Source organism: Brachybacterium halotolerans subsp. kimchii (assembly GCF_020792675.1).
GTDB classification, from domain to species: Bacteria; Actinomycetota; Actinomycetes; order Actinomycetales; family Dermabacteraceae; genus Brachybacterium; species Brachybacterium halotolerans.
The window spans coordinates 3228958-3286628 of the sequence record NZ_CP086254.1; the positions used below are offsets into that span (position 1 = coordinate 3228958).

The window sequence follows — 57671 nt, forward strand, 5'->3', positions numbered from 1 at the left end:
CGGGCGAACACGGTCCGTGCGAGCTCGCCGCCCGAGAGGGTCGTGACGTCCCGCCCGGCGAGGGCGTCGACGTCCGCCTCACGCAGACAGCGCTCGATGAGGGCGTCGTCGTCCGGGCCGACGGGGTGCGGGGCGCGGCCCATCGCCGCCGCCTCGTGCACGGTGAAGGAGAAGGCCTGGCTGTGGTGCTGGGTCATCACCGAGCGCCGCCGGGCCAGAGCCTTCGCCGGCCAGTCGGCCGTCGGCCTGCCGTCCAGCAGCACGCGACCGCTCGTGGGCCGCTGATCCCCCGAGAGCAGGGAGAGGAGCGTCGACTTCCCGGCCCCGTTGGGGCCGACGAGCGCCACGAGCTCGCCCCCGCTCGCCGAGAACTCGACATCCTGCAGCAGCACCGCACCGCCGATGGCGAAGCCGGCCTGCTCGACGCGGATCCACGGCTCGGCGCCGGTGGTGCCGGGCGCTGGCGCGCCTGCCTCCTCGGTGCCTGCCGCGAGGCCATCGGCCGCCTCGGCGCCGACGCGAGCCCCCGTCTGCGCGCTCACAGCCGCACCGTCCGCGAGCGCAGCACGAGCATGAGGAAGAACGGGGCGCCCATGATCGCCGTGAACAGGCCGATCGGCACCTCGGCGGGCGGGGCGACGGTGCGCGAGAGCGTGTCCGCGACGACGATCAGCAGCGCTCCGATCACGGCCGACATCGGCAGCACCCCGCGGTGCGCGGGCCCGCAGATGAGGCGCACGATGTGCGGGACGACGAGCCCGATGAAGCCGATCGTGCCCGCGAAGGCGACGCTCGTGCCCGTCAGCAGAGCGGTGGTCCCGATGACGATCTTGCGGGTCGTGGACACGTCGAGGCCCAGGTGGTGGGCCTGCCGGTCGCCGAGCGTGAGCAGGTCCAGGCGGCGCGAGAGCAGGATCATGATCGCCACGCCCACGAGGATCACGGGAGTGCCGATCGCGAGCTTCATCCAGTCCAGATCGCCCAGCGAGCCCATCTGCCAGAAGACGACCGTCTGCAGATCGTCGTCGTCGGCCGCGAAGGTGAGGAACCCGGTGATCGCGGCGAAGGCGGACCCGATCGCGATGCCCACGAGCAGCAGCCGCGCGGTGCCCGAGTCCATGCCCGGGCGGGCGAGAGCGTAGATCAGCGTCGTGGCGAGGATGCCGCCCGCGAAGGCCGCGGCGGGCACCACCCAGGCGACCGCCGCACCGGTCAGCGGGGGAAGAAGCACGATCGCGGCGACGGCCCCGGTGGAGGCGCCGCCGCTCACGCCGATGATGCCGGGATCGGCCAGCGGGTTGCGGAACAGGCTCTGCAGCGCCGCGCCGGAGACCGCGAGCGCCGCCCCGGAGAGCGCCCCGAACAGCACGCGCGGCATCCGCAGGTCCATCACCACGGTGGTCTCGAGCGCCGGGCGCGCGGCGCCCTGCCCGAGGATCTCGTGCCAGATGACGCCCAGGAGCGTGCTCGGACTGAGCTGGATGGGACCCGTGCCGATCGAGACCACGATCGCGACCACCAGCACCGCGCCGCTGATCGGCAGGCCGATCGCGAGCGGCAGGCGCCGGGTCCGCTCGCGCGCCGCCCGGCGCGGGGCGGACCCGGCGGTGTCCTCGGCGGCGGTCACTTCGCGACGGCGGCGAGGGCCTTCACCAGCGCGATCGCACCGGCGCCGACGCCCACGCCGCTGACCTTGATCTGCTCGCTGGGCATGAGGAAGAAGGTGTTCGAGGTGCCCGCGGGGGTCTGCGCGAGGGTCGGGAAGGCGGAGAGGAAGCCCTCGAGCCCGCCCCACTCATCGAGGTCGCCGTCGCCGGTGAGGATGACGTCGGGCTTCGTGTCCAGCAGGCCCTCGTCGCTGTACTTCACGGAGTAGCCGCGCAGGCCCTCCTCGACGCCGACGCTCGTCGCGCCCGCGGCCTCGATGATGTCGGCGGCGGCCGTGCCGGTGCCGACCACGGCGTTCGCCCCGCCCGCGCCGCTCGAGGTCACTGCGAGGATCCGGAGGCCGTCGATGCCGGTGCCCTTCGCGTCGGACGCGGCCTGGTCGAGCTGGTCCTCGACGGCGCTCGCGAGCTCCTCGCCCGCGTCCTTCGCCCCCACGTACTCGGCGACGGCCCGGATCTTGTCGGCGATGGGCTGCTGGTCGTCGACCACGACGGCGTCCACGCCGGCTTCCCGGAACTGGGCCGCGGGCTTGCCGTGGCGCTTGACGTTGTTGCCGATGAAGAGCGTGCCCTTGACGCTCAGCAGGCCCTCGACGCCGGTCTTCTGGCTGAACTCGAAGTGCTCGGGCGCATCGAGAGCGGCCTGGGCGACGGAGTTCGTGGGGGCCGCATAGATGTTCTTCTGCAGCCCCAGCGCCGCGAGGATGTCGGCGACGTCCTCGCCGCCCACGATGATCTTCGAGATGTCCTTGACCTCGACCTTCTCGCCCGTGCCGTCGGTGACCGTCACCGGCAGCTCCGGGGTCGCCGACGCCGAGGGCAGGTCCGCGCCCTCCACCCAGGTCCAGCCCTCGGGCAGGTCCGACGGGGCGCCCTGCGCGCCGCCCGCCGCGGCCCCGGAGCCGCCGTCGGAGGAACCAGCGTCCGAGGCGGCGCCGTCGGCCGACTGGCTGCCCGCGCCGCACGCGGTGAGCGCGGCGAGGACGGCGGCCGACGGGGCGATCCCGAGCAGGGATCGCCGCGCGAGCGGGCGACGGACGGAGGGCTCGTGGGAGGAGGTGCGGGGGAGCGGGCGCGACGAGGTCACAGAACGGTCCTTCGGGTGAGCTAGGTGAGTATGCAGGTTCGCCTAAGTGGGCGTGCAGGGTCTACTAGATCACGATATGAGGGGAGCGTCACCCGGCGGCGGCAGGGGTCACACCTCCGGCCGCTCCCGGCGGACGGCTCGCTCGCCCCAGGCTCACGCCATGCTCACGCCGCGCTCGCGCGGGCGGCGGGCACCTTCTCCCCGGCATCCACGCAGAAGGGGAGGGTGTTCTCCCGTGGCGGCACCGGGCAGGTCGAGAAGTCCGTGTAGGCGCAGGGGAGGTTCACCGCGCGATTGAAGTCGAGCACCGCGGAGCCGTCGGCCGACGGGGCGGGGACCGTGAGCGATCTGCTCGCCGCGTAGGTCGTGATCCCGCTGGTCGCGTCCCGGAACAGGACCGTCAGCGCGCCGTCCGCGCCTGCGAAGGCCGTGAGGCGGTGGGTGCGCCCGTCGCGCTCGAACTCGAGGCGGCCCGGGCTCGAGAAGCTGTGCTGGATGCCGGGCAGCACGGCATCGACCCGGCGCGTGGTCGGCGCGGAGTCGGCGACGAAGCGGGCGTCGATCGCCCACTGCGGGTCGGCCGGATACGCCTTCGTCCCCGTGAAGGAGGCGAGGTAGGGGCTGTCCGCGCGGCGGGGCCGCAGCATGACGCCGCTGCCGCGCCGTGCGACCTCCGCGACCCCGTCGACGCCGTGCTCGGACGTGCCTGGCGCGCCGGACGCGCCCGACGCTCGGTCGACGAAGTGCAGCAGCACGGTGCCGTCGTGCATGAACGGTGCGAGCTGGCGGGTGCCGCGCAGCTCCTCGCCGCCTGCCGTGAGGATCTCGCCCTCGGCGAGCTCGACGAGCGGTCCCTGTGGGCCCACGGACCAGGCGCCAGGGACCCCGGGCGCGCGCAGTCGCGTGCGCCCCAGCCAGTGCAGTCCCGTCGCGGCGAGGATGCCGAGCGGGTCCGTGCGCGAGCTCTCGTGCGCCTCGTGCCAGGCGGTCCACTCCGCGGTGAATGCACCGGTGGCGGCCGCCCCGGGTGCGGCGCTCATGCGGCGCCCCGCACGACGTCCAGCGGCACCGTGCCGCGCTCGGCGTCCAGTAGCTCCCCGAACCATCGCGCGACCTGCCGCACGGCCGGTGTCGGGGCCTCGGCCTCGACCGCCGGGTTGTAATTGGAGTTCGTGTTGAGGTCGTAGGTGACGGTGCGGCCGTCGTTCGTGGTGAGGAACTCGATGCCCGCGATCTCGATCCCGAGGTCCGCCAGCAGCTCCTCGTACCGCCGGATCAGGGTCGTGCTCGCGGTGATCGAGTCGTCGAGCCGGAAGGCCGGGGGAGTCGGGGTGCCGGGCAGGGCGCAGGCGTCCGCGGGGCACAGCTCGAAGCCGCCGGAGGTGTCCACGCGCACCGCGTACACGAAGCGGCCGCCCACGAACTCCGCGCGCGTGATCACGGGCTCGGGGGCCACGAGCAGCTCCTGCAGAAGGGTGATGCCGTCGGCGCTCTCCTCGAAGTCCGCGCCGCGCACGTACTCCTCGAAGGACTCGTGGTCCTCGAAGCGGCGCACGCCCAGACCCTTGCCGCCCTGGTCGTGCTTGGTGATGAAGGGGGCGGGCAGGGCGCGGGCGGCATCGACGAGCGAGTCGCGGTCGTGCACGGCGATCGTGCGCGGCACGTCGAACCCGGCATGGCGCAGCGCCGCGTGCTGCTGGATCTTCGAGACCTCGAGATCGGCCACGCGGGAGCCTCCCACCACGCGCCGCCCCCAGGACTCGAGCCAGGTGAGGGTGCCGCGCGCGACGTCCTTCGCGTGCGGGGCGCCGCGCGTGTGGGAAGAGGCGCTCAGGCGGGACCAGAACACGCCCTGGGGAGGTTCACTGTCGAGGTCGAGCACGCCGCCGTCGAGCGGCCACTCGATCAGCGGCACGCCGACGGCCTCGAAGGCCGCGGTGAACGGGGCGATCCACTCCGGGTTGTCGTGGAGCACGTGGACCGCCGGAGCGGCCGGGACCGCGGGCAGGGACGGGACCACGGGCAGGGCCGAGGTCGCGGGCGGGGCCGCGAATGCGGTCGGGAATGCGGGGTCGGACATCGGGCCTCCTGGACATCGAGCTCTGGAGCTGCCGGAGCGGCGGGTGGGCCGACGCCGGCCCTCCCGCGGGTCGCGCGGTGGATCGCGGACATCCCGCGTCATCTGCGGACTCCCCGTTCCGCGCGACGCACGACCGGTGCAGGGATGCACCCGACTGCGCCCAGACACGCCGAGGCGGCAGTGATCGTGTTCTCCGAACGTAGCTTATGGGTGCCATAAGCGGAGGGCAGGGGTTGGAGAATGTGGGCCACGTCGCGCGGCGCGCCGCACCCCGGAAAACGGGGGTCCTGCGCAGCGGCGCCCTGGCCCGCCCGTGACAGGACGGGTGATCCGCGCAACAGTGGAGCCATGTCCGCACGGGAGCAGAAGGTGGAGGTCGACGGCCGCTCGCTGCGGCTCACGCACCTCGACAAGGTCATGTATCCCTCGACCGGCACCACGAAGGGCGAGGTCATCGACTACTACCGGCGCGCCGCCGGTGTGATGGTGCCGCAGGCCGCGCGCCGACCGGCGACGCGGAAGCGATGGGTCGACGGGGTCGGCACCGCCGAGCACCCCGGCAAGGTCTTCTTCCGCAAGGATCTCGAGGACTCCGCGCCGGACTGGGTGCCGCGAGCGGACCTCGAGCACCACGACGGCATCTCCACCTACCCCCTCGTGGACGAGGCCGCCGTGCTGGTGTGGCTCGCCCAGCTCGCGGCGCTCGAGATACACACCCCGCAGTGGCGATTCGACGCCGACGGCGAATCGTCATGCCCTGACCGCCTCGTGCTCGATCTCGACCCGGGAGAGGGCGCCGGTCTCGACGACTGCGCCCAGGTGGCGCTGTGGTGCCGGGATCTCCTGGCCGAGATGGAACTCGACTCCTATCCCGTGACGACCGGCTCGAAGGGGATCCACCTCTATGCCCCGCTGGACGGGACCTCCGCTGCCGACGAGGTCGCAGAGCTCGCGCACCGCCTCGCGCGAGCCCTCGAGGACGAGCATCCCGACCATGTGGTCAGCGACATGAAGAGGTCCCTGCGCCGAGGGAAGGTCCTGGTCGACTGGTCGCAGAACAACGGGCACAAGACCACGGTGTGCCCATATTCGCTGCGCGGCAGGGAGCGGCCGACGGTCGCCGCGCCCCGCACCTGGGACGAGATCGAGGACTCCTCCCTCGCCCAGCTCGACTTCGAGGAGGTCCTCGCGCGCGTCGAGGACGGGACCGATCCTCTCGCGCCGCTCGGCCTCGAACAGCATGACTCGTCGGCCGCGGGAGGGGCGTCGGCCGACGACGAGGCGTCGGCCGGGGCCGCGGACGATCGACTGCGCGCCTATCGGTCCAAGCGCGACGCGCGCCGCACCCCGGAGCCCGTCCCGGATGCGACCCCGGAGGCGGCACGGCAGGGATCGCAGGACCGGGCCGATGCGGCGCAGCGAGCGATCGAGGCACAGGACCCGATGTTCGTGATCCAGGAGCACCACGCCTCGAGCCTGCACTGGGACTTCCGGCTCCAGCACGACGGGGTGCTCGTCTCCTGGGCCGTCCCCAAGGGACCGCCGCTCGAGGTGGACGTGAACCGGCTGGCGGTGCAGACGGAGGACCACCCGCTCGAGTACGGCACCTTCGAGGGGAGCATCCCGCAGGACGAGTACGGCGGGGGAGAGGTCACCATCTGGGACAGCGGCCTCGTCGAGATCGAGAAGTGGCGCGAGGGCCGTGAGGTCATCGCCGTCTGCCGCGGACGCGAGGACGGAGGGCTCGGAGGCGTGCCGCGCCGCTTCGCCTTCATCCACACCGGAGGCATGGGCCGCGGCGCCAGGACTGCGGCCGCGAAGAAGAAGGCGAAGGCCGACTGGCTGCTGCACCTCATGAAGGACCAGCCCGAGGAGGGAACGGCGGGTGCCCACGAGGAGACCGGTGCCCACGAGGAGACAGGCGACCGCGAGCAGACCGGTGCCCGCGAAGAGACAGACGACCGCGAGGAGATCAGCCCGATGCTCGCGACGTCCGGCTCGCGCGAGGACACCGACGAGGACGACTGGGCCTTCGAGATGAAATGGGACGGTGTGCGCGCGATCGCCACGATCACCCCGACCGGTGTGCGCCTGACCAGCCGCGGCGGCACGGACGTCACCGCGACGTTCCCCGAGCTCGGGGAGCTGGAAGACGCGGTGGGCGGCACCGGCTCCGGGACCGGACGCATCGTCCTGGACGGTGAGATCGTCGCCCTGGACTCCCACGAGCGGCCCTCGTTCTCGCGCCTCCAACGGCGTCTGGGACTCACCTCTCGACGCGACGTGGAGCGGGCGCAGGAGGAGACGGAGGTCCACCTGATGGTCTTCGACCTGCTCGAGGCCGACGGCAGGTCACTGCTGCGCACGCCGTACAGGCAGCGGCGCGACGCCCTGTTCGCGACCGTCGACCCCACCGAGCACGTGAAGCTCCCGCACGCCGTGCACGGGGACGTGGACCACGCGATCGCCCGCTCCCAGGAGCTCCAGCTCGAGGGCGTGATGGCGAAGAAGGAGTCGAGCATCTACCAGCCCGGGCGCCGTGCCCGCACCTGGCTCAAGATCAAGAACGCCCATCACCAGGAGGTCGTCGTCGTGGGCTGGCGCGAGGGACGGGGAGCGCGCGCAGGCGGCATCGGCTCCCTGCTGCTGGCCGTCCCGGACGAGGACGGGAATCTTCACTACGTCGGGCGCGTGGGCACAGGCTTCAGCGAGGACGATCTCGAGCACGCGCACGAGCGCCTCCGCTCGCGATCGCGGAAGACGCCGCCGGTGAGCGGGGTCCCGAGCGCCGATGCCCGCGACGCCCACTGGGTGCGCGCCGACCTCGTGGGCGAGGTCCGCCACGCCGAGCGCACCCCCGACGACAGGCTGCGCCGGCCCGTGTGGAGGGGGTGGCGTCCCGACAAGGACGCCGACGAGGTGCGCTGGGAGTCCTGACCCCTCCGCGGGATCCTGCGAATGGGGTCCGGCGCCCGCCTTGCTATGGTGCACGTGCTGTACGACACGTCACGACAACATCGCACGTGCCGCCTTCGTCGGGCTCGCAGCCGTGCGGATCCCCTCAGGGCACCGATGCCCGGGCGGCCGCGAGGTCCGAGGAGGAACCGGTGTCGCCCCTTTCCCCGCCCACACCAGGCATCCCGCCTGCGTCACCCATCGCGGCCCCGCCGCGCACCGCGTCGGCCGCCCTCGCGCCCGCGCCCGCCGGATCCCGGCCACCCGCCCTGCGCTGGATCGCCCTGCTCGCGGTCCTGCTCATGGCCGCGCTCACCGCCGCGGTGAGCGCGCAGCCCGCGCACGCGGAGCCGAAGGAGAAATACGTCGTCGGCACCGACACGACGTACGCGCCCTTCGAGTACACGGGCTCCGACGGCGACCTCGAGGGCATCGACATCGACCTGCTCAACGCGATCGCGAAGGATCAGGGCTTCGAGGTCGAGATCCGTCCGCTCGGCTTCGACGCGGCGGTGCAGGCGCTGTCCTCGAACCAGGTCGACGCCGTGATGGCGGGCATGACCATCACGGACGAGCGCAAGGAGTCCTTCGACTTCACCGACACCTACTTCGTGGGCGGCGTGCAGTTCGCCGTGCCCGAGAGCAGCGACATCTCCTCCCTCGACCAGCTGAAGGGCGAGACGGTCGCCGTCAAGAACGGCACCACCGGCAAGGACTTCGCCGAGGAGAACAAGGACAAGTACGGCTACACGGTCGACACCTACCAGGAGACCACCGACGTGGTCGACGCGGTGAAGTCCGGGCACGCCGTCGGCTACTTCGACGACTACCCGGTGATCGCCTACGGCATCACCCAGGGGTCCGGCTTCAAGCAGGTCGGCGACCCGCAGGGCGGCGGTGACTTCGGTGCCGCCGTGAACAAGGGCAAGAACGCGGAGTTCCTCGAGAAGTTCAACGCGGGTCTGAAGAACCTCAAGAAGAGCGGCGAGTACGACACGATCGTCGAGAAGTACGTGGGCGCCCAGGGCAGCGACGGCGGCGGCGAGCAGGCGCAGAAGCCCGACCGCTCCGTGCTCACGGTGATCACGGACTACTGGCCGCAGCTGCTGCACGGTGTGTGGCTCACGTTCCTGTCCACCGTGGTCGCTCTCGTGCTGGCCTTCGTCCTCGGCATCATCTTCGGCTTCGCCCGGCTCGCGCGCTTCGCGCCCTTCCGCTGGATCGCGACCGCCTATGTGTACGTGTTCCGCGGGACACCGATCCTGGTGCAGGCGTTCTTCATCTTCTTCGCGATCCCGCAGATGTTCCCCGACCTCAAGATGGGGCCGTTCGTCGCCGGTGCGATCACGCTGACGCTGAACACCGGCGCCTACATGACCGAGATCATCCGCGGCGGCATCCAGGCCGTCGACTCCGGGCAGACGGAGGCCGCCCGATCGCTGGGCCTGGGCCACCGCAAGACCATGCAGAAGGTCGTGCTCCCGCAGGCCTTCCGCATCATGATCCCGACCTTCGTGAACCAGGGCATCATCACGCTGAAGGACACCTCGCTGCTGAGCGTCATCGGACTCGCCGAGCTCACCTACCAGTCCCGGCAGATCATCGCGACGACATACATGTCCTCGCAGGTGCTGGTCGTGGTGGCGTTCCTGTACTTCGCGGTGATCACGGTGCTCACCCTGCTGTCGCAGCGACTCGAGAGGAAGTACGCGGTATGAGCGAGCAGACGAGTCCGAGCGGGCAGACGAGCGCCCACGGCGGCGCGGGTGCCGGCGGTGCGACGAAGGATGCGGGCGAGCGTCCCGAGAAGATCGTCGTCGAGGGCCTGCGCAAGAGCTTCGGCGACAACGAGGTGCTCACCGGCATCGACCTCACGGTGAAGGAGCGCGAGGTGGTCGCGATCATCGGTCCCTCGGGATCGGGCAAGTCCACCTTCCTGCGCTGCCTGAACCGTCTGGAGGAACCCACCGGCGGGTCGATCGTCATCGACGGCGCCGACCTCTCGGGGCGGAAGGTGAAGATCGACGAGGTGCGCCAGAGGATCGGCATGGTCTTCCAGCACTTCAACCTCTTCCCGCACATGACCGTCCTCGAGAACATCACGCTCGCGCCGATCCAGCTGGGCAAGTGCTCCGCGAAGGAGGCCGATCAGCGCGCCCGCACCCTCCTGGACCGGGTGGGGCTCGCCGAGAAGGCCGACGCCAAGCCGGCCTCGCTCTCCGGCGGTCAGAAGCAGCGTGTGGCGATCGCGCGAGCGCTCGCCATGGAGCCCGAGGTGATGCTCTTCGACGAGGCCACGAGCGCGCTCGACCCCGAGATGGTGGGCGAGGTGCTCCAAGTGATCCGCGACCTCGCCGAGAACGGCATGACGATGATCCTGGTGACCCACGAGATGGGCTTCGCCCGCGAGGTCTCCAACCGCACGATCTTCATGGACGGCGGCGTCATCGTCGAGGCGGGAACGCCCGAGGAGATCTTCGACGATCCGCAGAGCGAGAGGCTCAAGGACTTCCTGGCCAAGGTGCTCTGAGCACACGGCGACCTCCGCACCGACCCGGTGCACGAGCGCGGCCCCCGCACCCACCGGTGCGGGGGCCGCGGTGCGTCCGGTGCCTCTTGCACACTCACCGTCTACCGTTTACCGTTAACGAACGGGATACCGACGAACAAGGGAGTGACCGGTATGGCATCCGTGGCCACGGAAGACGATGCGCGCGGTGCGCGCCGAGAGGGGCGCCCGAAAGCCGGCGTATACCGATATGCGGTGCTCGCTCTCGTCACGCTCGGCGTTTCGGTGAACTACCTGGATCGAGCGACGATCAGCGTCGCCCTCCCTGACATCCAGCACGACCTGGGGTTGGCAGAGGCTGCAACGGGTGTCGCGCTGTCTGCGTTCTTCTGGACCTACGCGACATTCCAACTGCCCAGCGGCTATCTGGCCGGACGCATCGGGCCCCGCGTGATGATCGGTGCGTCCGCGCTCTGCTTCGGCCTCGTGACCGTACTGATGGGGTTCGCCTGGGGTCTCGTCTCCCTGATCGTGCTGCGCCTGCTGCTCGGTATCGGCGAGAGCCCTGCATTCCCTGCCTCGGCCCAAGTGGTGTCCCGGTGGTTCCCCCGCTCAGAGCGGAGTTTCGCCTCCGCGACCTTCAACAACGGCAACCCGATCGGGTCCACGCTGTGCATCCCGCTCGTCGCCCTGCTGATCACGTGGGCGGGATGGCGCAGCGCCTTCTACGTGACGGGTGCGGTCGCGATCATGTACGCGATCGCCTGGTGGTTCCTGTACCGCGATCCGCGAGCCTCGCGCCGGCTGCGCCGCGAGGAGCTCGAGTACATCGAAGCCGATCAGGAGGAGGCCAACAGGGATGCTGATTCCCAGCAGACCGTGCCCTGGCGCTCTCTTTTCCGCCACCGGATGGTCTGGTCGATGATGATCGGCTTCTTCTGCATCAACTTCGTGGCCTACTTCTTCATCACCTGGTTCCCCACGTACCTGGTGCGCACCTACGACCTCAGCCTGCTGAAGTTCGGTTTCATCGGAATGATCCCCGGGATCGCATCGATGCTCGGCGGATGGACCGGCGGGCTGGTCTCCGATCGACTCGTCCGACGAGGGGTGCCGGTGAGCCGCGCTCGCAAGATCTGCCTCGTCGGTGGGCTGCTGGGCACCTCGGTGATCATGCTCGCGGTGCTGTCACCGACGGTGTCGACCGCGCTGCTCGCGCTCTCGCTGTCCTACTTCTCCTCGACCTTCGCGGCAGCCTCGGTATGGTGTCTGCCCGCCGACGTCGCCCCGGTCAACGCTCATGTGGGTTCACTGGGAGGAATCCAGAACGCCGCGAGCAACTGCGCGGGCATCGTCTCGCCGATCCTGATCGGTGTGATCACCGGTGTGACGTCGTCCTTCGCGATCCCGTTGGTCATCGCAGGAGTCGTCGCCCTGCTCGGGGCCGCGAACTATGCGTTCGTGATGCCGAAGATCGAGCCGCTGCGCTCGACCTCGCCGCAGGCGGTGGGCGCATGACGGACGACGACCGCCGGGCCGTGGAACTGGATGTCGATGAGCTCCAGGACCGTTTGCGACGAATACTCGAGAACCTCGGGAGCCCGGCAGACGTCGCCGCCGAGGTCTCCCTCCACCTGGTGAGCGCGGAGCAGTCCGGCCACGCGAGCCACGGCGTCCTGCGCATGGCGCAGTACGCGAGGGAAATCGATGAGGGCAGCATCGATCCAGCGGGTCGCCCCACAGTCGTCAACCGGTCGGGAGCAGCAACGGTCCTCGATGCGCACCATGGCTTCGGGCACTTCTCGGCGGCCACGGCCGTCGACGTCGCCGCCCGGTCCGCACGTGAGCACGGAGTCGCCACCGTCGCCATCCGGGATGCGACCCACATCGGCCGCCTCGGCGAGTACGCGGAGCGGCTCGCCGACCTCGGACTCGTCTCGATCATCGTCGCTGCGGCAGCTGGCCCGGGCATCGGCTCCATGGCTCCTTTCGGGAGCTCCACCGGCCTTCCCTTCCTCAACACCAATCCGTGGGCGATGGGTTACCCCGGTGCGGACGCGCCGATCATCTTCGATGCCGCGATGTCCGTGATTCCCGAGGGCAAAGTCCACGCAGCCCTCGCACGCGGCGAGGACGTCCCGGAGGGCGCGCTCCTGGACCGCCACGGCGCGCCATCCATGTCTCCGCAGGACTTCCTCGACGGTGGCACGCTGACTCCGCTCGGGGGCCCCGGGTCCGGTCACAAGGGATACGGCCTCGCCCTGTCCGCAGCGCTGCTCGGGGGTCTCGCCCACGCAGATGCCGCCGCACCGCAGCTGAACGGTCTCGCTCAGGTCCGCGGTGCGGACGAGGGCGGGCGCCGCACCGGGGGCGTCACGATCATCGCGCTCGACGTCACCGCATTCAGCGATCGCGGCGACGAGTATGCAGAACGCACCACGCGCCTCTCGGATGCGATCCGCGCCGACGGTGCGCTCGTTCCCGGCGACGTCGAGCGAAAAGCTCGGCGGCGTGCCGACGGCACGGTGACGCTTCCCGGCGAGACCCGCCGCGCGCTCGAGGCACTCGAGCGCGGAACCGACCCCTCCACGTCCACATCCGAGGAGACTCCATGACCACGGCCCGACCGACCATCCTCACGGCCGCCCCGGTGGGCTTCACCGCCGACGGTGCCGTCGACCTCGATGCCTCGCGCAGGATCTTGGAGTTCATCCGGGACTCCGGCGTCGACGGCTCCTTCGTCCTGGGAACGACGGGCGAGTTTCCTTCGCTCTCCCGCGAGGAGCGCCGATCGCTCGCCGGACTGAGCCTCGAGGTGCTCGCGGACCGCCGGGTGGTGGTGCACGTGGGAGCACCGAGCATCCACCAGGTCCGCGAATTGATCGATGACGCCCGTGGCGCCGGTGCACGCGCCGTCGCGGTCCTGACTCCCTACTATCTGCCCGCGAGCACGACGGCCGTCGTCGACTTCTTCCGCGAGGCGGCGGCCGCAGCCGAGGGGCTCGATGTCTTCGCCTACCTCTTCACGGCGAGGACGGGGAACGCAGTCGGAAGTGATCAGCTCGCCCAGATCGCACAGATTCCCGGGATCATCGGTGCGAAGGTCAGCGGGGAGACGCTCGAGCACGTCGCCTCCCTGCGCACGTCCGTTCCGGCGTACTTCCAGCTGCTCACCGGATCGGACGCTGAGATCGCGCGCGTGACCTCGCGTGGGATCGACGGTGTGATCTCCGGCGTCGCCTCGGTGCTGCCCGAACCGTTCGTGGCCGTCGCGGAGGCGCTCTCCGCGGGCGCCACTGACGACGAGCTGAAGTCGTTGCAGTCCGGCGTCGACCGTGCTGTCGAACTGATCCGGGGCGACCCGGAGCGGATGAAGGCGGGGCTGGCGGCGCGCGGCGTCGACGCCGGGACCAGCCGTATGGCCCTGGACCGACCCGAGCCGGAGCTCGCCGACCTCGTCAGGTCGTTCTCGGGGCTCTCGTGACGCGGAGACCTGGGCGAGATGGCAGGGCCGGTGATGATGCCTTCGTGCGACGGGCTACGGTAGTCCGGACCGTCGAGCGGAGAGGCACACATGCACCAGAACCGGCTGCGCAGCGTCCCCATCGGGGTCCGGCTCGCCGAGACGCTGAGGGACCGGATCGTGCGGGGGACCATCCCCGCGGGAACGCACCTCGTCGAGGACAGGGTCGCGGAGGAGTTCGACGTCAGCCGCGGACCCGTGCGCGATGCACTGCGCATCCTCTCGATCGAGCAGCTGATCGAGCCGGTGGGACGACGGGGACTGCGCGTGATCGGCCTCGGACCCGACGGAGTGCGGGATCTCTATGCCGTCCGCCGCGGTCTGGAGACCGTCGCCGTCGCCGAGGTGTGCCGTGTTCGATCACAGGAGGGCCTGGACCCGCTGCGCCGGAGCGTGGAGACCATGCGCGGCAGCACCGGCGACGTCGATGCGTTCGCGACGAGCGACCTCGCCTTCCATCGCGCCCTCTACGAGACCTCGGGGAACCGGCGTCTGCTCGCGCTGTGGGAGCAGATCGAGCCCCTGTTCGCCTGCATCCTCGCGATCACCAACAGCATCGACGTGGACCTCGACCCTGTGGTCGTGGACCATTCGAACCTGCTCGAGGTCATCGCCTCGGGAGATGAGACGCGTGCCGTCGACGTGCTCGAGAAGCACCTCGACGGCTCGCGCCGACGCATCATCACTGCGCTCGAGCAGGTCTGGACGCACTCCGACGGTTCCTGACAGGGGCCGCGGGAGGCGGTGACCGGCTCAAGGCGCATCGTCTACGAAGGAGCCTCCGCACCCCATGAGCACAGCCCCCGTCGTCCTGGCCTGCCCCTCCGACTACGAGAACGTGTCCGCGGAGGGCGCCCGTGCGCTCTCCGAGGCGGGATTCCGCCTCGTTCCCAACCCGCACGACCGACCGCTGTCCGCGCAGGAGGTCCGCTCCCTCGGAGCCGGGGCTGTCGCCGCCGTGGTCGGACTCGAGGAGTGGACCGACTCCCAGATGGACGCTCTGCCGTCGCTGCGGATCCTGTGCAAACAGGGCGTAGGTGTCGACAACATCGATCTCGACGCGGCGCGGGAGCGAGGGATCATCGTCACTAATGTCCCGGGCGGGAACGCCGGCGCCGTCTCCGAGTTCACGGTGGGCCTGCTCATCGCGGCACTGCGCAACCTTCCGCAGGGGCAGCGCGCCGCGGCGGACGGGGACTGGAGCCGATTCCCGGGCCGGGAGATCTCCGCACTGACCATCGGCCTGCTCGGCTTCGGCAGGATCGCGCAGCTCGTGGCGCAGAAGCTCGTCGCCTTCGGAGGCGCCGTGATCGCCCACGACCCATATCCGGACGAGGAGGCCGCTCGCCGCCTGGGGATAGAGCTCGTCGAGCGCGAACAGCTCCTGGCGCGCAGCGAGGTCCTGTCCCTGCATCTGCCCGTCCTCCCGGAGACCGTGGGCACGGTCGACCGGGCCTTCCTGAGGTCGCTGCGAGACGGCGCGCTCCTGGTCAACACCGCGCGCGGCGCCCTTGTGGACGAGGTGGCCCTGCTGGCCGCGCTCGAGAGCGGAGAGCTCGCGGGGGCAGCTCTGGATGTCTTCTCCACGGAGCCTCTGCCCGCCGGGCACCCGCTCGCGCGCCACCCGCGTGTGCTCGCCACCAACCACATGGCCGCAGAGACGCGCGAGGCGTATGCGGCGATCTCCCGGGCGAACGCCCAGGCGATCATCGACGTCGTCGATGGCCGGGAGCCGGCGAACGCGCTGTGAGGTGGACGGGAGACTGATGCAGCGTCCGTCCCGGGTCATCTACGGTCTGAACAGCGGAGTCGCTCCGCGCATGCCCCTTCCTTCGTAGAGAAAGCGATCCCGTGCCCGAGTCCCTCACCGGCGCCAGCACCAGCGCCCCTGCCCGCACCTCGTCCGCCGAGCCCTGGACCGGAATCGCCGAGGGTCCGCACGACGTCCGCCTCGTCGTCGCGGACATGGACGGCACGCTGCTGACGCCCGAGGGCGAGGTGCCCGGCGAGTTCTGGGCGCTGCAGGAGCGCATGCACGAGCGGGGCATCGAGTTCGTGCCCGCGAGCGGCCGCCAACTCGCGACCCTGCGCGCGACCTTCGGGGGAGAGGCCGACGGCACGGCAGGGGAGTCCGGCGCGCCGGGGATCGACACCTACGTCGCTGAGAACGGGACGCTCGTCGTGCACGACGGGGAGGTCGTCGCGACCACGACCGTCGACGCGCCGACGGCCCACCGCGTCGTCGCGCGGGTGCGGGAACTCGTCGCGGGCGGCCTGGACCTCGGCCTCGTCGTCTGCGGGGTCGAGACCGCGTACGTCGAGCGGGCCGACGAGGCCTTCCTCGCCGAGGCCCGGAAGTACTACCACCGGCTCCAGATCGTCCCCGACCTCGACGCGGTCGAGGGCGATGTCCTCAAGCTCGCCGTCCACGACTTCGCCGACGCCGAGGCGACCTCCTCCCGGTTCGCCGACCTCGCCGAGACCCACCAGGTGGTCGTCTCCGGCGCCCACTGGATCGACGTCATGCATCCCGAGGCGGACAAGGGCCGTGGCATTCGTGCCCTCCAGGACGCGCTCGGCATCACGCCCGCGCAGACCGCCGTGTTCGGCGACTACCTCAACGACCTCGCGATGTACGACGTCGCCGAGTGGTCCTTCGCGATGGCCAACGCCCACCCGCGGATCATGGCTGCCGCGCGGTACACCGCGCCCAGCAACGCCGAGCACGGCGTGGTGCGCGTGCTCGAGCGTCTGCTGGGGTAGGCATCGCCCAGGCCCAGGCCCAGGCCCAGGCCCAGGCCCAGGCCCGGTTTTCGTGTGCTCAGCGCAGCGCGGCCGGGGCCACCGACGGCTGCGAGGGATCCTCGCGGTTGACGGGGCCCTCGAACAGAAGGATCGACTCGTCGGCCCCCTTGCCGTTGGTCTCCGGCAGGAAGCGGTGCACGAACAGCACGCCCAGCAGGCACAGCACCGCGAAGATGATCATCACCCAGCTGAGGCCCAGGCCGTCGCGCAGCGGCGGGAAGGCGAGGACCAGCGCGAAGTTCGCGAGCCAGTTGACGGCCGCGGCGATCGCAGCGGCGCGGCCGCGCACGGCGGTCGGGAAGATCTCGCCCTGCAGCAGCCAGCCGGTGCCGCCCACGCCGATCGCGAAGCTCGAGATGAACAGCGCGAAGGTGATCATGAGGACCACCAGCTGCGCGGTGCCCGTGAGGGTCGCGTTGCCGATCGCGCCGATCACGAGGAAGACGATCATGAAGCCGAAGCCGCCGATGGAGAGCTTGCGCCGGCCCAGCTTGTCGATCCAGCGGAAGGCGAAGTAGGTCGCCAGCACGTTGACGATCGCGAGCACTCCCGCGGCCATCACGCCCGCGATCTCGGCATCCACGGGGTTCCCGGCGTCGGTGCCGAAGTAGGGGCCCAGCAGCTCGGGGCCGTAGTAGAAGGCGACGTTGATGCCGGTGATCTGCTGGAAGACGAAGAACACGCAGACCACGACCAGGGCGCGCCGCACGGCAGGCGTCCACAGGGTGGTGTTGGCCAGGCGGCGCACGCGCTCCTGGACGGCGATCGCCTCGGCGTGGACCTGCTCGGCCGTGGCCTCGATGTCGAGCTTGCGCATCGCGGAGAGCACGTCGTCCTCGCGTCCGCGCTCGAGCAGCCAGCGCGGGGACTCGGGCATCCGGGCGCGCAGCAGCAGCGAGAGGATCGCGGGGATGAAGCCGACGCCCAGCATGATGCGCCAGTCCACGGTCACCGCGGCGTCCGGGAACGCCTTGAGCAGCAGCACGGCGATGACGTACGCGCCGAGGATGCCGATCGTGATCATCCACTGCTGGATGACGGCGAGCGAACCGCGCCGCTTCTTGGGCGCGAACTCGGCGATGTAGGCGGTCGCGATCGCGGAGTCCGCACCGATCGCGAGGCCGATGATGATGCGGCCGACGATCAGGGTGGTCGCCTCGGGGGCGAGCGCCGAGATGATCGAGCCCAGCGCGAACAGCGCCGAGTCGACCAGCAGCAGGGACTTGCGGCCGAAGCGGTCGGTCAGCGGACCGGCGAGCAGCGCGCCCACGAAGGAGCCGAGCGAGGCCCCGGCGACGGTGATGCCGGTGCCCCAGGAGCCCAGGTCGAAGGGCAGGAACACGAGGGCAGAGCCGATGTTCGAGGAGTCGAAGCCGAAGAGGAACCCGCCGATCGTCGCGAGCACCGCGAGATACAGGTAGAGCCCCTTGACGTCGCGCGCGTCGAGCGCGGCGAGCACGCCGCCGCCGGGCGGTGCTCCGTCAGGGGTCGAGGCGGGGTCGGTGCGCCCGGAGGAGTCGCCGACGGGTCCTGATGCATTCTCCGGTGAATTCGACACGCCCGGGACTGTACTCCTCGGCCGACGGGCCTGCCGGGGCCGAGGGGCCGCGGTGGGTGGGATGTCCGGATTCCCGTGCTGCTCGAGGGGGCCGCGCGCCCCCTCGACGTGACGCAGCAGTCACCCGGGAGGCGTCAGCGTTCTGCGTCGGATCCCTCCGTCGGGTGCGCGAGGTGCGCGCGCAGGAAGCGACCGGTCGCGCTGTCCGGATCCTCCGCGAGCTCGTGCGGGGTCCCGGTCGCGACGATGCGGCCGCCGGAGGCCCCGCCGCCGGGCCCCATGTCGATCACGTGGTCGGCGTTGGCGATCATGTCGAGGTCGTGCTCGATCACCATCACGGTCGCGCCGCTGCCCACCAGGCGGTCCAGGACGCGCAGCAGGGTGCGCACGTCCAGGGGATGCAGGCCGACGCTGGGCTCGTCGAACACGAAGAGCGCGTCGGTCTGGCCGCGGTCGATGTGCGCGGAGAGCTTGAGGCGCTGGGCCTCGCCGCCGGAGAGCGCCGGGGTGTCCTCGCCGAGCGTCAGGTACCCCAGGCCGAGGTCGACGAGCGCCTGCAGGCGCCTGCGCACCGCGGGGATGTCTCCCACCTCCTCGATCGCCTCCTGGATGGTGAGGGCCATGAGGCGGGGCAGCGTGACCCCGCGGCGCGGGAGCGCCTGCGCGGCGGGGGAGTAGCGGGTCCCCTCGCACTCGGGGCAGTCGATGTCGACGTCGGGCAGGAACTGCACGTCCAGGACCACGCGGCCGGTGCCCTCGCAGCGGGGACAGCGCAGGGACCCCGTGTTGTACGAGAAGTCGCCCGCGCCCAGTCCGGCCTCCTTCGCCTCGGGGGTGCGGGCGAAGGCGCGGCGCAGGTCGTCCAGCACGCCGCTGTAGGTGGCGACGGTCGAGCGGATGTTCACGCCGATCGGGGTCGCATCGATCTGGTGGACGCGGCGGATGCCGGCGGCATCGAGCGTGCGCACGTGGGCGGGGAGGACGGGACGGGACGAGCCGTCGGACGATGCTGCCGGCTCGCCGTCGGCCGGTTCTCCGTCGGACCCGCGCGCCGTCGCTGCGCGCAGCGCCGGGACCAGGGACTCGAGCACCATCGTGGTCTTGCCCGAGCCCGAGACGCCGGTGACCGCGGTGAGGCGGCCGAGCGGGACGCGCACCGTCAGCGGGTGCACCGTGTGCAGGGCGCTCGTGGTCATCCCGATGACTCCCCGGGCGAACACCTCCGCGGGGGACGCCTGGTCGCGGACCACCACGTCGGCGCTGCCGTCGAGGAACGGACCGAGGCGGGAGTCCCCGGAGCCGATCACCTGCGCGATGCTGCCGCTCGCGGCGATCCGGCCGCCCTCGCGCCCGGAGCCCGGACCGATCTCGATGAGATGGTCGGCCTCGCGCAGCACCTGCACGTCGTGGTCGACGAGGAGCACGGAGTTGCCGTCGGCCAGCAGATCGCCGATCAGTGCGAGCAGTCCGTCGATGTTCGAGGGGTGCAGGCCGATGCTGGGCTCGTCGAGCACGTAGAGCACGCCCGTGGTGCGGTTGCGCACCGCCCGGGCGAGCTGGACCCGCTGGCGCTCGCCGGTCGAGAGCGAGGAGCCCGCGCGGTCCAGCGACAGGTATCCGAGCCCCAGCTGCACGAGCCGGTCGGCCATGCCTGTGAGCTGGGTGACCAGCTCGCGAGCCATCGGCTGCATGTCGGAGGGCAGCGTCCCGGGAACGGTGGGGACCCAGGCGAGGAGGTCGTCGAGGGTGAGAGCGGTGGCCTCGGCGAGGCCGAGGTCGCCGATGCGGGGAGCGCGCGCGGCGGGGGACAGGCGGGTGCCCCGGCAATCGGGGCACACGGTCTCCACGAGGAAGCGGCTCACGCGAGCCAGGCGCTTCTCGCTGTCGGCGCGGCGCAGCTCCTCGGTGACGGTGAGCCGAGCGTTGCGGAACGTGAAGTCGAGGTCGTGCACGCCCTTCTTCGACGTCACCGTGATGTGCTTCTTCTCCTCGGGGCCGTCCAGCACGATCTCGCGCTCGGCCTCGGTGAGATCCCGGAAGGGCACGTCCGTGCGCACCCCGAACTCGCGGGCGATGTCGGGCTGGACGTTGAAGCCGAACATCTGCCAGGGGGCGACGGCTCCCTCGTCGAGGGACTTCGAGGGATCCGGGACGAGGGCGGCGTCGTCGACCTCGCGGACCGTGCCGATGCCCTCGCAGCGCGGGCACGCGCCCTCGGAGTTGAAGGCGAGCGACTCCGCGCCCGGGGCGTGCACCTCGGCGCCGCAGACGGGGCAGGAGAACGGGATCTCGGCGGCGACGTCGATCGTCGGCGGGACCCGGTGGCCGTTCGGGCACAGGTGCGAGGCCAGGCGCGAGAACATCAGCCGCAGCACGTTCAGCAGCTCGGTGGAGGTCCCGAAGGTCGAGCGCACACCGGGCACCGCCGGCCGCTGGCGCAGGGCGAGCGCCGCGGGCACGTGGGTCACGGAGTCGACCGCGGCGCGCGGGGCCTGGGACATGCGCCGACGGGTGTAGGTCGAGAGCGCTTCGACGTACCGGCGCGACCCCTCCGCGTAGAGCACGCCGAGGGCGAGGGAGGACTTGCCGGAGCCCGAGACCCCGGCGATCGCGACCAGTGAGTCCAGCGGCACGTCGACGTCGACGTCCCGGAGGTTGTGCACGCGCGCGCCGCGCACCTCGATGTTGCTGGGGCGGGGGATCCGGTGTGGGCTCACCGGATCACGCTATCGGCCCCGCCGCCGGCGCGGAGGAGGTCAGCAGGACCCGTCGGCCCCCAAGCGCGCCCTCGCGCTGCAGCCTCACCCTCTCGCGCCCTCGCGCCTCACCCTCTCGCGTCCTGGGTGCGGCGCACGTAGGTGCTCCTGGTGCCGAAGATGGTGAGCGGCCGGATGTCGTGCCCGTCGCCGCCGCCGGGACGGATCGCGTTCCGGACGAGCGAGACCAGGTAGCCCACGATCACGGTGCCCACGAAGGCGAAGCACGCGACCATGAACGGGGTCGAGCCCGAGTCCTGGACGATCCACGCGGCGATCGAGCCGACGACCAGCCCCGCGATGACGCCCACGGCGTTCGCGTGCCGGGTGAAGATGCCCAGGGCGAAGACAGCGGCGATCGGGGTGCCGAACAGCCCCAGGATCGAGAGGAACAGGTTCCAGGTCTCCGCCTGATCGGTGCTCGCGAGGTAGAGCGCCGCGCCCGTGCCGATGATCCCGGCGACGATGATGATGGCGCGGGCGAGGCCGACGGACGACCTCCTCGCACCGCGGCGCACCAGGAAGCGGTCCCACACGTCGACCGTGAGGCAGGCCGAGATCGAGTTGAGCGAGGAGGACAGCGTGGACTGGGCCGCCGCGAAGATCGCCGCGAGCACCACGCCCGAAACGCCGGCGGGCAGCACGTGCACCACGAAGTAGGGGACGATCGCGGAGGTGTTCACCGAGTCCGGCAGCGGGCTCGTGTGCTTGAAGTAGCTGTACAGCAGGGTGCCCATGCCGTAGAACAGCGGGATCGTGATGAGGGAGAGCACGCCGTTGGTCAGCAGCGAACGGGCCGTCTCCCGGCTGCTCGCGGTGGTCTGATAGCGCTGGACCACGTCCTGGCTGCCCGTGTACTGGTAGAGGTTCGTGAACACCGAGCCGATGAAGATGATCGGGATCGAGGCGCCGAGCATCTCGCCCAGGTCCCAGTCCTTGCCGGAGATCAGCTTGTCGTCGGCGATCGCGTCGCTCGCCACGGTCCCGAGGCCGCCGTCGATCGTGAACAGGCCGAAGCCGATGATCACGACCGCGCCCAGCAGCAGGATGATGCCCTGGAGGACGTCCGCCCAGATCACGCCCTCGATGCCGCCCAGGAACGTGTAGATGATCGAGAGCATGCCGACGATGGCCGCCACCAGCACCGGATTGATCTCGGTGACCGAGGAGATCGCGAGCGTGGGCAGGTAGATGACGACCGCGATCCGGCCGATGTGGAAGAGCACGAACATCAGCGAGCCGATCAGTCGCATCGCCGGGCTGAAGCGCTCCTCGAGGTAGTCGTAGGCCGTGACCACGTTGAGCTTGCGGAAGAACGGCACGTAGAACGCGATGAGGACGGGCACGATCGCGAAGATCGCGAGGCTGCCGGCGGCGTACGACCAGTCGCTGAGGTACGCCTGCTCGGGCGTGGACATGTACGTGATCGCCGAGAGCGTGGTCGCGTAGATGCTGAAGCCCGCGGCCCACGCGGGGATCCGCCCCTGGGCGCGGAAGTAGGAGTCGGTGCTCTTCGACGCGCGGCGCGTGAAGTACACGCCCACGCCCAGCATCGCGAGCAGGTAGATGACGATGACCGCCCAGTTCAGGGCGCCCAGTCCGGTGGTCTCCACGGAATCCCTCCAGGGTCTCGGGCCCCGTGCCGGACGGGGCGATCGACGCTGATCGTGCGCGACGGGAGCACCCCCGTCATCAGACGTCTGATGTCCTGCCATGCTGGTGACGATAGCGTGCCCACGGCATGTGCGCGAGAGCTGTCCTGCGGGCGTGACCCGTCTCTCGTCGGCCCGCCGGCCCGTCGCCGGTCTCCCTCCGGCCCGTCTCTCGTCGGCCCGCGCGCCACACGCGCCACGGCCCGGTCCCAGCTGCGCCTGGGATGCTGGCGGGCGTGGACATCGGCACCTCTCTCACCGACGCCCTCTCCGGGGCGTGGCAGCGCAGCCTGCCCGCGACCCCGCCCGACCAGGGCTGGTGGTCGCTCGCCGCGATCGCCGTGGCCCTCGCCGCCGTCGTGGTCCCGATCGTCTGGCGCTTCGCCCGCCTCGCGGTCACGGTCGTGCACGAGCTCGGGCACGCGGGCGTCGGCATCCTCGTGGGCAGGCGCTTCACCGGCTTCGTGGTCAGCGGGGACATGTCCGGCCACGCGGTGACGGTGGGGCGGCCGACGGGCCCTGGCCGGGTGCTCTCCGCCTGGGCCGGATACCCGATACCCGCGCTGGTGGGGGCGCTGCTCATCCAGATCGCCTTCGGCGGCTGGGCGCGCACGGCGCTCGCCGTCGCGCTCGTGCTGCTGATCCTCTCCCTGGTCTTCTCCCGTTCCCTGCACACGGTCGCGACCGTGCTGGTGAGCGCCCTCATCGTGGGCGCTGTGTGGTGGTGGGGCGGGGCGCTCGGCCCGGGCGCCCTAGTGCTCGCGCTCGGCGTGCTGCTCCTGCTCGGCGCCTGGCGGCACCTCGGGACCGTGATGGCCGGCGGCCGCCGCCAGGACGATCCCCAGCAGCTCGCTCAGCTCACCGGAGTGCCCGCATGGGCATGGAACGCCGGCTACGTGCTGGTCCTCGCCCTGTGCTCATGGTGGGCCGGGGCCGTGCTGCTGCGCGCGCTGGGCTGAGGCGTCGGCCCGTCGGCCCGCCCTCGACGTCCGCTCCTGACGGGCGGATGATGGCACCGAGGTGACCGAGATGGAACTGCACGCCTGGCTCTCGCTGCTCGATGCCCGCGAGTACACGATCGCCCGCGAGGTGATCATGCGCGGCGTCGCCCTCGTGTTCGTGATCGCCTTCGCCTCGACGTGGAGGCAGTTCCCGGCGCTGCTGGGGGAGCGCGGACTGCTGCCCGCTCCGCGGTTCCTCGCCCGGCTCGAGGAGCGCGGCATACGCGGCGGCCCCACGCTCTTCCGCTTCTCGCGCACCCCCTACAGCGACCGGCTGCTGCGGGTCATGTGCGCGATCGGGATGCTGCTGGGTGCGGCGTGCGTGCTCGGCCTCCCGCAGCTCGGGCCCGCGTGGACCACGATCCCCGTCTTCCTCGTGATGTGGGGGCTCTACCTGTCCATCCACTCCGTGGGCCAGATCTTCTACGGTTTCGGCTGGGAGTCGATGCTGTTGGAGTGCGGTGCGGTCGTCGGCTTCCTCGGGTCCGACACGGTCGCCCCGCCCCTGCTGATCCTGCTGTTCCTGCGGTGGATGCTGCTGCGCCTGGAGTTCGGGGCCGGGATGATCAAGATGCGGGGCGATCCCGCCTGGCGCGACCTCACCGCGATGGAGCACCACCACCTCACCCAGCCCATGCCCGGCCCGCTGAGCAGGCGGGCGCACCTCATGCCGCGCTGGTGGCACCGGCTCGAGACCCTCGGCAGCCACGTGGTGCAGCTGGGCGCGATCTGGCTGATCCTGCTCCCGCAGCCCCTCGCCTCGATCGGCGCGAGCCTGGTGATCCTCACCCAGCTCTTCCTCATGCTCACCGGGAACTTCGCCTGGCTGAACCTGCTCACGATCCTCGTCGCCTTCAGTGCGATCAGCGACCCGTTCCTGCGCTGGATCACGGGCGGGCCCTGGCCCGGATGGGGCCTGCCGCACGGCCCCGGGGAAGGGCGCGGAGCGGCCGACGGCGGTGTCCTCGCCTCCTCGCCCCTGTGGTGGCACGTGCTGGTGATCGCGGTCGTCGCGGGGCTCGTCGTCCTCAGCGGGAAGCCGCTGAGGAACCTCTTCTCCTCGCACCAGCTCATGAACGCGAGCTTCAACAGGTGGCACCTCGTGAACGCCTACGGCGCCTTCGGGTCGATGACCAAGCAGCGCCACGAGGTCGAGATCGAAGGGACTCTCGCCGAGGACCCGGACGCGGCGGGCGAGGAGGAATGGCACCCCTATCTCTTCCACGGCAAGCCGGGTCCCCTCGCCCGGCGCCCACGGCAGTTCGCGCCCTACCACCTGCGACTGGACTGGCTGATGTGGTTCCTCGCCCTGCGGCCGGGCGCCGACCCCTGGTTCGCCGCGCTGTTGAAGAAGCTGCTCGAGGGCGATCCGCAGATCCGACGCCTGCTGCGGGCGGATCCCTTCGACGGGAGGGCGCCGACGGGCCTGCGGGTACGGCTGTTCGACTACCGCTACGCGAGCCGCGCGGAGCACCGCGCGAGCGGCGACCAGTGGGTCCGCACGGACCTCGGGATCATCGCCCGGCTGGGTTGAGGCGGTCGGCTCGGAGATCCATGCCCCCGTCGGGCGCGGTCCTGTCGGGTCTGGTCCCGTCGGGCGTGGTCCCCTCAGACGGGCCTCCGTCGGACGGACCCCCGTCGGGCCCCTCGGGCTCCCGGCGGAACGGGGCGGTGAGGGCGGGCAGGATCCCGCGACGGTGCAGGACGAACAGCGCGAGCGCGATCACGAGATAGGCCGCGGAGAGGATGAGGCGGCCGTGGGTCCCGGGCACCGCGAACTGCACGGTGAACAGGGCGAGCAGCGCGATCGCGCCCCAGCGGGGGAAGCGCAGGCCCAGCAGCAGGGCGACGCCCATCATGGTCTGCGCGGCGGTCAGCAGGATCTCCTCCACCTGGCGCGGGTCCAGGGCGAGCGTGCCGCTGCCGCCGCCCAGCGCGTAGGCGATGGGCAGGCTGCCCACGAGCATCGTCCACTGGTTGACCTTGGCGGAGATCAGCATGCCCAGCGCGGCCGCGGCCTTCCCGCGGGTCGCGAAGATGATGGCGACGATGAACTCGGGAGCCTCGGAGGCGAGCGGCGCGAGCCACTGCACGAGCAGGAACTGGTCGATCCCGAGGGTGCTGCCGGAGGCGACGAGGGCCTCGGCGAACGGCTCCGCGCAGGCGAGGATGATCAGCGCGGAGACCACGAAGAGGGCGATCACCACGGGGCGTCGGGTGCGCTGGGGCAGCGCGCCGATGCGCGCCGCGGTGCCCACCAGGTCGGGCTCCTCCTCGGCCCCGCCGCGCGCGATCCGCACCAGGTAGAACCCGAACCAGGCCAGCAGGATCACACCGAGGACCCAGCTGATGGTCGCGGTCAGCGGCATCACGAAGGCGAGCAGGGACGCGATGAGCAGGAAGCCCAGCTCGAGGCGGTGCGCGGGATCCAGGACGACCTCGCGCACGGTGCGCCCCGAGCGGCGCGAGGCGATCGTGACGCTCACCAGCACCACCACGGGCCAGCCGAGCCCCAGCAGCAGACGGTTGGAACCGGTCATGTTCGCGGCGGCGAACTGCACGTAGTCCGGCTCGGAGCCCGCGCGGAAAGCGAAATAGAGGTCCACGGCGTACTCGGGGAGCACGGCGATGATCGCGAGGATCGCGACGGCGAGACCGCCGCTGATGTCGACCTCTGCGGCCTCGGCTGCCCACGCGAGCACGAACGCCGCGGCGACCACGGCTGCGCCGAAGACGAGCAGTCCCACGAGCGAGGGGGCCTCGATCCCGCCGAGGCGGAGCACGAGCGCGGGCACGGCGACGAGGAAGCACAGCAGCGCGGGGCGGATCGATCTCAGCACGTCGGACACACTGTCAGACGTTTAGGCAGGTATGCAAGTGTCGAAGCGTGCATGGTGAGACGCAAGACGGTGACACAATGAATTAATGGGCATTGAACCGACGAGGCAACAACTGGAGACCGTGGCGCGCACCTTCGCGCTGCTCAGCTCTCCCACGCGTCTGCACCTCGTCGCCCTCGCCGTCGCCGGCGAGCTGGACGTCAGCGCCCTCGCCCACGAAGCGGGCATCACCGTCGCCACAGCCAGCCAGCACCTCAGCAAGATGCGCCTGGCCGGCCTGGTCTCCGCGCGGCGCGACGGCCGCCGCCTCTTCTACACGGTCGACGACCCCCACGTGGTGATGGTCGTGCAGCAGATGTTCGAGCACATCGCCCCCGACGGCACCCTGGCGCCGGATCCGGTCGACGAGTAGACGGGTCGGTCGGGTCGGGTCGTCGGTCGTCGGTCGGTCAGGCCGGGGCGGCGCGGCAGGGGACAGCGGGGTCGACGGGGCCGTCAGCCTTCGAGCCCGGTCTCCCGCAGCGTGATGTTCAGCCGTCCCTCCGTGATCCCGCAGCCTTCCGGCGCCGTGCCCGGCTGGATCCTGGTGACGCCGTGGAAGGCGAGACGGGCGGGGCCGCCGAAGACGAACAGGTCCCCGGACTCGAGCGTGATGTCCTCGTACGGCTTCGTGCGCGCCTCGGTGTTGCCGAAGCGGAACGTGCACGCGTCGCCGATCGACAGCGAGACCACGGGGGCGAGCGAGCGCTCGTCCTTGTCCTGGTGCATGCCCATCTTCGCCGCGGCGGAGTAGTGGTTCACCAGGGCCGTGTCGGGGGAGTAGAGGCGGCTGGGAGCGGAGGAGGAGTCGCTGCTGCCTCTGCCGCCGGGGGCGCCGGAGGTGTCGGGCTGTGCGGACATCGCGGCGAGCTCGGGATCGTGCTCCGCGGCCGCCGCGATCGCCGAACGGCCCAGGCGGGTCATCCAGTCCGGGAACGGCAGCACACGGTTGCCGTTCACGTCGACCGCCTCCCGCGAATACGCGTAGGGGCGCCAGTGCCAGCCCAGGCACACCGTTCGCACGCTCATCTCGTGTCCGCGCACCTTCGGGGAGCGCGGCGGCACGGGCCCGTCGGCCCATTCCTCGAAGCGCGCGGAGATCCAGGCCTGCTGGTCCAGGCGCAGGAATCCCGGCACCCAGACTGCCCCCGGTCCGAGCGCCCGCGCGGGGCGGGGGAGCAGATCATCGCCGAAGAGGGAGCCGTCCTCGCGCTGCGCATCCATGGAACCGATCCTCGCAGACCGGGCCGACGGAACCGATGGGGCCGCCGCGTACTCGCGGACCCGCCGACGGCGCACCGATGAACCGGCCGCGCCTCCCTGTCTCTCGAGCCCTTCGCGCGTCGGCCCGTGTCCGTACAGTGGCGGGAGCAGAGCGACCCGCCGACCCCGGCCGCCCGCGAGGGCTGCGCCGCTCATCGGCCCGACCACCCAGGAGAGACGCATCCATGCCGACGACCCCCGCCGCAGGCGGCCCCGTGAAGCTCGCCGTGGGCGACATGGCCCCCGACTTCGATCTGCCCACCGCCGACGGCGGCCGCGTGAGCCTCACCGACCTCCGCGGCGCCCCGGCGCTGATCTGGTTCTACCCGGCGGCGAACACGTCCCTGTGCACGAAGGAGGCCTGCGACCTGCGCGATCACCACGACATGTTCACCGCGCAGGGGTACCGGGTGGTCGGCATCTCCCCGGACGCCATCGAGGATCTGAAGACCTTCGCGGCGAAGCAGGTCCTTCCGTACACGCTCGCGAGCGACGAGTCGAAGGACGTGCTGCGCTCCTACGGCGCCTTCGGTGAGAAGAACATGTACGGCAAGATCGTCGAGGGCGTCATCCGCTCCACGTTCGCCGTGGACGCCGAGGGGCGCCTGACCTACGTGAAGTACCGCGTGGGCACGCCCAAGCAGATCGCCGACCTGCAGGCGAAGCTCGGGCTCTGAGGTCGGCCGCCTGTTGACGTGACATGCGCCCGATCCGCCGTCGGCCCTTTTGCTGGCCCGTACGCCCTCCGCTACGATGAACGGCGTTGCGTGCACGCAGCGCTGATCCGGATCCGTTCCTGATCAACGCCGCAGGTCGCGCACCGCGCACCCGATGCGCGAGGAGACGTGGCAGAGCGGCCGAATGCGCTCCCCTGCTAAGGGAGTAGGCGGCAAAAACCGCCTCGGAGGTTCAAATCCTCTCGTCTCCGCCCGTGAGAGAGGGCCACACCGCAGGAGCTGGAGCTTCCTGGGGGTGGCCCTCTCGTCGTCCCGGGGCATGTGCCGGACGCTCCTGCTCACCCCCGCCGGATGAGACGCCTGCTCGCCTGTCGGGACGCGCCTGTACTCTTACCCAGACCGTTCAGAGCCGACACGGCCGTCGGCTGCTGTCGTCGGCCGTGCGCCGAGGTAGGAGCAGGAGGCCTAGTGTCAGACACAGGTGGCATCCACATCCCCACGCTGACCAGCGAGTTCCCCGTGGTCAGCGATGATCCGCACATCGACGCGCCACTGCGCGCGACTGTCCGCAGGCTGTCCACGCTGCTGGGTCGCACGCTCGCCGACCAGCATGGCCAGGGCCTGCTGGACCTCGTCGAGGACGTGCGCCGACAGACCAAGGAGGCCAAGCGCTCCGGCGACGCCGCGGAGGCGCAGGCCATCCAGAAGCGCCTGGCCGAGCTGCCGCACGCGCAGGCGACCGAGCTGACCCGCGCCTTCACCGAGTACTTCCTGCTCGCGAACGCCGCCGAGCAGCTCTACCGCGTTCGCGCGATCGACGAGAATCCGACCAGCGAGTCCTGGATCCCGCGCACCGTCGCGGAGATCCACGAGACCCTGGGCTCCGAGGCGCTGCAGCAGGCCGTCGACTCGCTCGACATCGAGCTCGTCTTCACCGCGCACCCCACCGAGGCCTCGCGCCGTGCGGTGCTCACCAAGCTGCGCAACGTCTCCGACCTGCTGGCCGAGGAGACGGAGGAGGGCACGCCCGAGCGCCGCCGCCAGGACCGTCACCTCGCCGAGCTCATCGAGATGCTCTGGCAGACCGACGAGCTGCGCAGCACCCAGCCCACTCCGCAGGACGAGTCCCGCAACGCGCTGTACTACCTGCGCGGCATCTACCGCCACACCATGCCGGGTCTCATCGACGACCTGCGCGAGGAGCTGCGCGCCCACGGCGCCGACCTGCCCGAACGCGCCGTCCCGCTGCGCTTCGGCACCTGGATGGGCGGCGACCGCGACGGCAACCCGTACGTCACGGCCGACGTCACCCGCGAGGTGCTCGGTCTGCAGGCCGAGGCCGCGATCGACGTGTCGGTGCAGATTGTCTCCGACCTCATCGGCGATCTCTCCGAGTCCTCGACCCTGGTCGGCGAGGACGACGCCCTGCAGGCCTCGATCGATGCCGACGTCGAAGCCGGCGGCTCCGTCGACGAGGAGCAGCAGCGGATGTACGCCGCCGAGCCCTTCCGTCTCAAGCTCGGCGCCATCCGCACGAAGCTCGAGCACACCCGCGAGCGCATGCGTGAGGGCTCGGCCCATGTGCACGGTCGCGACTACCTCTCGGCCGACGAGCTCCTGGACGACGTCCAGGTGGTGCGCGACGCCCTGGCCCGTCACAAGGGCCGCCGCGCGGCCGACGGGGCGATCGCCGTCGCCCTGAACCTGCTGGCCGGCATCCGCCTCACCCTCGCCACGCTCGACGTGCGCGAGCACTCCGAGAAGCACCACGACGTGCTCGCCGCGATGTTCGACCGCCTCGGCGAGCTCGACCGCCCCTACGGCGAGCTCAGCCGCGCCGAGCGCGGCGAGGTGCTGGGCTCCGAGCTCACGAGCCGTCGGCCGATGTACGGGGCCTCCCTCGCCGAGGAGGACTCGATCCTCGACGACTCGACCGCCGGCACCTACCGGGTGTTCACCGAGATCCGCAACGCCCACAAGCGCTACGGGACCGACGTCATCCAGACCTACATCGTCTCGATGACCCACGGGGCCGACGACATCTTCGGCGTCGCTCTGCTGGCCCGCGAGGCGGGCATCGTCGACCTCTCGAGCGCCGACGACAAGCGCGCGGACCTCGACTTCGCGCCGCTGCTGGAGACCGTCGAGGAGCTGCGCCACGCCGGCGAGATCCTCGAGGAGCTCCTGAGCAACCCCGCGTACCGCGAGCTCGTGCGGCTGCGCGGCGACCAGCAGGAGATCATGCTGGGCTACTCGGACTCCAACAAGGAGTCCGGCGTGGTCACCTCGCAGTGGGAGATCCACCAGGCCCAGCGCACCCTGCGCGACGTCGCAGCCCGCCACGGCGTCACCCTGCGGCTGTTCCACGGCCGCGGAGGATCCGTCGGGCGCGGCGGCGGTCCGACGTACGACGCGATCCTCGCGCAGCCCTACGGCGTGCTCGACGGAACGATCAAGTTCACCGAGCAGGGCGAGGTCATCTCCGACAAGTACACGCTGCCGGTGCTCGCGCGGGAGAACCTCGACCTCACGATCGCGGCGGTCCTGCAGGCCACGGCGCTGCACACCGAGCCGCGCACCACGCCCGAGCAGCTCGAGCGCTTCGGCTCGGTGATGGAGAAGGTCTCCGACGCGGCCTTCGCGCGCTACCGCACCCTCGCCGACGATCCGGACCTGCCCGAGTACTTCGTGACCTCCACCCCCGTGGAGCAGCTGGGCGACCTGAAGATCGGCTCGCGGCCCTCGAAGCGCACCACCTCGGAGAAGGGCCTCGACGGCCTGCGCGCGATCCCGTGGGTGTTCGGCTGGACGCAGTCGCGCCAGATCGTCCCCGGCTGGTTCGGCGTCGGCTCGGGCCTCAAGGCGGCCCGCGAGGCCGGCTACGAGGACGACCTGCACGAGATGCTGGGCAACTGGCACTTCTTCCGCACCGTCATCAGCAACATCGAGATGACGCTCGCGAAGACCGACATGGACATCGCCGCCCACTACGTGCACTCCCTCGTGCCGGAGAACCTGTGGCCGCTCTTCGAGCGGATCCGCGAGGAGTACGAGCTGTCCGTCGCCGAGGTCGAGCGCCTCACCGGCGTGCTCGACCTCCTGGACGGCCAGCCGATCCTCAAGCGGACCCTCGCCGTGCGGGACCGCTACCTCGACCCGATCAACTACATGCAGGTCGCGATGCTGCAGCGCTTCCGTGCGGTCGCCGAGAGCGGCGAGGAGCCCTCCGAGGAGCTCCAGCGCGCCCTGCTCACCACGATCAACGGCATCGCCGCGGGGATGAAGAACACCGGGTGAGCCCGGCGGCGGCCGCCCGGCGGCGGCCGCCGGCTTCGGCGGCGCCCTGTCGCGGCGCCCCATCGCGGTCTCCTCCGGCCGCCGTGCTCGCACCGCACCACTGTTCTGCGCGGGTTTCCGGACCTTTCCGTCAAGCGAAAGGTCCGGAAACCCGCGCAGACGTGCGTGGTGGCCGTTGTGTTGGCCTCCACCGTCCACCGTCCACCGGCTACGGCTCGCCGGGGCGCTGGGTGCGCGGCGGCGCGCACCGTCGACCGAGGCACGCCTCGTTCCGACCGGCCCAGTTCTCCGCGGGAGGAGCCGGTGCGCCTGCGGCGAGGAACGCTCTGCGCATGCCCGCGAGGAAGCGTGCCGGCCGCTCGATGTCCTGTGCCGTCGCCGAGCGGATGTTCCATCCCACGGAGCTCAGTGCGTCGCGTCTGGCCTCGTCGTCGCGCCAGCGGCCCTTGTCCGTGCGATGGATGTCGCCCTGGTACTCCGCTCCGATCAGCAGGCCCGGGTAGGCGTCGTCGATGCGGCGCGTACGGCCCGGTGAGTCGGGATCTCGCACGGTGTGATTGGGGACGGGCTCGGGGAACCCTGCACGCACCAGGAGCAGGCGCAGGCGCGTCTCGCCAGGGGACTCGACATTCGGCCGCGCGAGGCGCAGGGCATCTCCCACGGCCGGGCGCCCTCGCGACGAGGGCCGTTCCAGCAGGAATGCGTCGATGTCCGATGTCGTCGTGCCGGGGATCGGCGACGACGGTCCGATGAGGTGGTCCAGCAGGATGACGAGCTCGTCGAGGTCGAGAGCTGCGGCGAGCTGGCAGACCACGTCGATCGGGTGGGAGAGGACCAGCCCTCCGTGGTGCAATACCCAGTCCCCGGGTCGGCCCCGGTGCACCACCGCATGTGGGCCGGCTGTGCGACGCGCATCCCGTGGCACCGAGCAGTGGAGCGGGGGAGGCTGCCAGGACGTCGTCGGCGTCTGGGACGTGCCGTCGCGTCCCTTGCCCGCCGGCACGCTGCTGGGCACCACCCAGACCCCGTCCCTGTGCTTCCCGTGCTCGTGCAGCGTGCCGATGCCGCGGTCGAACCACCAGGGCAGGGGCATGCCGAGCAGGGCGGCGGCCGTGGAATGGCTGATGATGGCGTCGTGGATGATCGTGCCCTGGAGCAGGTGGCACAGATCGTTCAGAGAGGCCGGAGCGGACGTCGGCGTGTAGTGATTCGGGAGCACGCGGGTGAGGTCGCCGCCGCGCAGCCTCCGCGTCGACATCCCCAGGGCGAGCAGCTGCTCGCGGGACTGGAGGGATCCGGGGCGGAGCGGGACGGAGCGACGCGGCATGGCGCGAAGCTACGTCGAACCCACCACGCGGATGCCCCGATTCCGGGCGCTGTGGACGCACCAGGCCGGGGGAGGAACGACGAGCAACGATCTCGGGCGGGTTTGCGGACCATTCAGCTGGGCGGATTCAAGGGGTCATCGCAACAGGTACTCCTGGATCATCTCGTATGGCGTGGCGAAGGCCAACCGTTTGCGGGGGCGTCGGTTCAGGAGGTCGGCGATGTAGTCCAGATCTTCTTGACTGTGGATCGAGAGATCGGTGCCCTTGGGGAAGTACTGGCGGAGAAGCCCGTTGGTGTTCTCGTTCGTCGCGCGCTGCCACGGTGAGTGAGGGTCTGCGAAATACACGTCGATGCCCGTCATATTCGTGACCTGACGATGCTGGTGCATCTCCTTGCCTTGGTCCCACGTCAACGTTGCTCTCAGCGTGTCCGGGAGAGCGGCGAGTTTTTCGATCAATCCATCGCGGGTCGCTTCGACTCGTGACTTGGTGGGGTCCAGATGCACCAGGATCACGTAGTTCGAACGTCTCTCGACCACGGTCCCGATCGCCGAGGCCCCGTTCTTGCCCACGATCAGATCGCCTTCCCAATGCCCGGGAACACTGCGGTCCAGCGCCTCGGCCGGCCGCTCCCAGATCGAGACCATGTCCTTGATCCGCCCCCGGCGCCTCTGCGCGCTGCGGCGGGGATGTCTGACTGTGCGTCCGGTGCGGGTCAGCGCCTTCAGCTCGCGCTTGAGACCACCTCTGGCCTGCAGGTAGATGGTCCGGTAGACCGTCTCGTGGCTCACGTGGAACCTCGGGTCGTCGGGATGCTCACGGCGCAAGCGTCCCACGACCTGCTCGGGCGAGTGGCCCTCGTCGAGGCCGTGTTGGACCGCAGCGTGGAGGACCGGGTCGGAAGGGATCTTCAGTTCCTTCGCACGGCGGCGCTTCTCAAAGGCGTCACGTCGAGCGCGTGAGGGTGCGTACTCGCCCCGAGTTCCTTTTGCCGAGCCCCGCCGCACTTCACGCGAAATCGTGGACGGGGCCCGGTCCAGGACCTTCGCGATATATCGGATCGAGCGTCCCTCGATGAGGAGTTCCTTGATCCTGAACCGCTCTCCATCGGTGATATAGCGATCAGGATCCTTCCACCGAGCCGGAGCAATACCGGCCGTGGCCCGGACATACAGAGCCAACGTGGCATGGCTCGTATCGATCTCGTCGGCGATATCCCGCAGTGCTAGCCCCATAGAACGAGCATGCCAGAACCGCTCGATCTTCCAACGAGGCCCCATCTCGAACCCAGGCCTCCCACGACCAACCACAACACCCTCCTCACGTCGAGTGTTGCGACCACCCCTAGAACCCGCGCTGTGTGAATGGTCCGCAATCCCGCCCAGAATCATCGGGGCGACGGGCGACGGGCGACGGGCGACGGGCGACGGGCGACGTCGGCGCGGGCAGCGAGAGGCGGCCGCCCCGCCCCCCGCCTCACCACTCGAGGATGGACCAGCGCTTCTTCTTGGCGACGGAGTAGAGGCCCAGGTCGGGGGAGACCGCCGAGGGCGTGCCGACGAGCTCGAGCCAGGAGGCGTCGGCATGGGAGTCGCCGTAGCCGTAGGACTTCTTGAGGTCGGCGCCGTGCTCGTCGGCGTACTTGCGCAGCCAGTTGGCGCGGGCCTCGTCGACCACCGGGGGAGTGGCGAGGTAGCCGCTCATCACGCCGTCGGAGGTGACGTCCATGCGGGTGGCGACGATGTCGTCGAACAGTCCGGCGAGCGGCTCGACGAGCACGTCGAGTGCACCGGTGACCAGCACGGTGCGGTGGCCCGCGCGGCGGTGCTGCTCGATGAGTTCGAGCGCCTCGGGGCGGATCGAGGAGCGGATCGAGCGGCCCAGGCTGCCGGAGAGCAGCTGCTCGAGCTCCTCGCGGCGGTAGCCCTTGTAGCGGCGGTTGACCAGGCGGATCAGCTCGGAGCGGTCGCGCTTCTCGGCCCGCAGGTAGGAGGGCACCGAGCGCAGCAGGGAGCCGATCTCCCCGGGCCACGAGGTGGCCGGCTTGGTCGCGCGCACCACCGAGAGGTACTGCTGGATGATGTTCGCGCCGACCACGGTGCCGTCGAGGTCGAAGACGGCGAGGGCGTCGCTCGCCTCCTTCATCTCCGGCGCGGGACGGTTCTGGCGGGCGCGCACCGCGGCGCGGCCGCGCGAGTACGCCTTGGTGAGCTCCGTGACGGCGGGCAGGTGGAGGTTGCGGAAGTAGTCGACCCAGTCCACCTTCGTGATGTCGAAGTCGTGGGTCGAGAGGAACTCCGCGGGCAGCTCCTCGCGCAGCGCGCGGGTGTTCGCGTCGTCGAAGACCATCTCGGTCTTCGTGTACTGGCGGTAGAGCTCGATGTACTTGCGCAGCGTGGTCAGGCCCGAGGCGTTGCGGTGCAGGGTCGTCGTCCACTCGCGGGTGCGGCGGGTCGCGGGCAGGCGGGAGACGACGGTCTGACCGGCCTTGGTGGCGATCTCCTTCATCCGGAAGCGCTGCTCGACGAGGTCGACGGACGGGAACGTCCAGTCGGGCACGACGATGTCCTTGCCGTCGTCGTCCTGCAGCGGGTGCTCGACGAAGTAGCCGCGCACGGCGTCGACCATCTCGTGGAAGGGCAGCGGGTTCGATCCGCCCGAGGCGACCTGGAAGTAGGCGTCGTCGCCGCGGCGGGAGACGTCCTGGGTCGCGAGCGCCACGATCACGTTGACCACGAAGTCGACGGGGATGATGTCGAGGATGGAGTCCGCGAGGCCCGGGAACTCGGGCAGCAGACCGCGGCCGAAGGCCATGATCAGCGGGTCGGCGACCTTGTAGCCGTCGATCCAGCCGGGGTAGGGGCGCTGCAGCGCGGACTCGATGATCGAGGGGCGCACGAAGGAGACGCGGTGGCCGGCGTCGGCCCACATCTCCTCGGCGACGCGCTCGGCCATCGCCTTGGTGAAGGTGTAGATGTCGGTCCAGCCGACGGACTGGGCGCGGGTGCGGCCGAAGTCGACGAGGCGCTCGTCGACCCACTGCTTGCGCGCCTCCTCGGCGGCGGCGGCGACGGCCTTGGGGCCCATGCGGCCGTCGCGCAGGCGGGCGATGCGCATCTGGGTGCGCAGGTTCTCGGGCCGACGGGACTCGGCCTCGACGCGCTGGCGGGCCGCCTGGGAGGCCTCGAACTCGGCCTTCCAGTCGACGCCGTGCTCGAGGCGGCCCTCGCGGCGCAGACCCTTGGAGATGCCGCCCACGTACGCGGTGGACACGTGGATGACGTGGGGGTCCTGGCCGGAGTCCAGGAGCGCCTGGTAGAGGTTGCGCGCGCCGCCGACGTTGGTGCGGAACGCATCGTCGATCGGCGGGTCGAAGGACACGGAGGACGCCGAGTGGATGACGGTGTCGTAGCTCTTGTCGAGCGCCGGCATCGCGGTGAGGTCGCCCTCGAGCACGTCGACGCGCGAGTCGAAGGCCGCGCGCACGGTGTCCTTGCCCACGCGGTCGGCCCACGAGGAGAACACGGGCTTGCGCAGCAGGCCCTCGAGGCGCTTGCGGCCGGTCAGCGTCCCCTTCGCGCGCACGACGGCGGTCACGCGGACGTCGTCGGTGTACTCGAGGAGCGACTGCAGGACGGCCTGGCCGAGGAAGCCGGTGACACCGGTCAGCAGGATCTCGCGCGGGCCGGAGCGCTCGGGGGACGGGGTGGGGTTGGACATGCGGTGTTCCCTCAGGTGCAGGTGGGCGGCCGACGTCCCGGCCGGGTGGGTCTCCCGGCCTCCGCCCGCCGGCGCGGCGGGCGTGCCCTACCGCGCAGGGGCGCGGGCGGACGTCGTGCACGGTCTCGTCCGACGGTAGCGCATGGGGCCTTCGACCACAGGTCGTCCGCGCTGGTGCGTGACGCGCACGACGGCCCGGACCCCCTCGGTGGGAGCACCTCGCCCATGTATCGTGGCCCGCATGCACAGGGCCCTTATCACCGGTGGGACCGCAGGCATCGGAGCGGCGTTCGCCAGGGCCTTCGCCCGGCGCGGCGTGGCCCTGGTGCTCGTGGCCCGCGACGACGCGCGCCTCCAGCAGGCCGCCGCCGAGCTGCGCACGAGCCACGGCGTCGAGGTCGAGACCCTCGTCGCCGATCTGGCCGATCGGGACGACCAGCAGAAGGTCGCCGACAGGCTCGAATCGACCGACGCCCCCGCGATCGACGTGCTCGTGAACAACGCCGGGTTCTCCGTGCGCGCCTCGCTGCTCGATCCCGACCTGAGCGAGCACGACCGCGGCTTCGAGGTCATGCAGCGGGCCGTCCTCAAGCTCGGCGGCGCCGCCGGTCGCGCGATGAGCGCGCGCGGCGAGGGCTGGATCATCAACATCGCGTCCGTGAGCGCCTTCATCACGCAGAACAACTACACGGCCATCAAGGCCTGGGTGACCAACTACTCCGAGTCGCTGAGCGTGCAGCTCGAGGGCACGGGCGTGCAGTCCACGGCCGTCACCCCGGGCTGGGTGCGCACGGAGTTCCACCAGCGCGCCGGCATCCGCGGCTCCTCGATCCCCGGGTTCCTCTGGCTGGACGCCGACGACCTCGCCGAGCAGGGCCTGAAGGACGTCGCCAAGGGGAAGGCCGTGAGCATCCCCGGCGGCCGCTGGAAGCTCATCACCGCGCTGCTGCGCTCGCTGCCCCGCCCGCTCGTGCACCGCCTCAGCTCCCTGCTCAGCTCCCGGCGCAGCAAGGAGCGCTGAGCATGGCAGGCAACGAGCCGGAGAAGGCCGACAAGCCCGCGAAGGCGGACAGGACCGCGCAGAACCCGCGCCACGACCAGTCCGTCTCCTCGCGCCTCCGCAGCCTCGGCTGGGATCCTCTGGACGAGGACACCCGCAAGTACCGCTCGCGCGCCCGCGCGGCCCTGCGCTTCGTGCTCCAGCGCGGACTGTTCCGCGGCCTGGTGCGCGCCAACGTCACCCAGACCGTGACGACCGCGCGCCGCGTGAAGGCGGTGCGCGGACCGTTCGTCCTGGTCGCGAACCACACCAGCCACCTCGATGCTCCGATGCTCGCCGAGGGACTGCCCTGGGCGCAGGCCCGCTACCTCTCCACGGGCGTGGCCGCGGACTACTTCTTCCACGTCTGGTACAAGCGCCTGTTCGTGCGCCTCCTGTTCAACGCGTACCCGATCGATCGCGACGGCTCGCGCAAGAACTCCGGCTTCTCCCGTCGCCTGCTGCGCAGCGGCGTCCCGATCCTCGTGTTCCCTGAGGGCGGGCGGCAGAAGACCGGCACCATGGGGGAGTTCAAGCCGGGTGCCGCGGCGCTCGCCTCGAGCGTCGGCGTCCCCATCATCCCCGCCGCCCTCGTCGGCGGCTACGAGGCGATGCCCAAGGGCCGCAGCTGGCCCAAGCCCGGTCGCCCGCCCGTCGGCGTCGTCTTCGGAGACCCGATGATGGCCCGCGACGGCGAATCCGTCGTCGACTACATGGAGCGCGTGCGCGCGGCCGTGGTCGACCTCTACGACACCAACTACGAGCAGATCCTGGGCCCCCGCACGGGACCCCGGGAGGAGCAGTGATGACCGCATCGCATTCCGCAGCCGATCTCACGGCGGCCGACGTCACCCGGCACAAGTGGTGGGGCTGGGGCATGGACGACGTCCGCTTCCGCTTCGACAACAAGCCCGCGTTCGCGCCGCTCGCGAAGAACAAGATCGGCGTGGATCTCGAGGCGATCACCCAGTTCGACGATCCCGAGCTCTCCGATCACGAGGTGCCCGCGGGGCGCCTGGGCGACGCCGAGCGCGCAGCGATCGTGGGCCTCGTGGGCGAGGCGAACGTGCGCACGGACGACGAGTACCGCGTGCTGCACTCCTTCGGCCGCTCCCTGCCGGACCTGTTCCACGTGCGCTCGGGCGATTTCGACCGCCTCGTCGACGCCGTGGTCTACCCCGGTGGCGAGGAAGAGGTCGCGGGCCTTCTGCGCCTGGCGATCGAGAAGGACCTCGTGCTGATCCCCTACGGCGGCGGCTCCTGCATCTCCGGCTCGGTCACCCCCGACCCGGCCGAGCAGCGCCCCGTGATCACCGTGAACCTGGGCCGCATGCGCCAGGTGCTCTCGATCGACGACACCGCGGGACTCGCGACCGTGCAGGCCGGCGTCTACGGCCCCGACCTCGAGGAGCAGCTCGCCGCCGAGGGCTGGACGATGGGCCACTTCCCGGACTCCTTCACCTACTCGACGCTGGGCGGATGGGCCGCGACCCGCTCCTCGGGCATGCAGTCCGACAAGTACGGCGACATCGAGGACATCGTGCGCGGCATGCGCGTCGTGCACCCCGAGGGGACCGTCGTCACCAACCCGATCCCCGGCCGCGACTCCGGTCCGAGCGTCCACGAGATGATCCTGGGCTCCGAGGGCCGGATGGGCATCATCACCGAGCTCACCGTGCAGGTGCACCGCCTGCCGCAGGTGCGCCAGGTCATCGCCTACATGTACCCCGACTGGGAGCACGGCATCCGCGGCATGCACGCGATCGCCCGCTCGACCGACGTCTCGCCCACCTTCACCCGCCTCTCCGACGGCCCCGAGACCGAGTTCAGCCTCGCCATGGTCAAGGAGCCCACGTCGACCAAGGGCAGGGTCGCCGCGAAGGTGCAGGACGGCCTCTTCGCCTACCTGCGCTCCAAGGGGTGGGACACGAGCGAGGAGATGAGCATCTCCTACGTGTGCTTCGAGGGCACCAAGGAGACCGTCGAGCACCAGAAGTCGGTCGTGAAGAAGCTGGTCAAGGGCGCGGGCGGAATCACGCTGGGCGCCGGACCGGGTGCGATCTACGACCAGAAGAAGTTCGACACCCCGTACCTGCGCGACTTCCTGCTGAGCTACCAGGTGTTCGGCGACGTCTGCGACACCGGTGCGACCTGGTCGAACATCAACGAGGTCCACGCGAAGGTCTACGAGGCATTCTACGAGGCGCAGCGGAAGCAGGGACTGCCCGGCTTCATGTTCTGCCACATGTCCCACAGCTACCACTCGGGCGCCTGCCTCTACTTCACCTTCGCCCTGAAGTACACGAGCCCGGACAAGGCGCTCGAGCAGTACTACAACGCCAAGCGCGCCGTGCAGCAGGCCTTCGTGGACCTGGGCTCCACGGTCTCCCACCACCACGCCGTGGGCACCGAGCACCAGCCCTGGCTCACCGAGGACATCGGCGAGCTCGGCGAGCACATCATCGAGGGGCTCTTCGCGCAGAACGATCCCGGCCGGAACCTCAACCCCGGCAAGGTCGTCACCCCCTGAGGGTGGGCGGGACACGCCTTCCCTCCGGTGACGCGCCCGTCGGACCACGCCCGCGTCGAGCGGAAGGGTCGGCATGAGTGACGTGCGCCTTGCGCTCTCGTGCGGGCCCTCGCGAGCGCGCGACCTCCTGCTCTCGCAGCTGGTGGCCGACGGATGGCGCGTGCGCGACGGGTGGCGCGTGCGCGCCCGGCCCGACGACGACGTGCGGGCGCTCCTCCTCGAGCGCGGGTCCATCCGGCGCAACGTCCTGCTGGGAGGCCTCGCGGGGCGCGGCCAGCACCTCGAGATGCGGATCGACGTGCGCTCTGACGAGCCGGGGAGCCTCGCCGTCTGCTCGTGGTCCGATGCGAGCCCGCGAGCGCTCGGCGGCGTCCTCGGTCAGCGCCGTGCCGAGCGCACCATGCGACGAACGGTGGCCGCCCTGCGCGGGTTCCTGGCCGACGAGGGGCTGCTGCGCACGTAGCCCTGCGCGCAGCGGCGCCCGTCGTCGACCGATCAGGCCCGGAGCGCGGCCATGATCCCGGGCAGGTCCTCCTCGAACGCCCGGTTCCAGGTGTCCCAATCGTGCTCATGGCCCGGCCAGACGGCGAAGTCGTGCTCGATCCCGGCAGCGTCCAGGGCGTCGTGGAAGTCCACGTTCGTCGGCTTCACACCGATCTCGGTGACGTCGGCCTGGATCTTCGCGATGGACAGCCCCAGCTGTGCGGCGATGTCGGGCGCCGCCTCGATGATCTTGTGGAGATCCGGGTTCAGGCCGTCGCCGCAGCGCAGGAACAGTCGCTTGCCCCGGTACCGCTCGACGTTCGAGAGCGGGTCGTACTGGAAGCGCACGTCGGACGCGGGCCAGCCCCACACCGCACCGGGAGGGTTCGTGGTCTGCCAGTAGCCGTTCTGCGCATCGGCGAGAGGGGCGAGCGCGATCGTCGCGTCGACGCCCGGTGCGGTGACGTCGGCCGGTCCGGAGTAGGCGCTCACGGAGAGGAAGCTGCTGTCGTACTTCTGGCCCAGGGCGAGCGCGCCGAACCCTCCCATCGACAGTCCCGCGATCGCCATCCGCGAGGGATCCGTGCGGAAGCTGTCATGGACGAAGGGCAGCACCTGCTCGATGATGAAGGTCTCCCAGTTCGCCTCGAGGCCCGGTCGGGGGAAGTTCGCGTTCGAGTAGAAGGATCCGCCTCCGCCGTCGGGCATGACGACGATGACGTCCTGGCCGGCGGTGGCCCCGACCGCGTTCCCTCCGCGCTCCGTCCAGTCCAGGAACATGCCCCAGCCCCCATGCAGGAGCAGCAGCACGGGGTAGGTCCGCTCCGTGTCGGCGTAGCCCTCGGGGAGCATCACGCGGAACGAGGGCGGGAAGGTCTTGACCTGGTCGGTGCTGACGCGGAAGTCGATCGAGCGCTTGGACGGCACCGGGGCGGGGAAGCCGCTCTCGAAGCGCAGACCGTGCGAGGCGGTGTAGGCCCCGGGGTCGAACGGGTCGGTTCCGGTCGCCTGCGCGGCGGGGGCGGCGGCCATGCTTCCCGCCGTCGTCATCGCGGCGGCCGCGGCGGTTCCCGCGAGCATCGTGCGGCGCGAGGGGCGGTGGGCGTGGGTCTGGTGGGTCATCGTCTCTCCTGAGGAGTGTGAAGTCTGGAGGGTGGAGTGTGGAGCGTGGCGCGCGGCCGTGCGGCCGTGCGGGCGCCGTCGGCGCCGCTGGGCGCGGGGGCCCCGCTCAGGCCTCGAGCGCCTGCATGATCCCGGGGAGGTCCTCGGCGAAGTTCTCGCGCCAGAGGGTCCAGTCGTGGGTGCGGCCCTTGTCCATGCGGTAGTCGTTCTCGATGCCCGCTGCGCTCAGCGCGCCCGCGAACCGCTCCATGTTCGGGTGCACGGGTCCCTCGATCACGTCCCCGCCGATCGTGTCCGCCTTCCGGCGGATCTGGTCGAGCAGATCGCCGTGACCCTGGAGGGCGGCGACGAAATCGATCCAGTTGCCGTCGCCGCTGCGGAGGAACACGCGCTTGCCGCGGTAGCGCTCGATGTTCTCGATCGGGTCGTAGGTCGAGGCGATCGGCGGAGCGAGGGAGGTGCCCCAGGTCGCGCCGGGGCCGTTCGCGGTGGCGGGGTACTTGCAGGCGTCGAAGATCGGGCAGGCGAGGATCGTGAAGGCGACGAGCCTGCCGTCGTCCGTGTCCAGGCGGCAGTCGCCGGGGCCCGAGTAGGAGCTGATCGAGGTGAAGAGGTCCTTGTACTTCTGCCCGAGCGCGAGCGCGCCCCAGCCGCCCATCGAGAGCCCGGCGATCGCCATGCGCGTCGGATCGGTGCGGAAGCTGTCGTGCACGAAGCCCAGGACCTGCTCGATGATGAAGGTCTCCCACGCGGCCTCGCGGCCGGGCAGCGGCGCGTTGGCGTTGGAGTAGAACGAGCCGGCGCCGCCGTCGGGCATGACGACGATGACGTCCTGATTCTCCGTGCGGGAGATCGCCTGGCCGCCTCCGCCCCCGTCGCCCCCGGACTCGCCGGTGTCGTCGGCGGACCACTGCGTGAAGTCCCCGCCGCGCCCGTGCAGCAGCAGGAGCACGGGATAGTCGCGGTCCGGCTCGTCGGCGTACCCGGCGGGGAGCGTCACCCGGAACGACGGCGGGAAGGTGCGGATCTTGGGGGCATGCACCCGGAAGTCGATCGAGCGCCATTCGGGGATGGCGACCGGGAAGCCGTCGACGAACGTGAAGCCGTGGGACGGCGTGTACGCCGAGGCCTCGTAGGGGTCGCTCACGGCGGCCCGCGCGGCGGACGGGGCGGCCAGCGGCGCCGCCATCAGGCCCGTGGCGGCGGCGGTGCCTGCGAAGAGGGCACGACGGGAGGGGCGAGCAGCGGACGAACGGGTCATCGGATCTCCTGTGATCGGTGCACGAGAAGCCGTGGCCGGGACGGAGACCGCCGCGCGAGCGCACCGACGCCGTGCGCCCGTCCGCTGCGGCCCGAAGAGCTCGCCGGGGGCACCGTCAGACTGCACGCGCCCTGGACAGGGGCGCAAGGGTCGCTGGTTGCCGCGGCGTGTCGGGATGGGAGGGCCGGGATCGGGGTCTCCGGGCGGGGACCGGGGTCAGGATCGGGGCCGGGACCGGCGGGCCGCGTCCCACCCAGGGGACGGGCCGTGCACCGAGGGGGCCGCGCGACCCTACGATGGTCACCACGTGGGAACGGAGCTGTGACGCAGACGCGCTGCCGCAGTCCCCGGCGGGAACGACGCCCGCACTCCACCCTGCAGGCCGACTGCACCCCACCACCATGAGACGAAGGAGTCGCGCGATGACCCTGCGCATCACCGTGTTCGGCGAGAACCGGCACGAGAAGGTCGACGAGAGAGTCCAGGAGCTCTACCCCGAGGGCATGCACACCACGATCGCGGGTGCGCTGACCAGTACGCTCGGGGCGCTCGGCGAGGACGTCGACGTGCGCGTCGCCCTGCTCGACGACATCGAGGAGTCCCTGAGCGAGGAGGTCCTTGCGAGCACCGACGTCCTCACCTGGTGGGGCCACATGGCCCACGACGACGTGCCCGACGAGGTCGCCGAGCGCGTGGTCCGCCACGTGCGCGAGGGCATGGGCTTCCTGCCTCTCCACTCCGCGCACTACTCCAAGCCGTTCCGACTGCTCATGGGCACCACCTGCAACCTGCTGTGGCGCAACGACAACGACGAGGAGCGGGTGTGGACCGTGAGCGGCTCCCACCCGATCGCCCGCGGCGTGCCGCACCCGATCGTGATCCCCGGCCAGGAGATGTACGGCGAGATGTTCGACATCCCCGCGCCCGACGAGCAGGTCTTCATCTCCTCCTTCAGCGGGGGAGAGGTGTTCCGCTCGGGCTGCTGCTTCTACCGCGGCAAGGGACGCATCTTCTACTTCAGCCCCGGCGACCAGGAGTACCCCGTCTACCACCAGGCGGAGATCCAGCGCGTGCTCGCCAACGCCGCTCTCTGGGCCCGTCCCCAGGAGGACCGCGAGCGCGCCGCGATCAAGATCGCCAACGCTCCGCGGGACTGGTTCCGCGAGGGCGCCCGCACCGCCGAGGGCGAGGAGATCACCCGTGTCATCTGATCTGCGCGAGAGCACGGCGGCCGACGGGACGCGCGCGGAGGCGAGCACCTCGGACGCCGTCGCCGATCCCAACGCCGCGATCGCGAACTCCGCGGGGCAGCGGCCCCTGCGGGCCGTCGTCGTCGGCGCGGGCGGGATGGGGAAGTGGTGGGCTCGAGTGATCGCCTCGAGCCCGGTGACCGAGCTCGTGGGCGTCGCCGACCTCGTCGAGGGCATGCCCGCGCAGTCCATCGCCCAGTCGGGCGTCGAGGACCCCTCGGCCGTGGCCGTCGGCACCGACGGCGTGGACCTCGCCCTCGAGGTGGGCGCCGACATCCTCATCGACCCGACGGTCCCCGTCGCCCACCACCCGGTCACCCGCAAGGCCCTGCACGCGGGCATCCCGGTGCTCGGCGAGAAGCCGGTGACCGAGACGCTGCCGGAGGCGCTGAGCCTCATGGCCCACTCGGAGCTCACGGGAGTGCCGTTCATGGTCTCCCAGTCGCGTCGGTTCTTCCCGCAGGTGCGGGAGCTGCGGCGCTTCGTCGCCGAGCACGGGCCGACAATCCTGACCAGCGCCTTCTTCAGCCTGTTCACCGAGCACGAGGGCTTCCGCGCCACTCAGCAGCACCCGCTGCTGCGGGACATGGGCATCCACGCCTTCGACACCGCCCGCTACATCACCGGAACGGACCCGCTCGCGGTGACCGCGCACGGCACCAATCCGCAGTGGAGCGTGTACGCGGGCGACGCCACCGTGAGCTGCACCTTCGAGATGAGCGGTGGCTCCCTGTTCGTCTACAACGGCACCTGGAACGCGCGCGGCCTGCCGACCTACTGGAACAGCGAGTGGCGCATCGGGGCCGAGCAGGGCACGGCCACCTGGGACGGGAAGGGCGTGCCGCAGCTCGGCACCGAGGACGAGGAGCGCACCCGCTCCCTGCAGTCGGCCCTCGAGCAGGCGCTCGCCGAGCCCGAGCCCGACCAGATCGACGCCTCGATCATCGAGTTCGTGACCGCGCTGCGCGAGGGCCGCACCCCCATGTGCGAGGTGCACGAGAACATCCTCAGCTTCGCGATGGTCGAGGCAGCCGTCGCCTCCGTCGACCGCGGCACGCGCGTGGTGATCGACGAGTTGCTCGAGGAGGCGCGCACCGAGGCGATCGCCGCGGAGGACGATCCCGAGGCCCGCGACATCCTCCGGTCCTGGCCCAGCGTGCGCGAGGCGATCGCGCGGGGCTGAGGGCGAAGGAACCGTGCCCCGACATGCGAAAGGCCCCGTCACCGCAGGTGACGGGGCCTTTCCGCTGGTGCGCCTGGAGGGATTCGAACCCCCAACCTTCTGATCCGTAGTCAGATGCTCTATCCGTTAAGCTACAGGCGCTCGTCGGCGTGACCGACCTCAGTAATACTAGTCGGCCCCGGTTCGCCGCGCCAATCGAGAGGCCGTGAGCCGCCTCACGGCCTCTCGAAAAGCGTCACGGGTGACCGCACACCCGCGCGCCGAGCCTCAGCTCTGCGGCGGACGGCTCCACGGCTGCTCGCCGTCGGACCCCTGCCCCGGCTGCTGTCCCCAGGGCTGCTGGCCCTGCTGGTTCTGCTCGCCCTGCTGACCCTGCGGGGCCGGGGGCTGATTCCACGGCTGCTGGCCCTGCGGAGACTGGGGCGCCTGCTGGCCCGGGGCCTGGCTCCACTGCTGACCCTGCTGGCCCTGCTGGCCGGGCGCCTGGTTCCACTGCTCACCCGGGCCGCCCTGCTGCGGGTTCTGGCCCTGGCTCGGGCCCTGGCCGCCGCCCGGGTAGCCGGAGCCGCCGGGGTAGCCGCCGTTGCCGCTGTTCCCGCCGAAGTCACCGCCGTTGCCGAAGCCGCCCGCCGGTCCGCCGAAGCCGCCGGGGCCCGCGCCGTTCTGGGCGTTGTTCCTGCGGCGCGAGCGCACCACGAAGAACACGATCAGCGCGATGATGATCAGCACGATCAGCAGCACGACGATCACCGCGACGATGAGGATGATCAGGCCCGCACCGATGCCGCCGGCCTTCGCGGTGATGTCCACGCCCTTGCTCATGTCAGCGGCGTCGGTGATCGTGACCGTCTTGCCGTCGACCGTGCCCACGTTGGACTCGATGACCTTGCCCGGGAAGGAGAAGGTGACCGTGAGGTCGAGGTCGCTCGCGGTGAATCCGCTGCTCGAGGGATCGAAGGAGGAGTCGGGCGAGATCTTCAGGTGCAGCTCGCCATCGCTCTCGTCGATCGCGAAGCCCGACCCGAAGTCCTTCTTCTCGACGGTGCCGGAGATCTTGCAGCCCCACATGTCGTCCTCGGTGTAGGGCTTCCACGTCGCCTGGCCGAACTCGCCGGAGTCCTCGTCCTCGAGGCCCTTGCACAGCTCGTCGGCGGAGCTGAACTCGCTCTCGACGTAGGACTTCTCGACGGCCATGTCGAAGTCGAGCTCGTAGCTGTCCGCGCTGGTGATGTCGAAGTCCGCGGTCACCCGTGCGCAGCCGGCCACGAGCAGGAGGAGAGGAAGGAGGAGGAGCGCGGCGAGCCGTCGCCGCAGGGAGAGGGAGTGCATGGTGGCCCCGTTGTCGAAGGAGGTGTGCGGCGCGGAGACCCCGCGCCTGCGGGCCGCCGACCAGTGCGCTCGGTGCAGCCCGTTGCCCATACCCTAGATGCCCTCGTGCGGGAGCGCAGTGGGGAGAAGTACCCATCGGCCGACGGAGCGGCGGGACCATGCCGCGATCCCGCGACGTGGGACGGCACGGCCCGTCGGCCCGCCGTGCCCCTGGACCTACCGGTCGGAGGCGGAGGTGCCGGGAGGCATGGGGCGACCGAAGACCGGTGCGGCCGACGGCCTCTTCGGCCGCACCGCGTCGCCCGAGGACTGCCTCCGCAGACGACGCACCACCCACGGCCCGAAGTGCACGCGCGCCCAGTGCAGGTCCTGCTGGCGGGCCTCGCGCCACGGGCGCGCGGTGGGGTCGCCCAGGTCATGGGGCTGCAGCGCATGCTCGACGCCCAGAGTGTCCAGCACGTGCGCCGCGATCGTCAGATGGCCCTCGGGGGAGAAGTGCAGGCGGTCCTCGGCCCACATGCCCTCGTGCGTGAGCGAGCGCAGCGACCACAGATCCACGACCGCGGCGCCGTGGCGCTGGGCGACCGAGCGCATGTTCTCGTTGTAGATCGCGGTGCGCCCGCGGATCAGGTGGAACACGGGCGTCGAGCCGACGTCGGGCCCGGTCCACAGGATGATGGTCGCGCCGGTCTCGGCGAGGCGGCCGACGGCCGTGTCCATCGCGGCGGCGATCTCGTCGGGGTCGCGTCCGCGGATCACGTCGTTGCCGCCGGCGAAGATGCTCACCAGGTCCGGCTCGAGCGCGACCGCGGGCTCGATCTGCTCGTCGATGATCTCCTGGTAGAGGCGTCCGCGGATCGCGAGGTTCGCGTACTCGAAGCCCGGGACCGAGCGGCCCAGCTCCTCGGCGACGCGATCGGCCCAGCCGCGATGGCCGCCGGGAGCATCCGGATCGGGATCGCCGATGCCCTCCGTGAAGGAGTCGCCGAGGGCGACGAAGCGGTGCCAGGGCTGAGCGGATCCTGTGCCGTGGTCCGGGAGCGGCGGGGGAGTGCTCACTTCCAGAACATGAGCGTGACGCCGCCCATGGCGAGCACGCCGAAGCCCACGAGCAGGTTCCAGTCGCCGATCGGGAGCGGCAGCGTCGCGCTCGAGAGGTAGTAGGTGACCAGGTAGATCAGGCCCACGATGAGCAGGACCACCGCGACCGGGGCGATCCAGTTCGGGGTGACCGCGGGCGCGGCGACGCGGCGGCCGCGGCCCGTGCTCTCGGCGGCGGGCCGGCGGCGCTCGGAGATCGCGTCCTTCGCCTTCTCATGGGTCTCGTCGGTCGAGGGCTTCTCGGCCCTGCCGCGCTTCACGGGCTCGGATCCCGCGTCGCCCGCGGTGCGCTTCGCGGGGTCCGCGTTCTTCCGGTCGCGATTGCTGCGCTGGGTTGCGGCCATGCGATGCTGCTCCGTTTCCGACGGGGGACGAGGTCAGGGGAGGTGATCAGAGGAGGGGATGCCGGCCCCAGGGTATAAGGCCCGCCTGGACGGCGCGACCGGGGCCGTATGACCGGGGCCGTGCGGGCTGGACCGGGCGCCCTGGACCGTGCGACCGGCTCCGCCGGATCCGAGGTCCGCGTCCGGGGTCCGCGCCCGCTCGTCTCAGGACGGCGCGAGCAGCGGGGCGAGCCCCTGCGAGCGCACGCGCGCGTCGACGCCGTCGCACAGCTCGAGGAACCGCGCGAGGATCAGGTGGCCGTGCTCGGTGAGCACCGACTCGGGGTGGAACTGCACCCCGTGCAGCGGCAGCTCGCGGTGGGCGAGGCCCTGCACGACCCCGTCGGCCGTGCGGGCGGTGACCTCGAGGACGTCGGGCACCGTCTCCGGGACCACCGTGAGCGAGTGGTACCGGGTGGCCGTGAAGGGACTGGGCACGCCCGCGAAGACGCTCCTCCCCTCGTGCTCGACGACACTCGTGCGCCCGTGCATGAGCTGCGGGGCGTGGGTCACCGTGCCGCCGAAGCACTGGCCGAGCGCCTGATGGCCCAGGCACACCCCGAGCATCGGCACCGCGCCGTCCGCGCAGGCGCCGATCACGTCGAGGATGCGCCCCGCGGTCGACGGCGTCCCCGGCCCCGGGGAGATCAGCACGCCGTCGAACCCGCCCAGGTCGATCGCGCCGTCGGGCCCCTGCGGCACCTCGTCGTTGCGCACGACGGTCGTCGCCGCCCCCATCTGCTGGAGGTAGCCGACGATCGTGAAGACGAAGCTGTCGTAGTTGTCGACCACCAGGATCCGCGCGGTGGGCTCAGCCATTGTCACCGCCCTGATCATCGCCCTGGTCTCCGTCATCGCCGTCCGACGGGGTCGGGCTGTCGCTGTCCGAGGGGGTCTCGGAGTCGCTCGGGGTGTCCGACGGGGTGTCCGTGGGGGTGTCCGACGGCGTCTCGGAGGTGGGGGTGTCCGAGGGCTCCTCGGTCTTCTCCGGTCCGGTCGAGACGTACACGGTCACCGTGGCGCCGGGCTTCACGGACGTGTTCGGCGTGGGATCAGTCTTGATGACCGTGTCCTTGGCGACGGAGTCGTCGGACTGGTAGGTGACCTTCACGCCGAGGTTCTTGGCGCCGAGGGTCTTGCGGGCCTCGGACTCCGTCTGGCCCACGACGTTGGGCATCGAGATGTTCCCGGGGGCCTTCGCGACCACGATCTGCACCGTCGAGCCGACCTCCGCGGTCTTCCCGTCGCCGCCCGTGGGCGTCTGGCCGGTGACCGTGCCCGGGTCCTCGTCGTCGGACTCCTTGGTCGTCGCGTCGACCTCGAAGCCCTGGTCCTCGAGGGTCTTCGTCGCGGTGTCCTCGTCGAGGCCGGTCACGTCCGGCAGCTCCGCATCGCCCGAGGCGAGGTTCACGGTGACCGTGTCCCCGGCCTCCGCGTTCGAGCCGGAGGCCGGATCCTGCCCGACGACCGTCCCGGCCTTCTTGCCCGCGACGTCCTTGGGATCGCCGATCTCGATGCCGAGCCCCAGGTCGTCGAGCTTCTTCGTCGCCTCATCGCGGTCCATGCCGGCGAGGTCCGGGACCTCGACCTGCTCGGGTCCGCTGGAGACGGCGACCTTCACGGCCGTGTGCTCGTCCACCTCCGTGCCGCCCTCGGGATCGGTCGAGATCACGTCGCCCTCGTCGACGTCGGAGCTCGCCTTCTTCTCGAACGTGCCGGTGAGGCCCTCGCTCTCCAGCTCGGACTTCGCCTGGGCCTCGGTCATGCCGACGACCTGCGGGACCGCGACCTGCTTGGGGCCCGTGTTCCACGGCTGCCAGAGGGCCAGCGCCGCCGCGATCACGGCGAGCACCGCGACGATGATCAGCACGATCAGCCAGACGGGGCGCTTGGGCTTCTGCTCGAGCTCCTCGCCCGGCTCGTCGGCCGATCCGGCGCCCTGCATGCCTGCGCCCGCGGCACCGGCCGCGCCGGCCCCGAGGGCTCCGGCTCCGGCGGCGGCCGCGACCGGCGCGCGATGGGTCTGCGTCGCTCCCGCGGACGCGGGCAGCGCCTCGGTGCGGTCGTCGACGGGGCTGAGCACCGTCGTCGCCTCCGCGTCGGAGGTGGGCTGGGGGTCCCCGGCCACGAGCTGCGGACGACGCCCGGCGATCACCGAGGCGATGTCGCGCGCGAAGGCGGTGGCCGAGGGGTAGCGGGTCTCGCGGTCCTTGGCCAGACCGGTGAGGATCACCCGGTCCACTTCGGGGGTGATCGCGGGGTTGTACCGCGAGGGCGGGACCGGGGTCTCGCGCACGTGCTGATACGCGATCGAGACGGGGCTGTCGCCCGTGAACGGCGGGCGCCCCGTGACCAGCTCGTAGAACACGCACGCGGCGGAGTAGATGTCGCTGCGCGCGTCCACGAGCTGCCCGCGGGCCTGCTCGGGGGAGAGGTACTGGGCGGTGCCCATGACAGCCTGGGTCTGGGTCATCCCGGTCGCATCGGCCACCGCGCGGGCGATGCCGAAGTCCATGACCTTCACGTCGCCCTCGTCGGTGATCATGATGTTGCCGGGCTTGATGTCGCGGTGGACGATGCCCTGCTGGTGGGAGTACTCGAGCGCGGAGAGCAGCGCCTGCATGATCGTGGCCGCCTGGCCCACGTCCATCGGGTGCTCGGGGTCCACGTACTCGCGCAGGGTCTTGCCGCGCACGTACTCCATCACGATGTAGGGGATCGTGATCTCGTGCCCGGTGAAGTCCTTCGCGTGCTCCTCGCCGGTGTCGTACACGGCGACGATCGAGGGATGGTTCAGCCCGGCGGCGCTCTGCGCCTCGCGGCGGAAGCGCTCCTGGAAGTTCGTGTCGCGCGCGAGGTCGGTGCGCAGGATCTTCACCGCGACGGTGCGGTGCAGACGGCGGTCCTCCGCCAGGTGCACGTCGGCCATGCCGCCGTGCCCGAGAGCCTTGCCCAGGGCGTAGCGCCCGGACAGAATCAGGTTCTCTTCGCTCACTGTCCTACCGTCCTCGTCAAGTCGCCGATCCGGGGCGACGCGAACATCGTACGTGCATGTGCCGCGTGAGCGGCCTCGCCGCTCAGGAAGCCGCTGGGGATGATGCCCACACCCATCCCGATCGCGACGGCCGCCACCACGATCACGATCAGCAGCAGCACGAAGCCGGGCACCGTGAACGGGCCGATCCGCGAACCGGTGCTCGTGGACCGCGAGGTGCGGCCCGAGGTCGCCGTGGAGATCCCGGGATCCGCTCCGCCCGCCGGCGCTGCTCCCGAGGAGGCCGCGTTCCCGCTCCCGGCGCTCGCGCCGGGACCCGACGGTGCGCCCGGGGCGGCGGGGGAGCCAACGGACGCGGAGCCGACGGGCGAGCCGGGTCCCGAGAGCCGGGAGGCGCTCGGCGTGCGCGAGGAGCCCGAGGCGGGCATCACCGCGCGGGCGCCCGCCCCGCGAGAGCCCGAGCCCCCGGACTCGGAGGCCGACGGCGCCGAGGCCCCTGAGAGTGCCGAGGGGCCCGAGGTGCCCGAGCGGTGGCGGATCCCGCGCCGACGGTGCGTGCGCGGCAGCGGCATCGCCGCGGTGCGCGTGCCCACGGGAGAGGCCGACGGCTTCCCGGAGCCCGCGCGGTTCTCCCCGGTCGACCCGGAGGACGCGGAGCCGCCCGAGGCCGCCGAGGCCCCGGAGGCGGCCGCGCCCGCGGGGATCGCTCCGGTCGTGAAGCGCGGCTCCTCGCCGCGCTGGATCGACTCGAGGATGCGGGCGACCGCCGCCGCCGAACGGGGACGGTTCGCCGGTGCCTTCGCGAGCAGCATCATCACCAGGTGGCGCAGGTCGGGGCTGACCGACTCTGGCAGGGCCGGCGGCTGCTTCTTCACCTGCGCCATCGCGATCTCGACCTGGCTGGCGCCGGTGAAGGGGCGATGCCCCACGAGCATCTCGTAGGCGACGATCCCGAGCGCGTAGAGATCCGAGAGCGACGTGGCCTGCTTGCCCATCGCCTGCTCGGGGGAGAGGTACTGGGCGGTGCCCATGACGAGCCCAGTCTTGGTCAGCCGCGCCTGGTCCTGGCTGCGGGCGATCCCGAAGTCCGTGATCTTCATGTGCCAGTCATCGGCGTCGTCCACGAGGATGTTCTCGGGCTTCACGTCGCGATGGACGACGCCCTTGGCGTGGGCGGCGTCGAGCGCGCGGGCGAGGTCGATGAGCACCGAGACCACGCGGTCCTCGGGGAGGCCGTCGGGGTGCTCCTCGATGATCTCCGAGAGCGGCCGCCCCTTGCACAGCTCCATGACGATGTAGGCGCGGCCGTCGATCTCGCCGTAGTCGTAGAGCGCGGCGATCGTGTCGTGGCTGAGCGAGGCGGTGTGGCGCGCCTCGGCGCGGAAGCGCTTGAGGAAGCCCTCGTCGAAGGCGTACTCCTCGCGCAGCACCTTGACCGCCGTCTCGCGGTCCAGATCCTGGTCCCAGCCCTTCCACACCTCGCCCATGCCGCCCGTGGCGATCAGGGAGTCCAGGCGGTAGCGCCCCTCCAGCACCAGTCCCTTGCCGGTCCTCACTGCGAGACCACCGCCTTCATCACATCGCGCGCGATCGGTGCCGCGACATCCGCTCCGTAGCCGCCCTCCTCGACGACCACGGCCACGGCGACCTTCTTGTCGCCGCTGTCGGCGTAGCCGACGAACCACGAGTGCGGGGTGCGGCCGTCGCCCCACTCGGCCGTGCCCGTCTTGCCGCCGACCTCGACGCCGTCGATCTTCGCGGCGGTGCCGGTGCCGTCCTCGACGGTGGAGACCATCATCTCGCGCATCTGCGCGGCGTTCGAGGCGCTCAGCGGCTGCGAGTACTGCTCGGCGGAGAACGACGAGATCACCGACTGGTCGCGGGTGCGGACCTCGTCGACGAGCTGCGGGGTCATCACCTTGCCGTCGTTGTCCATCGCCGAGGCCACCATGGCCATCTGCAGCGGCGTCACGCGGTCCTCGTACTGGCCGATCGAGCTCGTGGCCAGCTGCGCGTCGTTGAGGTCGTCGCCCATGCTCGAGGGCGTGACCGACAGCGGGATCTCCAGGCGGTCGCCGAAGCCGAACTCCTGCGCCTTCTTGCGCACCTCGTCCTGGCCCAGCTCGATGCCGAGCTTCGCGAACGAGGTGTTGCAGGACTGCTGCAGGGCCTCGGACAGGGTCGAGGAGTCGTCCGCCCCGCAGGCCGTGTTCCCCTGGTTGGGGTGGTTGTACAGGGTGCTCTGGGTGTCCGGCAGCGTGAACGAGCCGGGGCCGGGGATCTTGGTGTCCTTGGTGTAGTCGCCGCTGTCCAGCGCGGCGGACGCGACGATGAGCTTGAAGGTCGAGCCGGGCGGGTAGAGGTCGCCGGCGATCGCACGGTTGGACAGGGGCCGGTCCGGATCGTCGTTCAGCTCGCTCCAGGCGGCCTCGGCCTTCTTCGCGGAATGGGTCGCGAGCGTGTTGGGGTCGTAGCTCGGGGCCGAGACCATCGCGAGCACCTTGCCGGTCTCGGGGTCGAGCGCGACGGCGGCGCCGCGGCGACCCTCGAGGGCCTTCGCGGCCGCCTCCTGGGCGTCCGGGTCGATCGTCAGCGCGACGGTCGCGCCCTGCGGGTCGCGCCCGGAGATGGTGTCCGTCAAGCGCTGGTAGAAGAGCGCGTCGGACTCCCCGGAGAGCGTGTCGTTGAGCGACTTCTCGAGCCCGCTGAAGCCGTACTGGACCGAGTAGTAGCCCGTGATCGGGGCGTACAGCGAACCGGGATCGTAGGTGCGCTGGTAGCCGTAGGCGTCGTCGGTCGCATGGGACTCGGCGATCGGCTCGCCACCCACCACGATCGGCCCGCGGTGGCGGTCGTACTGGGCGTAGACCGTGCGGTAGTTGTGGCTGTTGGCGTTGAGCGACTTCGCGTCGATCACCTGGAAGTAGGTGGTCGAGCCGAAGAGCAGCACGAAGAGCACGCCGACCACCAGCCAGACATGGCGCAGGGGCTTGTTCACGACATCGCCTCCTGTGCGCGCTGGGGATCCTCGGCGTCCTTCGAGAGCTTCTGCCGGCGCGCCGGGGCGCCCTCGCCGTCGAGGCGACGGGCAGCGGGCCGACGGGCGGCGTCGGACATCCTCACCAGCAGCGCCACGATGATCCAGTTGCACACGAGCGAGCTGCCGCCCGAGGCGAGGAAGGGGAGGGTGAGGCCGGTCAGGGGGATCACACGGGTGATGCCGCCGACGACCACGAACACCTGGAGGGCGAGCACGAAGCCCAGCCCCGCGGCGAGCAGCGTGCCGAAGCCGTCGGAGATCCCGACCGCCGCGCGCATCGCCCGCTGGACCAGCAGGATGTAGAGCAGGAGCACCGCGAAGGCGCCCACCATGCCGAGCTCCTCGGCGAGGGTCGAGTAGATGAAGTCGCTGTGCCCGAAGGGCACCATGTCGGGCCGTCCGCCGCCGGGTCCCTTGCCCACGAGCCCGCCCGAGGCCATGCCGAACAGGCCGCGCGCGATCTGCTCGCAGGCGCCGTAGTTCTCGCTGCTCAGCGGGTCCAACCAGCACGTGAAGCGGGTGCGCACGTGCCCCAGCAGGGTCGCGGCGAAGATCGCGGGCGGCACGAACATCACCGCGCCGATCACCAGCCAGCTCAGGCGGTCGGTCGCGACGTAGAGCATGGCCACGAACAGCCCGAAGAACATCAGCGCCGTGCCCAGATCGGTCTCGAACACGAGGATCGCGATGCAGAAGGCCCAGGCCGCGAGGATCGGCCCGAAGTCCGACCAGCGCGGCAGGTGGATGCCCAGCACCTTGGGGCCGGCGAGGGCCAGGGTGTCGCGGCGGGAGACCAGATAGCCGGCGAAGAAGATCGCGATGCAGATCTTCGCGAGCTCCGCGGGCTGGAAGGAGTAGCCGGCGATCCTGATCCAGATCTTCGAGCCGTACTGCTCGTCGGTGAGGAACGGGACCAGGGGCAGCAGCAGGAGCACCGCCCCGCTGACCGCGAAGATCCACATGTAGCGGCGCAGGATCCGGTGGTCGCGGATGACCAGGAGCACGACCACGGCGAGGATCGCGCCGATCACCGTCCACAGCTGCTGGCGCGAGGCGTAGGACGCGGTGGTGCCGATGTACTTCGTGACCGCCGTGTCGTAGCTGAAGATCATGGCGACGCCGATGCCGTTCAGCAGCACCGCGATCGGCAGGATCACGGGATCCGCGTACGGCGCGCGCCACATCACGGCGATCTGCAGGACCAGCACGATCACGCCGGCGCCGATCGCGACCGCGGGCAGGGCGTCGGGGATCTCGCCGTGGCGGCCCAGGCCCACGAGCGCGTAGGTGAGCACGCCGAGGCCTGCGGCGATCAGCAGCAGCAGCGCCTGCAGGACGCGGCGCGGGCGGGCGGTGTAGGAGACGACGGTGACCATCAGTCCCCCTCGTCGGTCGGGGAGGACGAGGACGCGCTGCTCGCGTCGTCCGCCGGCGGGGTCGGGCCCTCGGTCGGCGTCGTGGGCAGGGTGGTCGCGGTCTGCGACTCCAGGCGGTCCACGATCTCCTGGGCGTCGGCGAGGTCGTCGGCCGGGATCGTCGAGGTGACCTGCTGCTGGGTGATCGAGGGCAGGGAGTCCACGGGCACGTCGGTGACCTCGACCGGGTCCGAGAGCGAGACCGGGCCCAGGTCCTGGGAGATGCCGCGGTAGATGACGACGCTGTCGCCGTCGGTCCCCACGTAGTACTGCTTCTGCGACCAGGTGTACCCGGCCCACAGGGCGCCCGCGAGCACCGCGACCACGAGCACGAGGGTCACCAGCGCCGGCCAGGGTCCGCGTCGCGGCGGCTCCTCCTCGAAGTCCTCGTCGGAGTAGGGCGGCTCGGGGCTCTCGACGCGGGTCAGCGCGGCGGCGCGCGCGGCCGGCCCCGAGGCGCTCGTGGGCTGGTTGCGGGTGCGCGCGGCCGAGCCCACAATGAGCGGGGTCGTGGAGGGCGCCTCGGCGCTGCGGGGCAGGTCGTCGAGATCCACGACGTCGGCGATGATGCAGGTGATGTTGTCCGGCCCGCCGCCCTTGAGGGCGAGCTGGATGAGGGCCTCGGCGCACTCGTCGGGATCCTCGATGCCGTCCATCGTGGCGTGGATCGTCTCGAGCGACACCAGGCCCGAGAGGCCGTCGGAGCACAGCATCCAGCGGTCGCCCACGCGGGCCGAGCGCATCGAGAGGTCGAGCTCGGGATCCGCGTCCACGTCGCCGAGCACGCGCATGAGCACCGAGCGCTGCGGGTGGCGCTCGGCCTCCTCGCTGGTCAGCCGGCCCTCGTCCATGAGGCGCTGGACGAACGTGTGGTCCTTGGTGACCTGCACGGTCTCGTCGTCGCGCAGCAGGTAGGCGCGCGAGTCGCCGATGTGGGCGAGCGCGAAGCGGCCCTCCGCGCGCAGCAGCGCGGTGACCGTCGTGCCCATGCCCGCGAGCTGCGGCTCCTCGCGCGCGCGGCGCAGGATCAGCTGGTTGGCCTCGAGGATCGTCTCCTCGAGGCTCGCCACGACGTCCGAGGCGGGGGTGTCCGTGTCCAGCTGGGCGAGACGGCCCACGGCGATCGACGAGGCGACGTCGCCGCCCGCGTGGCCGCCCATGCCGTCGGCCACCATCAGCAGGTGGCTGCCCGCGTACCCGGAGTCCTGGTTGTTCGAGCGCACCAGGCCGACGTCGGAGCGGGCCGCGTAGCGCAGGGCGATGGTCATCGGGGGCCTCGCCTCAGCTCGATCTCGGTACGGCCGATCCGCACCTGCGCGCCGGGGCGGAAGGGCACGGCGCCCTCGATCTTCTTCCCCGACAGCAGGGTGCCGTTGGTCGAGCCGAGATCCTCGACCATCCACTCGTCGTCCTGTGGGAAGACGCGCGCATGGCGGTTGGAGGCGTAGTCGTCGTCGAGCACGAGCGTGCACTCGGGCGCGCGCCCGATGAGCACGGGCGTGCGGCCGAGGGTGAGGGTGGTCCCGCGCAGCGGGCCGGCCGTGACCACGAGCGCGGTCGAGATCACCGAGGGGTCGGTGCGCAGCGAGGCCGCCTGGGCGGGATCGGCCGACGGTCGCTGCTCGCGCCGCGGGTCCGGCTTCGTGCCGCGGTTCACGACCGTGGTGCCGAAGAGGTCGTTGCGCAGGATCAGCAGCACCGCGACGACGAAGAGCCAGAGCCCCAGCACCAGCGCGACGCGCAGGACGAGGATCGTCAGTTCGCTCATGCGGCGCTCACCAGG

At 71.0% G+C, this 57671-nt stretch carries 46 protein-coding genes and 2 tRNA genes (2 of these 48 only partly in view); 21 read left to right on the forward strand and 27 right to left on the reverse strand.

From position 1 onward, the window contains the following. The 5 genes from Bra3105_RS14455 to Bra3105_RS14475 form a co-directional block, all read right to left on the reverse strand. Positions 1–542, reverse strand: the 5' portion of a protein-coding gene (locus tag Bra3105_RS14455) for a heme ABC transporter ATP-binding protein (RefSeq protein WP_228357407.1). The gene continues 316 nt to the left of window position 1, outside the view; only the first 542 of its 858 coding nucleotides appear in the window; it begins with the start codon at positions 540–542; the stop codon falls past the left edge of the window. Then, positions 539–1627 carry a FecCD family ABC transporter permease gene (locus Bra3105_RS14460; protein WP_228357408.1) on the reverse strand — a complete coding sequence of 363 codons (1089 nt, stop codon included), beginning with the start codon at positions 1625–1627 and terminating at the stop codon, positions 539–541. The genes Bra3105_RS14455 and Bra3105_RS14460 overlap by 4 nt, the downstream gene beginning before the upstream one ends. Continuing rightward, entirely contained in the window at positions 1624–2754 is a 1131-nt protein-coding gene (locus tag Bra3105_RS14465) for an ABC transporter substrate-binding protein (RefSeq protein ID WP_228357409.1), read from the reverse strand. The genes Bra3105_RS14460 and Bra3105_RS14465 overlap by 4 nt, the downstream gene beginning before the upstream one ends. Positions 2755–2918: 164 nt before the next feature. Continuing rightward, complete coding sequence (locus Bra3105_RS14470; RefSeq protein ID WP_228357410.1) at positions 2919–3794, reverse strand: DUF1684 domain-containing protein; 876 nt, start codon at positions 3792–3794, stop codon at positions 2919–2921. Then, complete coding sequence (locus Bra3105_RS14475; protein ID WP_228357411.1) at positions 3791–4834, reverse strand: ATP-grasp domain-containing protein; 1044 nt, start codon at positions 4832–4834, stop codon at positions 3791–3793. Before Bra3105_RS14475 ends, Bra3105_RS14470 begins: the two co-directional genes overlap by 4 nt. A 348-nt stretch (positions 4835–5182) precedes the next feature. Between Bra3105_RS14475 and Bra3105_RS14480 the strand changes: the two genes are divergently transcribed. The 9 genes from Bra3105_RS14480 (at position 5183) to Bra3105_RS14520 (ending at position 16584) form a co-directional block, all read left to right on the forward strand. Next, positions 5183–7771 carry an ATP-dependent DNA ligase gene (locus Bra3105_RS14480; protein WP_228357412.1) on the forward strand — a complete coding sequence of 863 codons (2589 nt, stop codon included), beginning with the start codon at positions 5183–5185 and terminating at the stop codon, positions 7769–7771. Positions 7772–7941: 170 nt separating this feature from the next. Continuing rightward, a complete protein-coding gene (locus Bra3105_RS14485) occupies positions 7942–9507 on the forward strand; it encodes an amino acid ABC transporter substrate-binding protein/permease (protein WP_228357413.1) in 1566 nt (521 codons plus the stop codon). Next, positions 9504–10319, forward strand: a complete 816-nt coding sequence (locus Bra3105_RS14490; protein WP_228357414.1) for an amino acid ABC transporter ATP-binding protein — start codon at positions 9504–9506, stop codon at positions 10317–10319. The genes Bra3105_RS14485 and Bra3105_RS14490 overlap by 4 nt, the downstream gene beginning before the upstream one ends. A gap of 153 nt (positions 10320–10472) precedes the next feature. Continuing rightward, positions 10473–11816 (forward strand): MFS transporter, encoded by a 1344-nt coding sequence (locus Bra3105_RS14495; protein WP_228357415.1) that lies wholly within the window; start codon positions 10473–10475, stop codon positions 11814–11816. Continuing rightward, positions 11813–12913 carry an Ldh family oxidoreductase gene (locus tag Bra3105_RS14500; protein WP_228357416.1) on the forward strand — a complete coding sequence of 367 codons (1101 nt, stop codon included), beginning with the start codon at positions 11813–11815 and terminating at the stop codon, positions 12911–12913. Before Bra3105_RS14495 ends, Bra3105_RS14500 begins: the two co-directional genes overlap by 4 nt. After that, positions 12910–13782 carry a dihydrodipicolinate synthase family protein gene (locus Bra3105_RS14505; RefSeq protein ID WP_228357417.1) on the forward strand — a complete coding sequence of 291 codons (873 nt, stop codon included), beginning with the start codon at positions 12910–12912 and terminating at the stop codon, positions 13780–13782. The genes Bra3105_RS14500 and Bra3105_RS14505 overlap by 4 nt, the downstream gene beginning before the upstream one ends. Before the next feature lie 90 nt (positions 13783–13872). Beyond that, the gene (locus Bra3105_RS14510; RefSeq protein ID WP_228357418.1) at positions 13873–14547 is read left to right on the forward strand and encodes a GntR family transcriptional regulator; all 675 of its coding nucleotides are present in this window, start codon (positions 13873–13875) and stop codon (positions 14545–14547) included. 64 nt (positions 14548–14611) lie between these two features. Then, a complete protein-coding gene (locus Bra3105_RS14515; protein WP_228357419.1) occupies positions 14612–15571 on the forward strand; it encodes a phosphoglycerate dehydrogenase in 960 nt (319 codons plus the stop codon). A 101-nt stretch (positions 15572–15672) separates the two neighbouring features. Further along, positions 15673–16584: a Cof-type HAD-IIB family hydrolase gene (locus Bra3105_RS14520; RefSeq protein ID WP_323188827.1), complete on the forward strand. Its 912-nt coding sequence runs from the start codon at positions 15673–15675 to the stop codon at positions 16582–16584. A gap of 58 nt (positions 16585–16642) precedes the next feature. Here Bra3105_RS14520 and Bra3105_RS14525 read toward each other — a convergent pair whose 3' ends face one another. From Bra3105_RS14525 to Bra3105_RS14535, 3 genes are all read right to left on the reverse strand, one after another. After that, entirely contained in the window at positions 16643–18184 is a 1542-nt protein-coding gene (locus Bra3105_RS14525; RefSeq protein ID WP_228357420.1) for a sugar porter family MFS transporter, read from the reverse strand. Between the two features lie 134 nt (positions 18185–18318). Continuing rightward, complete coding sequence (locus Bra3105_RS14530) at positions 18319–20901, reverse strand: excinuclease ABC subunit UvrA (protein WP_228357421.1); 2583 nt, start codon at positions 20899–20901, stop codon at positions 18319–18321. A 107-nt stretch (positions 20902–21008) separates the two neighbouring features. Continuing rightward, positions 21009–22553: a sodium:solute symporter family protein gene (locus Bra3105_RS14535; protein ID WP_228357422.1), complete on the reverse strand. Its 1545-nt coding sequence runs from the start codon at positions 22551–22553 to the stop codon at positions 21009–21011. A 275-nt stretch (positions 22554–22828) separates the two neighbouring features. On the opposite strand from Bra3105_RS14535, the gene Bra3105_RS14540 reads away from it, so the two are divergent. Continuing rightward, positions 22829–23551 carry a M50 family metallopeptidase gene (locus Bra3105_RS14540; RefSeq protein ID WP_228357423.1) on the forward strand — a complete coding sequence of 241 codons (723 nt, stop codon included), beginning with the start codon at positions 22829–22831 and terminating at the stop codon, positions 23549–23551. A 70-nt stretch (positions 23552–23621) separates the two neighbouring features. After that, positions 23622–25127, forward strand: coding sequence for a lipase maturation factor family protein (locus Bra3105_RS14545; RefSeq protein ID WP_228357424.1), 1506 nt, complete (start codon positions 23622–23624; stop codon positions 25125–25127). Here the strand turns inward: Bra3105_RS14545 and Bra3105_RS14550 are convergent. After that, a complete protein-coding gene (locus Bra3105_RS14550) occupies positions 25108–26433 on the reverse strand; it encodes a calcium:cation antiporter family protein (protein WP_228357425.1) in 1326 nt (441 codons plus the stop codon). The genes Bra3105_RS14545 and Bra3105_RS14550 overlap by 20 nt on opposite strands. An 85-nt stretch (positions 26434–26518) precedes the next feature. Here Bra3105_RS14550 and Bra3105_RS14555 point away from each other — a divergent pair, with 85 nt between their 5' ends. Then, entirely contained in the window at positions 26519–26845 is a 327-nt protein-coding gene (locus Bra3105_RS14555; RefSeq protein ID WP_200502572.1) for an ArsR/SmtB family transcription factor, read from the forward strand. An 83-nt stretch (positions 26846–26928) separates the two neighbouring features. On the opposite strand, the gene Bra3105_RS14560 is transcribed toward Bra3105_RS14555, so the two are convergent. Continuing rightward, positions 26929–27696, reverse strand: a complete 768-nt coding sequence (locus Bra3105_RS14560) for an alpha-ketoglutarate-dependent dioxygenase AlkB family protein (protein WP_228357426.1) — start codon at positions 27694–27696, stop codon at positions 26929–26931. A gap of 224 nt (positions 27697–27920) precedes the next feature. Here Bra3105_RS14560 and Bra3105_RS14565 point away from each other — a divergent pair, with 224 nt between their 5' ends. From Bra3105_RS14565 to ppc, 3 genes are all read left to right on the forward strand, one after another. After that, positions 27921–28412 (forward strand): peroxiredoxin, encoded by a 492-nt coding sequence (locus Bra3105_RS14565; RefSeq protein ID WP_228357428.1) that lies wholly within the window; start codon positions 27921–27923, stop codon positions 28410–28412. Between the two features lie 162 nt (positions 28413–28574). Further along, positions 28575–28663: transfer RNA gene (locus Bra3105_RS14570), tRNA-Ser, on the forward strand. Between the two features lie 217 nt (positions 28664–28880). Further along, a complete protein-coding gene (gene ppc / locus Bra3105_RS14575) occupies positions 28881–31709 on the forward strand; it encodes a phosphoenolpyruvate carboxylase (protein WP_407650882.1) in 2829 nt (942 codons plus the stop codon). A gap of 208 nt (positions 31710–31917) precedes the next feature. Here ppc and Bra3105_RS14580 read toward each other — a convergent pair whose 3' ends face one another. The 3 genes from Bra3105_RS14580 to Bra3105_RS14590 form a co-directional block, all read right to left on the reverse strand. Continuing rightward, positions 31918–33036, reverse strand: coding sequence for a hypothetical protein (locus Bra3105_RS14580; RefSeq protein WP_228357429.1), 1119 nt, complete (start codon positions 33034–33036; stop codon positions 31918–31920). Between the two features lie 135 nt (positions 33037–33171). Then, positions 33172–34272 (reverse strand): IS30 family transposase, encoded by a 1101-nt coding sequence (locus tag Bra3105_RS14585; protein ID WP_228356471.1) that lies wholly within the window; start codon positions 34270–34272, stop codon positions 33172–33174. A gap of 241 nt (positions 34273–34513) precedes the next feature. Further along, positions 34514–36757 (reverse strand): HAD-IB family hydrolase, encoded by a 2244-nt coding sequence (locus Bra3105_RS14590; protein ID WP_228357431.1) that lies wholly within the window; start codon positions 36755–36757, stop codon positions 34514–34516. Positions 36758–36998: 241 nt separating this feature from the next. Between Bra3105_RS14590 and Bra3105_RS14595 the strand changes: the two genes are divergently transcribed. From Bra3105_RS14595 to Bra3105_RS14610, 4 genes are all read left to right on the forward strand, one after another. Continuing rightward, entirely contained in the window at positions 36999–37778 is a 780-nt protein-coding gene (locus tag Bra3105_RS14595; RefSeq protein WP_200502592.1) for an SDR family NAD(P)-dependent oxidoreductase, read from the forward strand. A 2-nt stretch (positions 37779–37780) separates the two neighbouring features. After that, on the forward strand, positions 37781–38602 hold the full coding sequence (locus Bra3105_RS14600) for a lysophospholipid acyltransferase family protein (protein ID WP_228357432.1): 822 nt from the start codon (positions 37781–37783) through the stop codon (positions 38600–38602). Continuing rightward, the gene (locus Bra3105_RS14605) at positions 38602–40326 is read left to right on the forward strand and encodes an FAD-binding oxidoreductase (protein ID WP_228357433.1); all 1725 of its coding nucleotides are present in this window, start codon (positions 38602–38604) and stop codon (positions 40324–40326) included. The genes Bra3105_RS14600 and Bra3105_RS14605 overlap by 1 nt, the downstream gene beginning before the upstream one ends. A gap of 73 nt (positions 40327–40399) precedes the next feature. After that, positions 40400–40789 carry a hypothetical protein gene (locus Bra3105_RS14610; protein WP_200502599.1) on the forward strand — a complete coding sequence of 130 codons (390 nt, stop codon included), beginning with the start codon at positions 40400–40402 and terminating at the stop codon, positions 40787–40789. 32 nt (positions 40790–40821) lie between these two features. Here Bra3105_RS14610 and Bra3105_RS14615 read toward each other — a convergent pair whose 3' ends face one another. Both Bra3105_RS14615 and Bra3105_RS14620 read right to left on the reverse strand, forming a co-directional pair. Further along, positions 40822–41931 (reverse strand): alpha/beta hydrolase, encoded by a 1110-nt coding sequence (locus Bra3105_RS14615; RefSeq protein WP_228357434.1) that lies wholly within the window; start codon positions 41929–41931, stop codon positions 40822–40824. Between the two features lie 106 nt (positions 41932–42037). After that, complete coding sequence (locus tag Bra3105_RS14620) at positions 42038–43192, reverse strand: alpha/beta hydrolase (protein ID WP_228357435.1); 1155 nt, start codon at positions 43190–43192, stop codon at positions 42038–42040. A gap of 422 nt (positions 43193–43614) precedes the next feature. On the opposite strand from Bra3105_RS14620, the gene Bra3105_RS14625 reads away from it, so the two are divergent. Further along, positions 43615–44403 (forward strand): ThuA domain-containing protein, encoded by a 789-nt coding sequence (locus Bra3105_RS14625; protein WP_228357437.1) that lies wholly within the window; start codon positions 43615–43617, stop codon positions 44401–44403. Next, on the forward strand, positions 44393–45625 hold the full coding sequence (locus tag Bra3105_RS14630) for a Gfo/Idh/MocA family protein (protein WP_228357439.1): 1233 nt from the start codon (positions 44393–44395) through the stop codon (positions 45623–45625). The genes Bra3105_RS14625 and Bra3105_RS14630 overlap by 11 nt, the downstream gene beginning before the upstream one ends. A gap of 65 nt (positions 45626–45690) precedes the next feature. Here the strand turns inward: Bra3105_RS14630 and Bra3105_RS14635 are convergent. The 12 genes from Bra3105_RS14635 to Bra3105_RS14690 form a co-directional block, all read right to left on the reverse strand. Further along, positions 45691–45766, reverse strand: a tRNA-Arg gene (locus Bra3105_RS14635). A 126-nt stretch (positions 45767–45892) separates the two neighbouring features. After that, positions 45893–46954, reverse strand: coding sequence for an LppM family (lipo)protein (locus tag Bra3105_RS18505; RefSeq protein WP_267061805.1), 1062 nt, complete (start codon positions 46952–46954; stop codon positions 45893–45895). Between the two features lie 216 nt (positions 46955–47170). After that, entirely contained in the window at positions 47171–48013 is an 843-nt protein-coding gene (locus Bra3105_RS14645; protein ID WP_228357440.1) for an SGNH/GDSL hydrolase family protein, read from the reverse strand. Further along, complete coding sequence (locus tag Bra3105_RS14650) at positions 48010–48399, reverse strand: cell division protein CrgA (RefSeq protein WP_228357442.1); 390 nt, start codon at positions 48397–48399, stop codon at positions 48010–48012. Before Bra3105_RS14650 ends, Bra3105_RS14645 begins: the two co-directional genes overlap by 4 nt. Before the next feature lie 204 nt (positions 48400–48603). Beyond that, positions 48604–49257 (reverse strand): anthranilate synthase component II, encoded by a 654-nt coding sequence (locus tag Bra3105_RS14655; RefSeq protein WP_228357447.1) that lies wholly within the window; start codon positions 49255–49257, stop codon positions 48604–48606. Further along, positions 49250–51433, reverse strand: coding sequence for a Stk1 family PASTA domain-containing Ser/Thr kinase (gene pknB, locus Bra3105_RS14660; RefSeq protein WP_228357450.1), 2184 nt, complete (start codon positions 51431–51433; stop codon positions 49250–49252). Before pknB ends, Bra3105_RS14655 begins: the two co-directional genes overlap by 8 nt. Beyond that, on the reverse strand, positions 51430–52989 hold the full coding sequence (locus Bra3105_RS14665) for a serine/threonine-protein kinase (protein ID WP_228357452.1): 1560 nt from the start codon (positions 52987–52989) through the stop codon (positions 51430–51432). Before Bra3105_RS14665 ends, pknB begins: the two co-directional genes overlap by 4 nt. After that, a complete protein-coding gene (locus Bra3105_RS14670; RefSeq protein ID WP_228357453.1) occupies positions 52986–54431 on the reverse strand; it encodes a peptidoglycan D,D-transpeptidase FtsI family protein in 1446 nt (481 codons plus the stop codon). The genes Bra3105_RS14665 and Bra3105_RS14670 overlap by 4 nt, the downstream gene beginning before the upstream one ends. Then, on the reverse strand, positions 54428–55849 hold the full coding sequence (locus Bra3105_RS14675) for an FtsW/RodA/SpoVE family cell cycle protein (RefSeq protein ID WP_228357455.1): 1422 nt from the start codon (positions 55847–55849) through the stop codon (positions 54428–54430). The genes Bra3105_RS14670 and Bra3105_RS14675 overlap by 4 nt, the downstream gene beginning before the upstream one ends. Then, positions 55849–57156, reverse strand: a complete 1308-nt coding sequence (locus Bra3105_RS14680) for a Stp1/IreP family PP2C-type Ser/Thr phosphatase (RefSeq protein ID WP_228357456.1) — start codon at positions 57154–57156, stop codon at positions 55849–55851. The genes Bra3105_RS14675 and Bra3105_RS14680 overlap by 1 nt, the downstream gene beginning before the upstream one ends. Then, positions 57153–57656, reverse strand: a complete 504-nt coding sequence (locus Bra3105_RS14685; RefSeq protein WP_200502629.1) for an FHA domain-containing protein FhaB/FipA — start codon at positions 57654–57656, stop codon at positions 57153–57155. The genes Bra3105_RS14680 and Bra3105_RS14685 overlap by 4 nt, the downstream gene beginning before the upstream one ends. 7 nt (positions 57657–57663) lie before the next feature. After that, positions 57664–57671, reverse strand: partial view of an FHA domain-containing protein gene (locus Bra3105_RS14690; RefSeq protein WP_228357458.1) — the end only. 709 nt of this gene lie beyond the right edge of the window; only the last 8 of its 717 coding nucleotides appear in the window; the start codon falls outside the window, past its right edge — the gene reads right to left on this strand; its stop codon occupies positions 57664–57666.

Bases quoted from the DNA above. Each gene is read 5' to 3' on its own strand.
- Bra3105_RS14590 (WP_228357431.1), bottom strand. From the start codon at position 36,757: ATGTCCAACCCCACCCCGTCCCCCGAGCGCTCCGGCCCGCGCGAGATC.
- Bra3105_RS14600 (WP_228357432.1), top strand. From the start codon at position 37,781: ATGGCAGGCAACGAGCCGGAGAAGGCCGACAAGCCCGCGAAGGCGGAC.
- Bra3105_RS14565 (WP_228357428.1), top strand. From the start codon at position 27,921: ATGCCGACGACCCCCGCCGCAGGCGGCCCCGTGAAGCTCGCCGTGGGC.
- Bra3105_RS14605 (WP_228357433.1), top strand. From the start codon at position 38,602: ATGACCGCATCGCATTCCGCAGCCGATCTCACGGCGGCCGACGTCACC.
- Bra3105_RS14585 (WP_228356471.1), bottom strand. From the start codon at position 34,272: ATGGGGCTAGCACTGCGGGATATCGCCGACGAGATCGATACGAGCCAT.
- Bra3105_RS14555 (WP_200502572.1), top strand. From the start codon at position 26,519: ATGGGCATTGAACCGACGAGGCAACAACTGGAGACCGTGGCGCGCACC.
- Bra3105_RS14610 (WP_200502599.1), top strand. From the start codon at position 40,400: ATGAGTGACGTGCGCCTTGCGCTCTCGTGCGGGCCCTCGCGAGCGCGC.
- Bra3105_RS14685 (WP_200502629.1), bottom strand. From the start codon at position 57,656: ATGAGCGAACTGACGATCCTCGTCCTGCGCGTCGCGCTGGTGCTGGGG.
- Bra3105_RS14655 (WP_228357447.1), bottom strand. From the start codon at position 49,257: ATGGCTGAGCCCACCGCGCGGATCCTGGTGGTCGACAACTACGACAGC.
- Bra3105_RS14495 (WP_228357415.1), top strand. From the start codon at position 10,473: ATGGCATCCGTGGCCACGGAAGACGATGCGCGCGGTGCGCGCCGAGAG.
- Bra3105_RS14615 (WP_228357434.1), bottom strand. From the start codon at position 41,931: ATGACCCACCAGACCCACGCCCACCGCCCCTCGCGCCGCACGATGCTC.
- Bra3105_RS14505 (WP_228357417.1), top strand. From the start codon at position 12,910: ATGACCACGGCCCGACCGACCATCCTCACGGCCGCCCCGGTGGGCTTC.
- Bra3105_RS14650 (WP_228357442.1), bottom strand. From the start codon at position 48,399: ATGGCCGCAACCCAGCGCAGCAATCGCGACCGGAAGAACGCGGACCCC.
- Bra3105_RS14625 (WP_228357437.1), top strand. From the start codon at position 43,615: ATGACCCTGCGCATCACCGTGTTCGGCGAGAACCGGCACGAGAAGGTC.
- Bra3105_RS14510 (WP_228357418.1), top strand. From the start codon at position 13,873: ATGCACCAGAACCGGCTGCGCAGCGTCCCCATCGGGGTCCGGCTCGCC.
- Bra3105_RS14545 (WP_228357424.1), top strand. From the start codon at position 23,622: ATGGAACTGCACGCCTGGCTCTCGCTGCTCGATGCCCGCGAGTACACG.
- Bra3105_RS14470 (WP_228357410.1), bottom strand. From the start codon at position 3,794: ATGAGCGCCGCACCCGGGGCGGCCGCCACCGGTGCATTCACCGCGGAG.
- Bra3105_RS14480 (WP_228357412.1), top strand. From the start codon at position 5,183: ATGTCCGCACGGGAGCAGAAGGTGGAGGTCGACGGCCGCTCGCTGCGG.
- Bra3105_RS14475 (WP_228357411.1), bottom strand. From the start codon at position 4,834: ATGTCCGACCCCGCATTCCCGACCGCATTCGCGGCCCCGCCCGCGACC.
- Bra3105_RS14560 (WP_228357426.1), bottom strand. From the start codon at position 27,696: ATGGATGCGCAGCGCGAGGACGGCTCCCTCTTCGGCGATGATCTGCTC.
- Bra3105_RS14675 (WP_228357455.1), bottom strand. From the start codon at position 55,849: ATGGTCACCGTCGTCTCCTACACCGCCCGCCCGCGCCGCGTCCTGCAG.
- Bra3105_RS18505 (WP_267061805.1), bottom strand. From the start codon at position 46,954: ATGCACTCCCTCTCCCTGCGGCGACGGCTCGCCGCGCTCCTCCTCCTT.
- Bra3105_RS14515 (WP_228357419.1), top strand. From the start codon at position 14,612: ATGAGCACAGCCCCCGTCGTCCTGGCCTGCCCCTCCGACTACGAGAAC.
- Bra3105_RS14680 (WP_228357456.1), bottom strand. From the start codon at position 57,156: ATGACCATCGCCCTGCGCTACGCGGCCCGCTCCGACGTCGGCCTGGTG.
- Bra3105_RS14490 (WP_228357414.1), top strand. From the start codon at position 9,504: ATGAGCGAGCAGACGAGTCCGAGCGGGCAGACGAGCGCCCACGGCGGC.
- Bra3105_RS14500 (WP_228357416.1), top strand. From the start codon at position 11,813: ATGACGGACGACGACCGCCGGGCCGTGGAACTGGATGTCGATGAGCTC.
- Bra3105_RS14580 (WP_228357429.1), bottom strand. From the start codon at position 33,036: ATGCCGCGTCGCTCCGTCCCGCTCCGCCCCGGATCCCTCCAGTCCCGC.
- Bra3105_RS14620 (WP_228357435.1), bottom strand. From the start codon at position 43,192: ATGACCCGTTCGTCCGCTGCTCGCCCCTCCCGTCGTGCCCTCTTCGCA.
- Bra3105_RS14595 (WP_200502592.1), top strand. From the start codon at position 36,999: ATGCACAGGGCCCTTATCACCGGTGGGACCGCAGGCATCGGAGCGGCG.